Source organism: Pantoea sp. UBA5035, from assembly GCF_002415245.1.
GTDB classification, from domain to species: Bacteria; Pseudomonadota; Gammaproteobacteria; order Enterobacterales; family Enterobacteriaceae; genus Pantoea; species Pantoea septica.
This window is the reverse complement of record NZ_DICD01000012.1, coordinates 56866-114348: the sequence shown is the minus strand read 5'-3', so window position 1 is coordinate 114348 and position 57483 is coordinate 56866. Positions and strand designations below refer to the sequence as shown.

52 protein-coding genes and 1 pseudogene (2 of these 53 cut by a window edge) are annotated in these 57483 nt (G+C 59.3%); 33 read left to right on the top strand and 20 right to left on the bottom strand.

The features are described from left to right. The 23 genes from viaA to B3229_RS09530 all read left to right on the top strand — a co-directional run. Nucleotides 1-1457, top strand: partial view of an ATPase RavA stimulator ViaA gene (gene viaA, locus B3229_RS09640; RefSeq protein ID WP_096072291.1) — the 3' portion only. 4 nt of this gene lie to the left of the window's left edge; 1457 of the gene's 1461 nt are visible here — the last part of the coding sequence; its start codon lies beyond the left edge, outside the window; it ends in the stop codon at nt 1455-1457. A gap of 70 nt (nt 1458-1527) precedes the next feature. Continuing rightward, on the top strand, nt 1528-3666 hold the full coding sequence (ovoA, locus tag B3229_RS09635) for a 5-histidylcysteine sulfoxide synthase (protein WP_048781244.1): 2139 nt from the start codon (nt 1528-1530) through the stop codon (nt 3664-3666). A gap of 102 nt (nt 3667-3768) precedes the next feature. Next, nucleotides 3769-4230, top strand: coding sequence for a transcriptional regulator AsnC (asnC, locus tag B3229_RS09630; RefSeq protein WP_033755376.1), 462 nt, complete (start codon nt 3769-3771; stop codon nt 4228-4230). A 152-nt stretch (nt 4231-4382) separates the two neighbouring features. After that, complete coding sequence (gene mioC / locus B3229_RS09625) at nt 4383-4823, top strand: FMN-binding protein MioC (protein ID WP_286870449.1); 441 nt, start codon at nt 4383-4385, stop codon at nt 4821-4823. Between the two features lie 441 nt (nt 4824-5264). Next, nucleotides 5265-7154, top strand: a complete 1890-nt coding sequence (gene mnmG / locus B3229_RS09620) for a tRNA uridine-5-carboxymethylaminomethyl(34) synthesis enzyme MnmG (protein ID WP_286870448.1) — start codon at nt 5265-5267, stop codon at nt 7152-7154. A 47-nt stretch (nt 7155-7201) separates the two neighbouring features. Further along, nucleotides 7202-7819: a 16S rRNA (guanine(527)-N(7))-methyltransferase RsmG gene (rsmG, locus tag B3229_RS09615; protein ID WP_286870447.1), complete on the top strand. Its 618-nt coding sequence runs from the start codon at nt 7202-7204 to the stop codon at nt 7817-7819. 713 nt (nt 7820-8532) lie between these two features. After that, nucleotides 8533-8913, top strand: a complete 381-nt coding sequence (atpI, locus tag B3229_RS09610; protein WP_048781264.1) for a F0F1 ATP synthase subunit I — start codon at nt 8533-8535, stop codon at nt 8911-8913. A gap of 8 nt (nt 8914-8921) precedes the next feature. Further along, nucleotides 8922-9740, top strand: coding sequence for a F0F1 ATP synthase subunit A (gene atpB / locus B3229_RS09605; RefSeq protein ID WP_048781248.1), 819 nt, complete (start codon nt 8922-8924; stop codon nt 9738-9740). Between the two features lie 48 nt (nt 9741-9788). Continuing rightward, a complete protein-coding gene (gene atpE / locus B3229_RS09600; RefSeq protein WP_003849523.1) occupies nt 9789-10028 on the top strand; it encodes a F0F1 ATP synthase subunit C in 240 nt (79 codons plus the stop codon). Between the two features lie 111 nt (nt 10029-10139). Continuing rightward, nucleotides 10140-10610: a F0F1 ATP synthase subunit B gene (atpF, locus tag B3229_RS09595; protein ID WP_033755393.1), complete on the top strand. Its 471-nt coding sequence runs from the start codon at nt 10140-10142 to the stop codon at nt 10608-10610. Between the two features lie 14 nt (nt 10611-10624). Next, the gene (atpH, locus tag B3229_RS09590; RefSeq protein ID WP_033755396.1) at nt 10625-11158 is read left to right on the top strand and encodes a F0F1 ATP synthase subunit delta; all 534 of its coding nucleotides are present in this window, start codon (nt 10625-10627) and stop codon (nt 11156-11158) included. Nucleotides 11159-11172: 14 nt separating this feature from the next. Further along, entirely contained in the window at nt 11173-12714 is a 1542-nt protein-coding gene (gene atpA / locus B3229_RS09585; protein WP_048781249.1) for a F0F1 ATP synthase subunit alpha, read from the top strand. A gap of 52 nt (nt 12715-12766) precedes the next feature. Further along, nucleotides 12767-13633, top strand: a complete 867-nt coding sequence (gene atpG / locus B3229_RS09580) for a F0F1 ATP synthase subunit gamma (RefSeq protein ID WP_048781250.1) — start codon at nt 12767-12769, stop codon at nt 13631-13633. A 29-nt stretch (nt 13634-13662) separates the two neighbouring features. Next, the gene (gene atpD, locus B3229_RS09575) at nt 13663-15060 is read left to right on the top strand and encodes a F0F1 ATP synthase subunit beta (protein ID WP_033755405.1); all 1398 of its coding nucleotides are present in this window, start codon (nt 13663-13665) and stop codon (nt 15058-15060) included. Nucleotides 15061-15084: 24 nt separating this feature from the next. Beyond that, entirely contained in the window at nt 15085-15504 is a 420-nt protein-coding gene (locus tag B3229_RS09570) for a F0F1 ATP synthase subunit epsilon (RefSeq protein WP_033755408.1), read from the top strand. A gap of 158 nt (nt 15505-15662) precedes the next feature. After that, complete coding sequence (gene glmU / locus B3229_RS09565) at nt 15663-17033, top strand: bifunctional UDP-N-acetylglucosamine diphosphorylase/glucosamine-1-phosphate N-acetyltransferase GlmU (protein ID WP_048781251.1); 1371 nt, start codon at nt 15663-15665, stop codon at nt 17031-17033. A 148-nt stretch (nt 17034-17181) separates the two neighbouring features. Next, on the top strand, nt 17182-19011 hold the full coding sequence (gene glmS / locus B3229_RS09560) for a glutamine--fructose-6-phosphate transaminase (isomerizing) (RefSeq protein ID WP_048781252.1): 1830 nt from the start codon (nt 17182-17184) through the stop codon (nt 19009-19011). Nucleotides 19012-19177: 166 nt separating this feature from the next. After that, nucleotides 19178-20221 carry a phosphate ABC transporter substrate-binding protein PstS gene (pstS, locus tag B3229_RS09555; RefSeq protein WP_033792963.1) on the top strand — a complete coding sequence of 348 codons (1044 nt, stop codon included), beginning with the start codon at nt 19178-19180 and terminating at the stop codon, nt 20219-20221. 88 nt (nt 20222-20309) lie between these two features. Next, the gene (pstC, locus tag B3229_RS09550; protein ID WP_033755417.1) at nt 20310-21272 is read left to right on the top strand and encodes a phosphate ABC transporter permease PstC; all 963 of its coding nucleotides are present in this window, start codon (nt 20310-20312) and stop codon (nt 21270-21272) included. Beyond that, nucleotides 21269-22159: a phosphate ABC transporter permease PstA gene (pstA, locus tag B3229_RS09545; protein ID WP_048781254.1), complete on the top strand. Its 891-nt coding sequence runs from the start codon at nt 21269-21271 to the stop codon at nt 22157-22159. Before pstC ends, pstA begins: the two co-directional genes overlap by 4 nt. Before the next feature lie 44 nt (nt 22160-22203). Then, the gene (gene pstB, locus B3229_RS09540; RefSeq protein WP_033755421.1) at nt 22204-22977 is read left to right on the top strand and encodes a phosphate ABC transporter ATP-binding protein PstB; all 774 of its coding nucleotides are present in this window, start codon (nt 22204-22206) and stop codon (nt 22975-22977) included. Between the two features lie 16 nt (nt 22978-22993). Beyond that, on the top strand, nt 22994-23728 hold the full coding sequence (gene phoU, locus B3229_RS09535) for a phosphate signaling complex protein PhoU (RefSeq protein WP_033755423.1): 735 nt from the start codon (nt 22994-22996) through the stop codon (nt 23726-23728). 109 nt (nt 23729-23837) lie between these two features. Then, nucleotides 23838-25073, top strand: coding sequence for an MFS transporter (locus tag B3229_RS09530; protein ID WP_048781255.1), 1236 nt, complete (start codon nt 23838-23840; stop codon nt 25071-25073). Here the strand turns inward: B3229_RS09530 and yieH are convergent. Further along, nucleotides 25070-25750, bottom strand: coding sequence for a 6-phosphogluconate phosphatase (gene yieH, locus B3229_RS09525; RefSeq protein WP_286870446.1), 681 nt, complete (start codon nt 25748-25750; stop codon nt 25070-25072). The genes B3229_RS09530 and yieH overlap by 4 nt on opposite strands. Before the next feature lie 149 nt (nt 25751-25899). Between yieH and B3229_RS09520 the strand changes: the two genes are divergently transcribed. Next, nucleotides 25900-27213: an NCS2 family permease gene (locus B3229_RS09520; RefSeq protein WP_286870445.1), complete on the top strand. Its 1314-nt coding sequence runs from the start codon at nt 25900-25902 to the stop codon at nt 27211-27213. 202 nt (nt 27214-27415) lie between these two features. Here B3229_RS09520 and B3229_RS09515 read toward each other — a convergent pair whose 3' ends face one another. From B3229_RS09515 to rpmH, 7 genes and pseudogenes are all read right to left on the bottom strand, one after another. Continuing rightward, on the bottom strand, nt 27416-28165 hold the full coding sequence (locus B3229_RS09515; protein ID WP_048781258.1) for a 4'-phosphopantetheinyl transferase family protein: 750 nt from the start codon (nt 28163-28165) through the stop codon (nt 27416-27418). A 165-nt stretch (nt 28166-28330) separates the two neighbouring features. Then, nucleotides 28331-28921: a malonic semialdehyde reductase gene (locus B3229_RS09510; protein ID WP_286870444.1), complete on the bottom strand. Its 591-nt coding sequence runs from the start codon at nt 28919-28921 to the stop codon at nt 28331-28333. A 183-nt stretch (nt 28922-29104) separates the two neighbouring features. Beyond that, a complete protein-coding gene (gene mnmE / locus B3229_RS09505; protein WP_084884316.1) occupies nt 29105-30469 on the bottom strand; it encodes a tRNA uridine-5-carboxymethylaminomethyl(34) synthesis GTPase MnmE in 1365 nt (454 codons plus the stop codon). 81 nt (nt 30470-30550) lie between these two features. Next, nucleotides 30551-32197 carry a membrane protein insertase YidC gene (yidC, locus tag B3229_RS09500; RefSeq protein WP_286870443.1) on the bottom strand — a complete coding sequence of 549 codons (1647 nt, stop codon included), beginning with the start codon at nt 32195-32197 and terminating at the stop codon, nt 30551-30553. A gap of 2 nt (nt 32198-32199) precedes the next feature. Further along, nucleotides 32200-32458, bottom strand: a pseudogene (gene yidD / locus B3229_RS09495) (membrane protein insertion efficiency factor YidD). Continuing rightward, complete coding sequence (rnpA, locus tag B3229_RS09490) at nt 32422-32781, bottom strand: ribonuclease P protein component (protein WP_033755442.1); 360 nt, start codon at nt 32779-32781, stop codon at nt 32422-32424. Before rnpA ends, yidD begins: the two are co-directional and overlap by 37 nt. A 15-nt stretch (nt 32782-32796) precedes the next feature. After that, on the bottom strand, nt 32797-32937 hold the full coding sequence (gene rpmH / locus B3229_RS09485; protein WP_003849659.1) for a 50S ribosomal protein L34: 141 nt from the start codon (nt 32935-32937) through the stop codon (nt 32797-32799). A gap of 596 nt (nt 32938-33533) precedes the next feature. Between rpmH and dnaA the strand changes: the two genes are divergently transcribed. The 7 genes from dnaA to B3229_RS09450 all read left to right on the top strand — a co-directional run bounded on the left by dnaA (nt 33534) and on the right by B3229_RS09450 (nt 43794). After that, a complete protein-coding gene (gene dnaA, locus B3229_RS09480) occupies nt 33534-34940 on the top strand; it encodes a chromosomal replication initiator protein DnaA (protein WP_033755444.1) in 1407 nt (468 codons plus the stop codon). Between the two features lie 4 nt (nt 34941-34944). Then, complete coding sequence (gene dnaN, locus B3229_RS09475) at nt 34945-36045, top strand: DNA polymerase III subunit beta (protein ID WP_033755447.1); 1101 nt, start codon at nt 34945-34947, stop codon at nt 36043-36045. A 235-nt stretch (nt 36046-36280) separates the two neighbouring features. After that, entirely contained in the window at nt 36281-37366 is a 1086-nt protein-coding gene (recF, locus tag B3229_RS09470; protein WP_033793063.1) for a DNA replication/repair protein RecF, read from the top strand. 17 nt (nt 37367-37383) lie between these two features. Continuing rightward, a complete protein-coding gene (gyrB, locus tag B3229_RS09465) occupies nt 37384-39792 on the top strand; it encodes a DNA topoisomerase (ATP-hydrolyzing) subunit B (protein ID WP_048781263.1) in 2409 nt (802 codons plus the stop codon). Between the two features lie 265 nt (nt 39793-40057). Continuing rightward, a complete protein-coding gene (gene yidA / locus B3229_RS09460) occupies nt 40058-40867 on the top strand; it encodes a sugar-phosphatase (RefSeq protein ID WP_048785299.1) in 810 nt (269 codons plus the stop codon). A 309-nt stretch (nt 40868-41176) separates the two neighbouring features. Further along, nucleotides 41177-42493, top strand: coding sequence for an MFS transporter (locus tag B3229_RS09455; RefSeq protein WP_048785297.1), 1317 nt, complete (start codon nt 41177-41179; stop codon nt 42491-42493). Between the two features lie 47 nt (nt 42494-42540). Then, nucleotides 42541-43794, top strand: a complete 1254-nt coding sequence (locus B3229_RS09450) for a DUF3748 domain-containing protein (RefSeq protein WP_286870442.1) — start codon at nt 42541-42543, stop codon at nt 43792-43794. Here B3229_RS09450 and B3229_RS09445 read toward each other — a convergent pair. Continuing rightward, the gene (locus B3229_RS09445) at nt 43778-44143 is read right to left on the bottom strand and encodes a YceK/YidQ family lipoprotein (protein WP_048785293.1); all 366 of its coding nucleotides are present in this window, start codon (nt 44141-44143) and stop codon (nt 43778-43780) included. The two genes, B3229_RS09450 and B3229_RS09445, sit on opposite strands and share 17 nt — an antisense overlap. A 286-nt stretch (nt 44144-44429) precedes the next feature. Here B3229_RS09445 and ibpA point away from each other — a divergent pair, with 286 nt between their 5' ends. Beyond that, nucleotides 44430-44846: a small heat shock chaperone IbpA gene (gene ibpA, locus B3229_RS09440; protein WP_033755460.1), complete on the top strand. Its 417-nt coding sequence runs from the start codon at nt 44430-44432 to the stop codon at nt 44844-44846. A gap of 67 nt (nt 44847-44913) precedes the next feature. On the opposite strand, the gene B3229_RS09435 is transcribed toward ibpA, so the two are convergent. Genes B3229_RS09435 through B3229_RS09410 form a run of 6 tightly spaced genes read right to left on the bottom strand, consistent with a single transcriptional unit; the run spans nt 44914 to nt 50642 of the window. Continuing rightward, nucleotides 44914-45825, bottom strand: a complete 912-nt coding sequence (locus B3229_RS09435; RefSeq protein ID WP_286870441.1) for an EamA family transporter — start codon at nt 45823-45825, stop codon at nt 44914-44916. Nucleotides 45826-45841: 16 nt separating this feature from the next. Next, nucleotides 45842-46342: a YbaK/EbsC family protein gene (locus tag B3229_RS09430; RefSeq protein ID WP_033755463.1), complete on the bottom strand. Its 501-nt coding sequence runs from the start codon at nt 46340-46342 to the stop codon at nt 45842-45844. Between the two features lie 36 nt (nt 46343-46378). Next, nucleotides 46379-47179, bottom strand: coding sequence for a hypothetical protein (locus tag B3229_RS09425; RefSeq protein ID WP_277268698.1), 801 nt, complete (start codon nt 47177-47179; stop codon nt 46379-46381). Between the two features lie 5 nt (nt 47180-47184). Then, the gene (locus B3229_RS09420; RefSeq protein WP_048785282.1) at nt 47185-47883 is read right to left on the bottom strand and encodes a class II glutamine amidotransferase; all 699 of its coding nucleotides are present in this window, start codon (nt 47881-47883) and stop codon (nt 47185-47187) included. Next, entirely contained in the window at nt 47880-49157 is a 1278-nt protein-coding gene (locus B3229_RS09415) for an ATP-grasp domain-containing protein (protein ID WP_286870440.1), read from the bottom strand. The genes B3229_RS09420 and B3229_RS09415 overlap by 4 nt, the downstream gene beginning before the upstream one ends. Nucleotides 49158-49175: 18 nt before the next feature. Next, complete coding sequence (locus B3229_RS09410; protein WP_286870439.1) at nt 49176-50642, bottom strand: hypothetical protein; 1467 nt, start codon at nt 50640-50642, stop codon at nt 49176-49178. Nucleotides 50643-50879: 237 nt separating this feature from the next. Here B3229_RS09410 and B3229_RS09405 point away from each other — a divergent pair, with 237 nt between their 5' ends. After that, a complete protein-coding gene (locus B3229_RS09405; RefSeq protein ID WP_286870438.1) occupies nt 50880-52334 on the top strand; it encodes a PLP-dependent aminotransferase family protein in 1455 nt (484 codons plus the stop codon). Between the two features lie 36 nt (nt 52335-52370). Here B3229_RS09405 and B3229_RS09400 read toward each other — a convergent pair whose 3' ends face one another. The 5 genes from B3229_RS09400 to B3229_RS09380 form a co-directional block, all read right to left on the bottom strand. Further along, the gene (locus tag B3229_RS09400) at nt 52371-53624 is read right to left on the bottom strand and encodes a valine--pyruvate transaminase (protein ID WP_048785268.1); all 1254 of its coding nucleotides are present in this window, start codon (nt 53622-53624) and stop codon (nt 52371-52373) included. A 79-nt stretch (nt 53625-53703) separates the two neighbouring features. After that, a complete protein-coding gene (gene ghrB, locus B3229_RS09395) occupies nt 53704-54675 on the bottom strand; it encodes a glyoxylate/hydroxypyruvate reductase GhrB (RefSeq protein WP_048785265.1) in 972 nt (323 codons plus the stop codon). A 72-nt stretch (nt 54676-54747) separates the two neighbouring features. Beyond that, the gene (locus B3229_RS09390) at nt 54748-56028 is read right to left on the bottom strand and encodes an MFS transporter (protein ID WP_048785263.1); all 1281 of its coding nucleotides are present in this window, start codon (nt 56026-56028) and stop codon (nt 54748-54750) included. A 35-nt stretch (nt 56029-56063) separates the two neighbouring features. Further along, nucleotides 56064-57017 (bottom strand): sugar kinase, encoded by a 954-nt coding sequence (locus tag B3229_RS09385; protein ID WP_084884289.1) that lies wholly within the window; start codon nt 57015-57017, stop codon nt 56064-56066. A gap of 9 nt (nt 57018-57026) precedes the next feature. Beyond that, on the bottom strand, nt 57027-57483 hold the 3' portion of the coding sequence (locus B3229_RS09380) for a sugar phosphate isomerase/epimerase family protein (RefSeq protein WP_286870437.1). The gene runs 293 nt beyond the window's last position; the window shows 457 of its 750 coding nt (coding positions 294-750); its start codon lies off the right edge, out of view; its stop codon occupies nt 57027-57029.

The following is a 57483-nucleotide window of genomic DNA, read 5'->3' as shown; positions in this document are numbered from 1 at the left end:
TCTCGCTGGAGACGCTCAGCGCGCTGCTCTCCATCGGCGAAGCCGAACTGATCGAAGAGCTGATCCTCGCGCTGCTCGCCTCCCCGCAGCTGGCGATCTTCTTTGAAAAATTCCCCGGCCTGAAGCAGGCGATGCTGCGCGACGTGCCGCGCTGGAAAGCGGAGATCAACGCCGAGCTGAAAGCGACGCCGGTACCGGAAACGCTGGCCGACGAGTTTCAGCTGTTTCAGCGCGCGCAGCTGCTCAGCCATCACGACTTCAGCCAGCAGCTGCCCGAGATACTCGAGGCGCTAACGCAGCTGCCTTCGCCCTTCCTGGAAGAGGCGCAGCGCCTGTTGCAGCATACCGACGCGCATCAGCTAAGCGGCGCGCAGCATACGCTGTTTCTGCAGCGCTGGCGTCTCAGCCTGACGCTGCAAACGCTGACGCTTAACGAACAGCTGCTGGAGCAGCAGCGCGAACGCCTGATGGCCGAGCTGCAGCAGCGTATGGCGCTGAGCGGCCAGCTGGCGCCGCTGCTGAGCGACAATGACGAGGCTGCGGCCGGTCGCTTATGGGATATGAGCAAAGCCCCGCTGCAGCACGGCGACTATCAGCTGATGCTGGAGTATGGCGACTTTCTGGCGCAGCAGCCGGAACTGCTGGCGCTGGCGCAACAGCTGGGCCGCAGCCGCGAAGCGAAATCGGTGCCGTCACAGGATGCGCCGCTGGAGGCTTTCCATCAGCTGGTGCGCGAGCCGGACGCGGTGCCCGAAGAGGTGAGCGGCATTCACCAGAGCGACGACGTGCTGCGTCTGCTGCCGCCGGAGCTGGCGACCATCAGCATCAGCGAGCTGGAGCTGGAATTTTATCGTCGCCTGGTGGAAAAACGGCTGCTGACTTACAAACTTCAGGGCGACGCCTGGCATGAAAAAGTCACGCTGCGCCCGGTCAGCCACCAGCAGCACGAAGAGCAGCCGCGCGGCCCTTTTATCGTCTGCGTCGATACCTCCGGATCGATGGGCGGCTTCAACGAGCGCTGCGCCAAAGCGTTCTGCCTGGCGCTGCTGAAGGTGGCGCTGGCCGATCGCCGCCGCTGCTACATTATGCTGTTTGCCCACGACGTTATCGGCTACGAGCTCACCGGCGACGACGGGCTGGAGCAGGCGATCCGCTTTCTCAGCCAGCGCTTTCGCGGCGGCACCGACCTCGCTGCCTGTCTGGCGGCCGTGGCAAAGCGTATGGAGGGCGCGCTGTGGCAGGATGCCGACGCCGTGGTCGTCTCCGACTTTATCGCCCAGCGCCTGCCCGACGAGATCGTCAGCCTGATTAAGCTGCGCCAGCTGCAACAGCAGCAGCGCTTTCACGCCGTGGCGATGTCGGCCCACGGCAAACCCGGCATTCTGCGCATCTTCGATCACATCTGGCGTTTCGATACCGGTATGAAAAGCCGCCTGCTGCGCCGCTGGCGGCGTTAGTCACAGGGCAGAAATCCCTATTTGCTATAGTGAATGTCCCGCTGTGTTTATTCAGCTAACGGAGTTCACTGTGACCATCGAACAACAACATCAGGCATTACCGGCGCCGACCCGTACGGTACGCCTTTCCGGCAGCAGCGTTGCAGAGAAACGCGCCGAGCTGCTGGCTTACTACACGCAAACCTGGGAACTTTATGAAAGCCTGTTCGATTGTCTTGCCGACGATCGCGCCTGGTTTACCAAAGCCATTACGCTGCGCCATCCTTTAATCTTCTATTTCGGCCATACCGCCTCTTTCTATATCAATAAGCTGATGGCGGGCCGCTACATCGACGCGCGCGTTGACGATCGCATTGAGGCGATGATGGCGATCGGCGTGGATGAGATGAGCTGGGACGATCTCGATGAGAGCCACTACGCCTGGCCCAGCGTGCAGGAGGTGCGGGACTACCGCGGCAAAGTGAAAAGCCTGGTGACGCGCTTTATCGAAACCATGCCGCTGACGTTGCCGATCGACTGGGAAAGCCCGGCATGGGTCATCCTGATGGGTATCGAGCATGAACGTATTCATCTGGAAACCTCCAGCGTGCTGATGCGCCAGCTGCCTGTCGAATGGGTTAAGCCGCAGCCGCAGTGGCCAGCCTGTCAGGAGGCGCGACGCGTACGCGACGGGGTGCCGACCAACAGCCTGGTCGCCATGCCTGGCGGCGTCGTGACGCAGGGAAAAAGCGACGATACCTACGGCTGGGACAACGAATACGGCAGCCAGACCACCGAACTCCAGCCGTTCAAGGCCAGCAAAATGCTGGTCAGCAATGCCGAGTTTTTCGAATTCGTCGCGGCGGGCGGCTACCAGCAGCGCCAGTACTGGGACGACGAAGGCTGGGGCTGGCGCAGCTTTGCCGAGGCGCAGATGCCGACCTTCTGGCGCGGCGACGCGCAACGTCCCGACGCGCTGAAGCTGCGCTTAATGACCGAAGAGGTGCTGATGCCCTGGGACTGGCCGGCGGAAGTCAATCAGCTGGAAGCCGCCGCGTTTTGCCGCTGGAAAGCAGAGCAGACCGGCATGTCCGTGCAGCTGCCGTGCGAGGCGGAATGGATGCAGCTGCGCGAGCAGGTCGAGGGCGATCAGCCAGAGTGGCAGCAGGCGCCGGGCAACCTAAACCTGGCCTACTGGGCCTCATCCTGCGCCGTTGACCGCTTCGCTCAGGGCGACTTTTTCGACATCGTGGGCAACGTCTGGCAGTGGACCACCACGCCGATCAACGGCTTTGAAGGATTCCGCGTGCATCCGCTCTACGATGACTTCTCGACGCCGACCTTCGACGGCAAGCATTCGATCATCAAGGGCGGCAGCTGGATCTCCACCGGCAACGAGGCGCTGAAGTCGTCGCGCTACGCCTTTCGCCGCCACTTTTTCCAGCATGCGGGCTTCCGCTACGTTGTCTCCTCCCATAAAGAATCGATGACGCTCAACCCCTACGAAACCGACGATATGGTGTCGCAGTATCTCGACTTCCAGTACGGCCCGCGCTATTTCGGCGTCGACAACTACGCTGAATCGCTGGTGGCGCTGGCGCTGCCCCACTGCGCGTCGCGCGGCAGCGCGCTCGATATCGGCTGCGCCACCGGCCGCGCCAGCTTCGAACTGGCACGCCATTTCGAACGGGTGATCGGGATGGATTATTCGGCGCGCTTTATCGACGTAGCGCTGCAGCTCGCTTCGGGCGAGGATTTCCGCTACGTAGTGCCGGAAGAGGGCGATCTGGTGGCCTATCGCCAGGTGCGCCTGAAAGATTTCGGTCTCGACGTCGAACAGGCGCGGCGCATTCAGTTCGTGCAGGGCGACGCCTGCAACCTGAAACCGCAGCCTGCTCAGTACGATCTGGTGCTGGCCGCTAACCTGATCGATCGCCTGCGTCAGCCGCAGCGCTTTCTACAGGATATCGCGCCGATGATACGCTCGGGTGGTCTGCTGCTGCTCTCCTCGCCTTATACCTGGCTGGAAGCCTTCACGCCGAAAGAGAACTGGCTGGGCGGCATCCGTGAAAACGGCGAGGCGCTTACCACCCTGCAGGCGCTGCAACGGCTGCTGGCAGCGGAGTTCGAGCCGATCGGCGCGCCGCAGGACAGGCCTTTCGTGATCCGCGAAACCGCGCGCAAGTATCAGCATTCGCTGGCTCAGGTCACGCTGTGGCGTAAGCGTTAATCCTGACGGCAGCGGCAAACGCCGCTGCCGGAGATTGCCTGCCACCGCTTTTTGCTGCACATTCTCCTCTGTTCAAAGAAGAAGAGCTGACATGAGGATGATATGGCCGAATCACTGCAACTGGACAACCTGGATCGCGGGATCCTGAATGCGCTGCTGGACAATGCCCGCACCGCTTACGCCGAGCTGGCGAAACAGTTCAACGTCAGTCCGGGCACTATCCATGTTCGCGTGGAGAAAATGAAACAGGCCGGCATTATTCTCGGCACCCGCGTGGAGATCGATCCGCGTCAGCTGGGGTTCGACGTCTGCTGTTTTATTGGCATCATCCTGAAGAGCGCGCGCGACTACCCTGCCGCGCTGAGTAAGCTGGAGGCGCTCGACGAAGTGGTTGAGGCCTGGTACACCACCGGACACTACAGCATCTTTATTAAGGTGATGTGCCGATCCATCGACGCGCTGCAGCAGGTGCTGATCAACAAGATCCAGACCATTGACGAAATCCAGTCCACCGAAACCCTGATCTCTCTGCAGAACCCGATCATGCGCACCATCAAACCCTGATCCTTTTTTTCTGTGCACAACCTTATCCCACGCGATCGCCGCCAGCGCCAACGGCTACGTTCGCGTCCTCATTTCTATTAACCCTGTTTTCCACAGGTGGATCACGGCTTGATCACAGCGTACAATGCTCGCCTTTATTCCGGGAGAGCATCATGGCCGACATTACTTTAATCAGTGGCAGCACGCTGGGCAGCGCCGAATATGTGGCCGAACATCTGGAAGAGAAACTGCAGGAAGCGGGTTTTTCCACGCAGCTGCTGCACGGCCCGGCGCTGGGCGAGCTGCCGCAGCAGGGAATCTGGCTGGTGGTGAGTTCTACCCACGGCGCAGGCGAACTGCCGGATAATCTGCAGCCTTTATATGAGGCGATTGCCGACACCCAGCCCGACCTGTCGGCGTTGCGCTTTGGCGCGATCGGTCTCGGCAACCATGAATACGATCTCTTCTGCGGCGCCATCCGTTCGCTGGACGCGCTGTTGATCGCTCGCGGCGCGCAGCGCATCGGCGAGCGGCTGGAAATCGACGTGCTGGAACATGAGATCCCCGAAGATCCGGCCGAAGCCTGGCTAAGCGGCTGGATGGCCCATCTCTGAGCGGATCCTTTGCCACAGGGGATCGGGTATTTCGCAGGATCCCCAGTTAAAACGTCTGTTTTTATTCGATCGCTTTCACTTTTTTTGTGGATAACTAGGCTTGATTGCTGCGTAAAACCGGTAGTTATCCCAAGAACAACCGCTGATGCTTTTGTGAGCTGTGCATAACTCGCTATTTTGATCCCAGCTTATACGGATCAGGATCACCGATCATTCACAGCAAAGGATCCTTGCTATCTGCCTGATAATTTCCAGCTTTTGACGCTTATCCACAGGCAGTCGCGATCCTAATAAAGAGATCTAACAGAAAGATCATATACAGAATAAAGATCCTTTCTTTTAAACCCGCAGATCCCGCCGCTTTCACCCTCGGCGGAATTTCAGTAGAATCCACCGCCCAGGGCAACGATCCCTGCCAGTTCATCAACGAGGTACCACTTCATGTTTTATCCAGATCCTTTTGACGTCATCGTAATCGGTGGTGGTCATGCGGGCACAGAAGCCGCGATGGCCGCTGCCCGAATGGGTCAGCAAACTCTGTTACTCACCCATAACATTGATACGCTTGGACAAATGTCCTGTAACCCGGCGATTGGTGGCATTGGAAAAGGACATCTGGTTAAGGAAGTGGATGCCTTAGGCGGCCTGATGGCCACGGCGATCGACAAGGCGGGCATTCAGTTTAGGATACTAAACAGCAGCAAAGGTCCGGCGGTGCGCGCTACCCGCGCGCAGGCGGATCGTGTGCTGTATCGCCAGGCGGTACGCACCGCGCTGGAAAATCAGCCCAACCTGATGATCTTCCAGCAGGCGGTAGACGATCTTATCGTCGAAAACGATCGCGTCGTTGGCGCCGTCACGCAGATGGGGCTGATGTTCCGCGCCAAAGCCGTGGTGCTCACCGTCGGAACCTTCCTCGACGGCAAAATTCATATCGGGCTGGATAACTACAGCGGCGGCCGCGCAGGCGATCCGCCGTCGATTCCGCTGGCGAAGCGCCTGCGTGCGCTGCCGCTGCGCGTCAGCCGTCTGAAAACCGGTACGCCGCCGCGCATCGACGCGCGCACTATCGATTTTTCCGTGCTCAGCCCGCAGCATGGCGACAACCCGATGCCGGTCTTCTCGTTCATGGGCGATGCCTCGCAGCATCCGCAGCAGGTTCCCTGCTGGATCACCTATACCAACGAGCAGACCCACGAGGTGATCCGCAATAACCTCGATCGCAGCCCAATGTATGCCGGGATCATCGAGGGGATCGGCCCGCGCTACTGTCCGTCGATCGAAGACAAGGTGATGCGCTTCGCCGATCGCAACGCGCATCAGATCTTCCTGGAGCCTGAAGGGCTGACCAGCAACGAAATTTACCCGAACGGCATCTCTACCAGCCTGCCGTTCGACGTGCAGATGCAGATCGTGCGCTCGATGAAGGGTCTGGAGAACGCGAAAATCGTTCGTCCGGGTTACGCGATCGAGTATGACTTTTTCGATCCGCGCGATCTCAAGCCGACGCTGGAGAGCAAATATATTCACGGGCTGTTCTTCGCCGGCCAGATCAACGGCACCACCGGCTACGAAGAGGCGGCGGCGCAAGGACTGCTGGCAGGACTCAACGCCGGACGCCACTCCGCCGACAAAGAGGGCTGGGCGCCGCGTCGCGATCAGGCCTACCTCGGCGTGCTGGTGGACGATCTCTGCACGCTCGGCACCAAAGAGCCATACCGCATGTTCACCTCACGCGCCGAGTATCGTCTGATGCTGCGCGAAGATAACGCCGATCTCCGTCTGACCGAAACCGGCCGTGAGCTGGGTCTGGTGGACGACGCCCGCTGGGCGCGCTTCAACCAGAAGCTGGAGGCGATTGAGCAGGAGCGTCAGCGTCTGCGCGATATGTGGGTCCATCCGAAGTCGGAAAACGTCGCGGAAGTGAATACGCTGCTCAATAGCGCGCTCACCAAAGAGGCAAGCGGTGAAGATCTGCTGCGCCGTCCGGAAATGACCTACGCTCAGCTTACCGCACTGCCGAGCTTCGGCCCGTCGCTGGCTGACGCGCAGGCGGCCGAGCAGGTTGAGATTCAGGTGAAGTACGAAGGCTACATCGCGCGCCAGCAGGAAGAGATCGATCGTCAGCTGCGCAATGAAAATACGCTGCTGCCGGCCGAGCTGGATTATCGTCAGGTCAACGGCCTGTCGAACGAAGTCATCGCCAAGCTCAACGATCATAAGCCGTCTTCGATCGGCCAGGCGTCGCGCATCTCCGGCATCACGCCGGCGGCGATTTCGATTTTGTTGATTTACCTGAAAAAACAAGGGCTGCTGCGCAAAAGCGCCTGACCTGAAACGGGGCGAGGCCGCTCGCCCCCGCTGACTGGATTTATGCTGTGATCACAAAACTCGCTTCGCTGCTTAAGGCAGCCGGTATTTCCCTCTCCGATCAACAAAAAGAGCAGCTGGTCGCCTACGTCGGCCTGCTGGATAAGTGGAATAAAGCCTACAACCTGACGTCGGTGCGCGATCCGCAGCAGATGCTGGTGCGCCATATTCTCGACAGTATCGTGGTGGCGCCTCACCTGAAGGGCGAACGCTTCATCGACGTGGGCACCGGACCGGGTCTGCCGGGCATTCCGCTCGCTATCGTACTGCCGCAGGCGCACTTTACGCTGCTCGACAGCCTGGGCAAACGCGTGCGTTTTCTCCGCCAGGTTCAGCATGAGCTGGGTTTAGCCAATATCACGCCGGTGCAGAGCAGGGTGGAGACATTTCCCTCCGAGCCGCCGTTCGACGGCGTTATCAGCCGCGCGTTCGCCTCGCTGCAGGATATGGTGAACTGGTGTCATCATCTGCCTTCCGCGCAGGGACAATTTTATGCGCTGAAAGGGGTACGCCCCGACGATGAAATCGCTAACCTGCCAGCCGGTTTTCGTCTGGTTTCTGTCGAGGCGCTACAGGTTCCTGAGCTGGACGGCGAGCGCCACCTGGTGATCATCGGACGCGAATAGCCTTAAACAACGCAGGGATTAAGGCGTTCACAGGCATTTGCCTTATTCAATGCGCTGCTCATAAAATCGGCAGTTGATTTCTCAGCACGCCGCGATTTTAAACGCGACGGCAGTGAAATAACGTTAACAGGCTTGCCGGAAATTATCCGAAAAGCTCTGTTACATTTAACTATTAATTCACATTTATTTATCAGGAAGATCACTTCCACCGCTTCTGCAGGGCGGGCAGATAATCACGCCGGAAAATATATCAGGGTAATAACTCTGCGTGCGTAATATCAATTTAACGTTCTTGCCACACTCTGTGATGTCAATCAGCTGTTTTTATCGAAAATAAGGTCAGCTTAAGGTGAAAAAAATATTATCCATCTGTTTTTAAAGGTTTTAATGGCGAATTAATAGACGTCACTATTGCTCGTCAGCAAATTTGAATAGTGGGGCAGTGTTTAGAATGTGATCTAAAGCACGCTTTAAACGCAAGCCAGAAGCCAAATTAGCGCGGCGCAGGTCCATAATTTCGCCTGGCAATCTTTGGAAAAATAGCCGTTCGGAAAGAAATTTAAATAATTGTTCACCTTTTGGCTACTTACGGATTGAAATCGCAGGTGCGGCCCGTATAATTTGCACGGCTTTTGCTGCTTGACTCGAGTGAGTAAAGGCAGTCTTATACGACACGCGACATACCCCTTATGGGGCAGGGGAGTAACAGCGCCATGTCAGTGTCTCTTTACAGTGTAAAATTCGCCCGAACCGTGCTGGCTATCCAGCTGGTGACTGTTGTCATCATCGGCGCTCTCTTTGCCCTGAAAGATGTCACCTGGGGCGTCTCTGCGCTGGCTGGCGGAGCGGCAGCCTGGCTGCCGAACGTGTTGTTCATGTTTTTAGCCTGGCGCCTGCAAGGGCAATCCCCGGCTTCCGGACGGGTTGCGTGGAGTTTCGCTCTCGGCGAAATCGGCAAGGTCATCGCAACCATCGTGTTGCTCATTGTGGCGTTGGGTGTTTTCAGGGTGGTTTTCTGGCCGCTCGGGATAACCTGGTTATCGGTGCTGGTGGTTCAGATGTTGGCACCGGCGGTAATTAACAACAAAGGGTAAAAGGCATCATGGCTGCAGGAGAAACTCAAACTCCTCAAGAGTACATCGGTCACCATCTGACGCATCTTCAGTTGGACCTGCGTACCTTCGAGTTAGTGAATGCTCACGACGCTCCCGCGACGTTCTGGGCATTAAATATCGATTCTATGTTTTTCTCTCTGGTGCTGGGATTCATCTTCCTGGTGTTGTTCCGCAAAGTGGCGAAGAGCGCTACCAGCGGCGTGCCAGGGAAAATGCAGGCTGCTATCGAACTGGTTGTCGGCTTCGTTGATGGCAACGTGCGCGACATGTACCACGGTAAAAGCAAACTTATCGCCCCGCTGGCTCTGACGATTTTCGTCTGGGTCTTCCTGATGAACTTCATGGATCTGCTGCCTATCGACCTGCTGCCGTACATCGGCGAGCATTGGTTGGGCCTGCCGGCGCTGCGCGTCGTGCCGTCCGCAGACGTGAACATCACGCTGTCTATGGCGTTGGGCGTATTTATTTTGATTCTGTTCTACAGCATCAAAATGAAAGGTGTAGGCGGCTTCGCGAAAGAGCTGACGCTGCAGCCTTTTAATCACCCGATCTTCATCCCCATCAACCTGATTCTTGAAGGTGTTAGCCTGCTGTCCAAACCGGTTTCACTCGGTCTGCGACTGTTCGGCAACATGTATGCGGGTGAGCTGATCTTTATCCTTATTGCCGGTCTGTTGCCGTGGTGGTCGCAGTGGGTGCTGAATGTGCCGTGGGCCATTTTCCACATCCTGATCATCTCGTTGCAGGCTTTCATTTTCATGGTCCTCACGATTGTCTATCTGTCGATGGCATCTGAAGAACATTGATTTTTTTCTCAACACTAAGCGTTTAACTGAAACAAACTGGAGACTGTCATGGAAAACCTGAATATGGATCTGCTGTACATGGCTGCCGCTGTGATGATGGGCCTGGCGGCAATCGGTGCTGCGATCGGTATCGGCATCCTCGGAGGTAAATTCCTGGAAGGCGCCGCGCGCCAGCCGGATCTGATTCCTCTGCTGCGTACGCAGTTCTTTGTTGTAATGGGTCTGGTGGATGCAATCCCGATGATCGCTGTTGGTCTGGGTCTCTATGTGATGTTTGCTGTCGCCTAAAGCCTGTCGCTCCTGGTTCATCATGGCACCGGGTGCGATGATGAACGGTTCTGCCGCTTATCGTTAAGATATCGGCAGAAAAGTTAACAACTTAATTAGAGGCATTGTGCTGTGAACATTAACGCAACAATCCTCGGCCAGGCCATCGCGTTTATCCTGTTCGTCGCGTTCTGCATGAAGTACGTATGGCCGCCGATTATGGCTGCCATCGAAAAGCGCCAGAAAGAAATTGCTGAAGGCCTTGCTTCTGCTGAGCGCGCGAAGAAAGATTTGGATCTCGCGCAGGCCAATGTGACCGACCAGCTGAAAAAAGCTAAAGAAGAAGCTCAGGTCATTATCGAGCAGGCGAACAAACGCCGTACTCAGATTCTGGACGAAGCGAAAACTGAAGCCGAGAACGAACGTAACCGCATCGTGGCGCAGGCGCAGGCTGAAATCGACGCCGAGCGTAAACGTGCCCGCGAAGAGCTGCGTAAGCAAGTCGCGTTGCTGGCAATGGCTGGCGCCGAGAAGATCATCGAACGTTCCGTGGATGAAGCTGCTAACAGCGACATCGTTGATAAACTGGTCGCTGAACTGTAAGGAGGGAGGGGCTGATGTCTGAACTGATTACTGTAGCTCGCCCCTACGCCAAAGCAGCTTTTGACTTTGCTGTTGAGCATCAAAGCATCGAGCGCTGGCAAAATATGCTGGCGTTTGCCGCGACCGTAGCACGCAATGAGCAAATGGCCGATCTTCTCTCTGGCGCGCTGGCGCCGGAAGCGTTATCGGCTTCTTTCATTGCCGTCTGCGGCGATCAATTAGATGAACACGGCCAGAACCTGATTAAGGTTATGGCAGAGAACGGACGTTTGACCGCGCTTCCAGCTGTACTCGAGCAGTTCATTCACCTGCGCGACGCCTATGAGGCGACTGCGGAGGTGGAGGTGATTTCTGCCGGTACGCTGAGTGACAGCCAGCTGACTAAAATCAGCGCCGCGATGGAAAAACGTCTGTCACGCAAAGTTAAGCTGAATTGCAAAATTGATAAGTCTGTCATGGCAGGCGTGATCATCCGTGCGGGTGATCTGGTGATTGATGGCAGCGTGCGCGGCCGTCTCGAGCGTCTGGCAGACGCCTTGCAGTCTTAAGGGGACTGGAGCATATGCAACTGAATTCCACCGAAATCAGCGAACTGATCAAGCAGCGCATTGCTCAGTTCAATGTCGTGAGCGAAGCTCACAACGAAGGTACAATCGTTTCTGTAAGCGACGGTATCATCCGCGTACACGGCCTGGCCGATGTGATGCAGGGTGAGATGATCGCCCTGCCGGGCAACCGTTACGCTATCGCCCTGAACCTCGAGCGCGACTCTGTCGGTGCCGTGGTCATGGGCCCGTACGCTGACCTCGCCGAAGGCATGAAGGTTAAGTGTACCGGTCGTATTCTGGAAGTGCCGGTCGGTCGCGGCCTGCTGGGCCGCGTGGTGAACACCCTGGGTGCGCCAATCGACGGCAAAGGCGCGATCGACAACGACGGCTTCTCGCCGGTTGAAGTGATCGCACCGGGCGTTATCGACCGTCAGTCAGTCGACGAGCCGGTTCAGACCGGTTACAAATCTGTCGATGCGATGATTCCAATCGGTCGTGGCCAGCGTGAGCTGATCATCGGCGACCGTCAGACCGGTAAAACCGCGCTGGCGATCGACGCGATCATCAACCAGCGTGACTCCGGCATCAAGTGCGTGTACGTCGCGATCGGTCAGAAAGCCTCTACCATCGCTAACGTGGTGCGTAAGCTGGAAGAGCACAACGCGCTGTCGAACACCATCGTGGTGGTTGCGTCCGCGTCTGAATCCGCTGCACTGCAGTACCTGGCGCCCTACTCCGGCTGCGCCATGGGCGAATACTTCCGCGACCGCGGCGAAGATGCGCTGATCGTATACGATGACCTGTCCAAGCAGGCTGTTGCTTACCGTCAGATTTCTCTGCTGCTGCGCCGTCCGCCGGGCCGTGAAGCGTTCCCGGGCGACGTGTTCTATCTCCACTCTCGTCTGCTGGAGCGTGCGTCACGCGTTAGCGCTGACTACGTTGAGCGTTTCACCAACGGCGAAGTTAAAGGTAAAACCGGTTCACTGACCGCGCTGCCGATCATCGAAACCCAGGCGGGTGACGTTTCCGCGTTCGTTCCGACCAACGTAATCTCGATTACCGATGGTCAGATCTTCCTGGAATCGAACCTGTTTAACTCCGGTATTCGTCCGGCGGTTAACCCAGGTATCTCCGTATCGCGTGTTGGTGGTGCTGCTCAGACCAAGATCATCAAGAAACTGTCCGGCGGCATCCGTACCGCGCTGGCACAGTATCGTGAGCTGGCGGCGTTCTCGCAGTTCGCTTCCGATCTGGATGACGCGACCCGCAAACAGCTGAGCCACGGTCAGAAAGTGACCGAGCTGCTGAAACAGAAACAGTATGCGCCGATGTCCGTCGCGCAACAGGGTCTGGTGCTGTTTGCTGCCGAGCGCGGCTACCTGAACGACGTTGAGCTGGCGAAAATCCTTAGCTTCGAAGCTGCACTGCTGGCGTTCGCGGACCGCGACCACGCCGAGCTGATGCAGGAAATCAACCAAACTGGTAACTACAACAACGATATCGAAGCGAAGCTGAAAGGCCTGCTCGACACGTTTAAAGCAACCCAGTCCTGGTAATGTCTGGCGGCCTGTCTGAAAAGGCAGGCCGCAAGGCTTTGAGGAGAAGCTAATGGCCGGCGCAAAAGAGATACGTAACAAGATTGGAAGCGTGAAAAACACGCAGAAGATCACCAAAGCGATGGAAATGGTCGCCGCCTCCAAAATGCGTAAAACGCAGGAACGCATGGCGGCCAGCCGTCCGTATGCAGACACCATGCGCAAAGTGATTGGTCACCTTGCGTTAGGGAATCTGGAATACAAGCACCCTTACCTGGAAGAGCGCGACGTTAAGCGCGTCGGCTACCTGGTCGTTTCGACTGACCGCGGGCTTTGTGGTGGTTTGAACATTAACCTGTTCAAAAAATTGCTGGCGGATATGAAAGCCTGGTCCGATAAAGGCGTGCAGAGCGATCTGTCGATCATCGGTTCCAAAGGTCTGGCGTTCTTCGGCTCCGTAGGCGGCAACATCGTGGCGCAGGTCACCGGCATGGGAGACAAACCTTCCCTGTCCGATCTGATCGGCCCGGTAAAAGTGATGCTGCAGGCTTACGACGAAGGTCGCATCGACAAGCTGTATGTCGTCAGCAACAAGTTCAATAACACCATGTCTCAGACTCCGACCATTACCCAACTGCTGCCGTTACCGCCAGCGGAAGGTGAAGAAGAGATGAAGGCGAAGACCTGGGATTACCTGTACGAGCCCGATCCGAAAGCGCTGCTGGATACCCTGCTGCGTCGTTATGTCGAATCGCAGGTTTATCAGGGTGTGGTGGAAAACCTGGCCAGCGAACAGGCCGCGCGTATGGTGGCGATGAAAGCCGCAACCGACAACGGCGGAAATCTGATCAAAGAGCTGCAGTTGGTATACAACAAAGCTCGTCAGGCCAGCATCACCCAGGAACTCACCGAGATCGTCTCGGGAGCCTCCGCGGTTTAACCAGGTAAGAATTAGGTAGAGGATTCAAGATGGCAGCTGGAAAGATTGTCCAGATTATCGGCGCCGTAGTTGACGTCGAATTCCCTCAGGACGCGGTACCGCAAGTGTACAACGCCCTTGAGGTTCAGAATGGTGATGCTCGTCTGGTGCTGGAAGTTCAGCAGCAGCTGGGCGGCGGCGTGGTTCGTACCATCGCCATGGGTTCTTCTGACGGCCTGAAGCGCGGTCTGGAAGTTGCTGACCTGAAAAAACCGATCCAGGTTCCGGTGGGTAAAGCCACCCTCGGCCGTATCATGAACGTGCTGGGCGAGCCGATCGACATGAAAGGCGACATCAAAGAAGAAGACGGCAGTGCAGTAGAGATCTCCTCTATTCACCGCGCGGCGCCTTCTTATGAAGACCAGTCCAACTCGCAGGAACTGCTGGAAACCGGCATCAAGGTTATCGACCTGATGTGTCCGTTCGCCAAGGGCGGTAAAGTCGGCCTGTTCGGCGGCGCGGGCGTAGGTAAAACCGTAAACATGATGGAGCTGATCCGTAACATCGCGGCTGAGCACTCAGGTTATTCGGTATTTGCCGGCGTGGGCGAGCGTACTCGTGAGGGTAACGACTTCTACCACGAAATGACCGACTCCAACGTAATCGACAAAGTTGCGCTGGTGTATGGCCAGATGAACGAGCCGCCGGGCAACCGTCTGCGCGTGGCACTGACCGGTCTGACCATGGCGGAAAAATTCCGTGACGAAGGCCGCGATGTTCTGCTGTTCATCGACAACATCTATCGTTACACCCTGGCCGGTACGGAAGTTTCCGCACTGCTGGGTCGTATGCCGTCAGCGGTAGGCTACCAGCCGACCCTGGCTGAAGAGATGGGCGTGCTGCAGGAGCGTATTACCTCCACCAAGACCGGTTCAATCACCTCCGTACAGGCCGTTTACGTTCCTGCGGATGACTTGACTGACCCGTCTCCGGCGACCACCTTCGCCCACCTGGACTCAACCGTTACCCTGAGCCGTCAGATCGCGTCTCTGGGTATCTACCCGGCCGTTGACCCGCTGGATTCCACCAGCCGTCAGCTGGATCCGCTGGTGGTTGGCCAGGAGCACTACGACGTTGCGCGCGGCGTGCAGTCTCTGCTGCAGCGTTACCAGGAACTGAAAGACATCATCGCCATCCTCGGTATGGACGAGCTGTCTGAAGACGACAAACTGCTGGTGGCTCGCGCGCGTAAGATTCAGCGCTTCCTGTCTCAGCCGTTCTTCGTAGCGGAAGTCTTCACCGGTGCGCCAGGTAAATACGTTACGCTGAAAGACACTATCCGTGGCTTTAAAGGCATTATGGACGGCGAGTTCGACCATCTGCCGGAGCAGGCTTTCTACATGGTCGGCGCTATCGAAGAAGCCGTGGAAAAAGCGAAGAAACTGTAATAACGGTTTCCCGGGAGGACAGATATGGCTATGACTTATCACCTGGACGTCGTCAGCGCAGAGAAACAGCTGTTCTCTGGCCTGGTGCAGAAAATTCAGGTGTCAGGTAGCGAAGGCGAACTGGGTATTTTCCCTGGTCACGCGCCGCTGCTGACTGCCATCAAGCCTGGAATGATCCGTATCGTGAAGCAGCACGGCGAAGAGGAGTTTATCTACCTCTCTGGCGGCGTGCTGGAAGTGCAGCCGGGCAGCACCACCGTTCTGGCCGATACCGCTATCCGCGGTACCGACCTGGACGAGGCGCGTGCGCTGGAAGCGAAACGCAAAGCAGAAGAGCACATGAACAGCAGCCACGGCGACGTGGACTATGCTCAGGCCTCTGCGGAGCTGGCGAAAGCCATTGCTAAACTGCGCGTGATCGAGCTGACCAAAAAAGCGATGTAATCAGGCTTTATGCGTCACGAAATGCCAGCCCTACGGGCTGGCATTTTTTTTGCCCGCGCTTCAACCCGCGCGCGCCTAATTTCGACCTGAGAAAAATGTAGTAATCTCAGGGGTAAACCGTTTAACTTTCGCATGTCAAAAACTCTGTCAGGATGGTTATGTCTAACAGCGCAATGAGCGTGGTGATCCTTGCTGCCGGCAAGGGAACCCGTATGTATTCCGATCTGCCCAAAGTTCTGCATACCCTTGCAGGCAAACCCATGGTTCAGCACGTGATCGACGCCGCAACCGGCCTCGGCGCGCGCCATATTCATCTGGTCTACGGCCACGGCGGCGACCGGCTGAAGGCGACGCTGACCGAGCCGTCGCTCAACTGGGTGCTGCAGGCGGAACAGCTCGGTACCGGCCACGCAATGCAGCAGGCCGCTCCCGCATTCGCTGACGACGAAGATATTCTGATGCTCTACGGCGACGTGCCGCTGATCTCTCAGGAGACGCTGCAGCGTCTGCGCGACGCCAAACCTGAAGGCGGCATCGGCCTGCTGACGGTGGTGCTGGACAATCCCAGCGGCTACGGGCGCATCGTACGCGAAAACAGCGCCATCGTCGGCATTGTCGAGCAGAAAGACGCCACGCCCGATCAGCTGAAGATCACCGAAATCAATACCGGCATCCTGATCGCCAACGGCGGCGATCTGAAGCGCTGGCTGGCGCAGCTCACCAATAACAATGCGCAGGGCGAATACTACATCACCGATATCATTGCGCTGGCGCACCAGGATGGGCGACAGATCAACGCGGTGCACCCGGCGCGCGTCAGCGAAACCGACGGCGTTAACAACCGCCTGCAGCTGGCGACGCTGGAGCGGGTTTATCAGAGCGAACAGGCGGAAAAACTGCTGCTGGCGGGCGTGATGCTGCGCGATCCGGCGCGCTTCGATCTGCGTGGCGTTTTGCGCCACGGCCGCGACGTCGAGATCGACGTCAATGTCATTATTGAAGGCGAGGTCAGCCTCGGCGACCGCGTGAAAATCGGCGCGGGCTGCATCATTAAAAACAGCGTTATTGGCGACGATTGCGAAATCAGCCCCTATTCGGTGATCGAGGATGCGAACCTCGCCGCCGACTGTACCGTCGGGCCTTTCGCCCGTCTGCGTCCAGGCAGCGAGCTGGCGCAGGCCGCCCACGTCGGGAACTTCGTCGAAATGAAGAAGGCGACGCTGGGCAAAGGTTCGAAGGCGGGACATCTGAGCTATCTTGGCGACGCGGAGATAGGCGCCAACGTCAACATTGGCGCGGGCACCATCACCTGCAATTACGATGGCGCGAACAAATCCAAAACCATTATCGGCGACAATGTCTTCGTCGGCTCCGATACGCAGCTGGTGGCGCCAGTCAGCGTGGCGGCGGGCGCGACTATCGCGGCGGGCACCACGATAATGAAAGACGTTACCGAGGCGTCGCTGGTCTACAACCGCAAAGAGCAGAACAGCAAAGCGAGCTGGCAGCGTCCGGCGAAGAAAAAGTAATTTTTAGCAGCCAGCCGCGTGCTGGCCGCCGCAGTAACACAATAATAATCCCCACTCTCTACAAGGCTCGGGGAGCCCGGCAAAGCCGGTTATCAGGTCGTATGACAACGAAAGATGGTCGAAAGCCATCAGGTCAGGAATAACATTTATGTGTGGAATTGTAGGTGCAGTAGCGCAGCGCGATATCGCAGAGATTCTGCTGGAAGGGCTGCGTCGCCTGGAGTATCGCGGTTATGATTCGGCCGGTCTGGCCGTGGTTGATCGTCAGGGGCACGTGACGCGACTGCGTCGCGTCGGCAAAGTGCAGATGCTGGCGGAGGCTGCCGAGCAGCAGCCGCTAATCGGCGGCACCGGCATCGCTCATACGCGCTGGGCAACGCACGGCGAACCGTCGGAGGCCAACGCGCATCCGCATGTCTCCGGGCAGATCATCGTGGTACATAACGGCATTATCGAAAACCATGAGCCGCTGCGTGAAGCGCTGATCGCGCGCGGTTATCGCTTCGCCTCCGAAACCGACACCGAAGTAGTGGCGCATCTGGTGCACTGGGAGCAGAAACAGGGCGGAACGCTGCGCGACGTCGTGCTGCGCGTCATTCCTCAGCTGCGCGGCGCCTATGGCATGGTGATCATGGACAGCCGCGATCCGTCGCTGCTGGTGGCCGCCCGTTCGGGCAGTCCGCTGGTGATTGGTCGCGGCGTCGGCGAAAACTTTATCGCCTCCGATCAGCTGGCGCTGCTGCCGGTGACGCGCCGCTTCATCTATCTGGAAGAGGGCGACATCGCCGAGATTAGCCGTCGCGACGTCACTATCGTCGATCGTGCGGGCAACGCGGTGCAGCGCGCCGAGATCGAATCAAGCGTGCAGTATGACGCGGGCGATAAAGGCGTGTATCGCCACTATATGCAGAAAGAGATTTACGAACAGCCGATGGCGATTAAAAACACCTTAACCGGTCGTTTCAGCCATGGCGAAGTCGATCTCAGCGAGCTGGGGCCGCATGCCGAAGCCCTGCTGAGCCAGGTCGAGCATATTCAGATCATCGCCTGCGGCACCTCGTACAACTCCGGTATGGTAGCGCGCTACTGGTTCGAATCGCTGGCGAATATTCCCTGCGACGTCGAGATCGCCTCTGAATTCCGCTACCGCAAATCCGCCGTGCGCAAAAACAGCCTGCTGATTACCCTGTCGCAGTCCGGCGAAACCGCCGATACGCTGGCGGCGCTGCGTCTGACCAAAGAGCTGGGCTACCTCGGTTCGCTGGCGATTTGCAACGTCGCGGGCTCTTCGCTGGTGCGCGAGTCGGATCTGGCGCTGATGACCAAAGCGGGCACCGAAATCGGCGTCGCCTCGACCAAGGCTTTTACCACACAGCTTACCGTACTGCTGATGCTGGTGGCGAAAGTGGGCCGCCTGCGCGGCATGTCGGCGGAAACCGAGCATGAGATCGTGCACGGCCTGCAGGCGCTGCCGAGCCGCATCGAACAGATGCTGGCGCAGGACAAGCGTATCGAACTGCTGGCGGAAGATTTCTCCGACAAGCACCATGCGCTGTTCCTCGGCCGCGGCGATCAGTATCCGATCGCCATGGAAGGGGCGCTCAAGCTGAAAGAGATCTCCTATATCCATGCGGAAGCCTACGCCGCTGGCGAGCTGAAGCATGGTCCGCTGGCGCTGATCGACGCCGATATGCCGGTGATCGTAGTGGCGCCGAACAACGAGCTGCTGGAAAAGCTGAAGTCCAATATTGAAGAGGTGCGCGCGCGCGGCGGTCTGCTGTACGTGTTTGCCGATCAGGACGCCGGCTTCAGCGACAGCGACGGCATGAAGATTATCTCTCTGCCGCACGTGGAAGAGGTGATCGCGCCTATTTTCTACACCGTGCCGCTGCAGCTGCTTTCTTATCACGTCGCGCTGATAAAAGGCACCGACGTGGATCAGCCGCGTAACCTGGCGAAGTCAGTAACGGTAGAGTAAACAAGCGGGCCCGAAAACGGGCCCTTTTACTTTTTGTTCGCTGTCATATAACTGTCATATTTCCTACATTTCACTGTCATCAAACTGTCCTATTTTCCCTCCTGCAGCAATCACTGACTCCAACTACAACGGCTCCGAGCCTGAGATTAACTCCCCTGGAGGGAACATGACACTGATGCGTAGCACCGTAGCCCGAATCCTTACCGCCACTCTCGCCGTAAGCGCGGTTTCTGCCTTTGCAGCCACCGATCTGACGGGCGCGGGCGGGACTTTCCCGGCGCCGGTTTATGCCAAGTGGGCAGCAGAATATCAGCAAGCCACCGGTAGCAAAATCAACTACCAGGGCATTGGTTCATCCGGCGGCGTTAAGCAGATCATCGCGAAAACCGTGGATTTTGGCGCGTCAGATGCGCCGATGAAAGATGAAGACCTGCAGAAAAACGGCCTGTTTCAGTTCCCGACCGTCATCGGCGGCGTCGTATTGGCCGTCAACATCCCGGGCGTGAAATCAGGCGAACTGACGCTCGACGGTAAAACCGTCGGCGACATCTACCTGGGCAAAATCAAAAAGTGGAACGACGCGGCGATCACTAAGCTGAACCCGGGCGTGAAACTGCCAGATACCAACATCAACGTGGTGCGCCGCGCGGATGGCTCCGGCACCTCCTTCGTCTTCACCAGCTATCTGGCGAAGGTCAACGAAGAGTGGAACAGCAAAATCGGCAAAGGCAACACCGTTAACTGGCCGGCTGGCCTGGGCGGCAAAGGCAACGACGGCGTCGCGGCGTTCGTACAGCGTCTGCCGGGTTCAATCGGCTATGTCGAATACGCCTATGCCAAGCAGAACAACCTGACCTACACCAAACTGGTCGATGCCGACGGCAAGCCGGTCGCGCCGAGCGAAACCAGCTTCTCCAACGCGGCGAAAGGCGCAGACTGGAGCAAATCCTTTGCTCAGGACCTGACCTTCCAGAAAGGCAACGATGCCTGGCCGATCACCTCAACCACCTTCATTCTGGTTTACAAAGATCAGGCTAATGCCGAGAAGGGCAGTGAAGTGCTGAAGTTCTTCGACTGGGCGTACAAAAACGGCGATAAAACCGCGACCAGCCTGGATTACGCCACCCTGCCGGACAGCGTAACCCAGCAGATCCGCGACGCCTGGAAGGCCAATATCAAAGACAGTTCTGGCAAAGCGCTGTACCAGTAAGCGAACAACTCCGGTCGGACGCGCGTCCGACCAGATCGAGAAGGGCGGCCCCGCGCCGCCCTGACAACCCCTGAAGAATGAGACTTCTATGGCTGCAACGAAGCCGGCATTCAAAGCCCCCGGTAAGCAAGGTGACATGATTTTCGGCGCGCTGGTTAAACTGGCTGCGCTGATTGTCCTGTTGCTGTTGGGCGGCATTATCGTCTCCCTGATTTTCTCCTCCTGGCCAAGCATCCAGAAATTTGGGTTTTCCTTCCTGTGGAACAAAACCTGGGATGCGCCGAACGAAGAATTTGGCGCGCTGGTGCCGATCTATGGCACCCTCGTGACCTCGCTGATTGCGCTGATTATCGCCGTGCCGGTGAGCTTCGGCATCGCGCTGTTTCTGACCGAGCTGTCGCCTGGCTGGCTGCGCCGTCCACTCGGCACCGCCATTGAGCTGCTGGCGGCGATCCCCAGCATCGTTTACGGCATGTGGGGCCTGTTTATCTTCGCGCCGCTGTTTGCCGAATATTTCCAGACGCCGGTCGGCGAAATCATGTCGAACATCCCCTTTGTCGGCGCGCTCTTTTCCGGTCCGGCCTTCGGCATCGGCATCCTGGCGGCGGGCGTCATTCTGGCGATCATGATCATTCCTTACATCGCTTCGGTGATGCGCGACGTGTTCGAGCAGACGCCGGTAATGATGAAAGAGTCCGCCTACGGCATCGGCTGCACCACCTGGGAAGTGATCTGGCGCATCGTGCTGCCGTTCACCAAAAACGGCGTGATTGGCGGCGTGATGCTCGGTCTGGGACGCGCGCTGGGCGAAACCATGGCGGTCACCTTTATCATCGGCAACACCTACCAGCTCGACAGCCCTTCGCTGTTTATGCCGGGCAACAGCATCACTTCCGCGCTGGCGAACGAGTTCGCCGAAGCCGAGTCGGGCGTGCATGTCGCCGCGCTGATGGAGCTGGGGCTGATCCTGTTCGTTATCACCTTTATCGTGCTGGCCATTTCCAAATTAATGATCCTGCGCCTTGCGAAAAGTGAAGGAGCGCGCTCATGACGACGATTGAACTGCAGGCTCGCGCCGAACTGGACGCGTCGCGCCGCAAAATGCAGGCCTGGCGCAGCACCAAGAATAAGATCGCGCTGGCGCTGTCGCTGCTCACCATGGCCTTTGGCCTGTTCTGGCTGGTGTGGATCCTGTTCACCACCGTGACGCGCGGCGTGGACGGGCTGAGCTGGTCGCTGTTTACCGAATCGACGCCGCCGCCCAATACCGCCGGCGGCGGTCTGGCCAACGCCCTGGCGGGCAGCGGCCTGCTGATTTTGTGGTCGACGGTGATCGGCACGCCGCTGGGTATCCTGGCGGGCGTCTATCTGGCGGAATATGGCCGCAAGTCGGCGCTGGCGGAAGTGATCCGCTTTATCAACGATATCCTGCTCTCGGCGCCGTCAATCGTGGTGGGTCTGTTCGTTTACACCATCGTGGTGGCGCAGATGCATCACTTCTCCGGCTGGGCAGGCGTGATCGCGCTGGCGCTGCTGCAGGTTCCGATCGTTATCCGCACCACCGAAAACATGCTGCGGCTGGTGCCGGACAGCATGCGCGAAGCGGCCTACGCGCTCGGCACGCCGAAGTGGAAGATGATCTCCGCGATTACGCTGAAGGCGTCGGTATCGGGCATTCTGACCGGCGTGCTGCTGGCGATCGCCCGTATCGCGGGCGAAACCGCGCCGCTGCTGTTTACCGCGCTGTCGAACCAGTTCTGGTCCACCGACATGATGCAGCCGCTGGCGAACCTGCCGGTCACCATCTTTAAGTTCGCAATGAGCCCCTTTGCCGAATGGCAGAGTCTGGCCTGGGCGGGCGTGCTGATTATCACGCTCTGCGTGCTGCTGCTGAATATTCTGGCGCGCGTAGTCTTCACCAAGAGCAAAAACGGTTAACCTTCGGCGCTGCCTGGGGCGGCGCCGTTTAAGAGAGACGAGCAATGAGTATCGCGACTTCCAACAGCGGTAAAATCCAGGTGCGTAACCTGAACTTCTATTACGGCAAATTTCACGCGCTGAAGAACATCAACCTGGACATCGCGAAGAACCAGGTCACCGCGTTTATCGGTCCGTCAGGCTGCGGCAAATCCACCCTGCTGCGCACCTTTAACAAAATGTACTCGCTCTATCCCGATCAGCGCGCCGAAGGCGACATTTTGCTGGATGGCGACAATATTCTGGCCTCCAGCCAGGATATCGCTCTGCTGCGCGCGCGCGTCGGCATGGTGTTCCAGAAACCGACCCCTTTCCCGATGTCGATCTACGACAATATCGCCTTTGGCGTGCGTCTGTTCGAAAAGCTGTCGCGCGCCGATATGGACGAGCGCGTGCAGTGGGCGCTGAGCAAAGCGGCGCTGTGGAATGAAACCAAAGACAAGCTGCATCAGAGCGGATACAGTCTCTCGGGCGGCCAGCAACAGCGTCTCTGCATCGCGCGCGGCATTGCGATCCGTCCGGAAGTGCTGCTGCTGGACGAACCCTGTTCGGCGCTGGACCCGATCTCAACCGGCCGTATCGAAGAGCTGATCACCGAGCTGAAGCAGGACTACACCGTGGTCATCGTGACGCATAATATGCAGCAGGCGGCGCGCTGTTCCGACCATACCGCCTTTATGTATCTGGGCGAGTTAATTGAGTTCAGCGATACCGACCGGCTGTTCACCAAACCGGCGCAGAAACAGACCGAAGATTACATTACCGGCCGCTACGGCTGATTTTCAGGAGATAAACATGGATAACCTCAATCTGAACAAGCATATCTCCGGTCAGTTCAATGCGGAGCTGGAACACATTCGCACCCAGGTGATGATTATGGGCGGCATGGTGGAGCAGCAGCTCACCGACGCCATCACCGCGATGCACAATCTGGACGGCGAGCTGGCGCAGCGCGTGATCGACGGCGACCAGAAGGTCAACATGATGGAAGTGGAGATTGATGAAGCCTGCGTGCGCATCATCGCCAAACGCCAGCCCACCGCCAGCGACCTGCGTCTGGTGATGGCGATCATCAAAACCATCTCCGAGCTGGAGCGCATCGGCGACGTAGCGGAAAAAATCAGCCGCACCGCGCTGGAAAAATTCGGCCAGCAGCATATGCCGCTGCTGGTCAGCCTGGAGTCGCTGGGCCGCCATACCGTGGAGATGCTGCACGACGTGCTGGACGCTTTCGCGCGCATGGATCTGACCGAAGCGATCCAGATCTACCGCGAAGACAAAAAGGTCGACAAAGAGTACGAAGGCATCGTGCGTCAGCTGATGACCTACATGATGGAAGATCCGCGCACCATCCCGAGCGTGCTGACCGCGCTGTTCTGCGCCCGCGCCATCGAGCGAATCGGCGATCGCTGTCAGAACATCTGTGAAATCATCTTCTACTTCGTAAAAGGTCAGGATTTCCGCCACGTCGGCGGCGATAAGCTTGATGAGCTGCTCTCCGGCGACGACGGCTCCAATAAACCCTCCTGATGCTTCTCCGCCGTGCGCTGGCTGGCGCACGGCCCGCCGCTTTTTCTGTCCCACGCAACCGTTTCCTTTATATACTTGGCGCACTTTTTCTCTATCAAGGTGCTGATTCATGTCTCTTTCCCGCAGTAAGCAGAGCGTAACGCCTGCGAAGGCGATGCTGGCCGCGGTCAGCGGTTACGCGATGGATGGATTCGATCTGCTGATCCTGGGATTTATGCTGCCGGCGATTAGCCTGTCGCTGGCGCTGGATCCGTCGCAGGCGGGCTCGCTGGTTACCTGGACGCTGATTGGCGCGGTGGTGGGCGGTATTCTGTTCGGCCATCTCAGCGATCGTTTTGGCCGCATTCGCATCCTCACCGTCACCATTCTGATGTTCTCGATTTTCACCGGACTGTGCGCGGTGGCGCAGGGCTACTGGGATCTGCTGGCGTACCGCACGCTGGCGGGAATGGGGCTGGGCGGCGAGTTCGGCATCGGCATGGCGCTGATTGCCGAAGCCTGGCCGGCGGAAAAGCGCAACCGCGCCTCGGCGTGGGTCGGTATCGGCTGGCAGCTTGGCGTGCTGCTGGCGGCCTTTATCACGCCGCCGCTGCTGGGCGTGATCGGCTGGCGCGGCATGTTTCTGGTCGGTCTGCTGCCTGCGCTGTTCTCGTTTGTGCTGCGGCGCAGCATGGGCGAGCCGGAGGCCTTTACCCGCCAGGCGAAGCTGACGCCGTCGCTGTCGTTCGCCGCGCGCCTGAAAATGCTGGTGCAGGATCGCGCCACCGCGAAAGCGAGCCTCGGCATCTTTATCCTGACCTCGGTGCAGAACTTCGGCTATTACGGGCTGATGATCTGGATGCCGAGCTATCTCTCCGCTAACTTCGGCTTCAGCCTGACCAAATCGGGCTTATGGACCGCGGTCACCGTGGTCGGCATGACCTTCGGCATCTGGCTGTTCGGCGTGCTGGCGGACCGCTTTGCGCGCTGGAAAATTTTCCTGCTTTATCAGTTCGGCGCCGTGGCGATGGTGGTGATCTACGCGCAGCTGCGCGATCCCACCGTAATGCTGTTTACCGGCGCCCTGATGGGGATGTTCGTCAACGGCATGATTGGCGGCTATGGCGCGCTGATCTCCGACACTTTCCCGCCGCAGGCGCGCGCCACGGCGCAGAACGTCTTGTTCAACCTCGGGCGCGGCGTCGGCGGCTTCGGCCCGCTGGTAATCGGCCTGCTGGCGGCGAAAATTTCGTTTACCGCGGCGATCACGCTGCTGGCGCTGATCTACCTGCTGGATATCGTCGCCACGCTCTTTTTACTGCCGAAAAAGCAGGGCAACGACGATTCGCTGGGCGCGATTGGTTAAATCGCGGCGGATGAGTCGGCGACCAGCCGCCAGCCGCGCGCGCGCCAGAGCGCGGGCAGCTCGGCCATATCGGTAAAGCGCGTCACCAGCGGGTGATCGATTTCAGGGTTGTGCGCGTCCGCGCAGTAGTAAAATACCGGGATGCCCGCCGCGATGCCGGCGCGGGCGCCCGCTTCGGAATCGTCCACCAGAATGCAGCGCTCGACAGGCACCTGCATCTGTTCGGCGGCGTAATGCATCAGCGCGGGATCGGGCTTCCAGCGCGCGATGTCGTAGCCGCTGTAGAGGCGATCGCGAAACCAGGGCAGCATGCCGGTCAGCCCCAGCGAGTGCTGCATTTTCTTTACCGTACCGTTGGATACGACGCACATCGGCACGGTTAGCTTTTCCACCAGCGCCTTCGCGCCGGGAATTTCCGTCAGCGACGCGTCGAACAGGCGCGCCACCTCGGTGCGGTAGTCGGTTTCAAATGTCGCCTGCGGCAGCGTAGCGTGATGCGTTTCCCCGACGTCGCGAATAATGTCGTAGAGCTGGACGCCTTTGTACTTTTCGAACATCTCCTGTAACGAGCAGCTAATTCCGTAGCGGGCGAAGGTGTTGACGTACGCCTGGGTGCAGAGCAATTCGCTGTCTACCAGGGTGCCGTCGCAGTCAAAAAACACGCACTCTACTGCCATCTGTCGCTATCCTTCTGTTTTCGAGAGAGCACACACTTTAACCTAATCGACGCAGATTGCGATCCCGGAAACGGTTGCGAAAAATCATTGTATTGCCGCTGCAAAGCGGTCAGGATACGCGCCGAGTTCTTTTCATCAGGATCGTTGGCATGAGTAAACAAGGCCTTTTGCAGCGCGTTTTTAAGCTGCAGGAACATGGCACTACGGTACGCACCGAGATTATTGCCGGTGTCACCACTTTTCTGACGATGGTCTACATCGTCTTTGTTAACCCGCAGATTCTTGGCGTGGCAGGCATGGATACCCAGGCGGTATTCGTCACAACCTGCCTTATCGCCGCATTCGGCAGTATTCTGATGGGCCTGTTCGCCAATCTGCCGGTAGCGCTGGCGCCGGCGATGGGGCTCAACGTCTTTTTCGCCTTTGTGGTGGTTGGCGCGATGGGCTACTCGTGGCAGGTGGGCATGGGCGCCATTTTCTGGGGCGCGCTGGGGCTGCTGATCCTGACGCTGCTGCGCGTGCGCTACTGGATGATCGCCAATATCCCGCTGAGCCTGCGCGTTGGCATCACCGCCGGTATCGGTTTGTTTATCGCCATGATGGGGCTGAAGAACGCCGGCATCATCGTTGCGAATCCCGATACCATCGCCGCGGTCGGCAATCTCACCTCGCACAGCGTACTGCTGGGCGCGCTCGGCTTCTTTATCATCGCCATTCTGGCGTCGCGCAATATCCATGCGGCGGTGCTGATCTCGATGGTGATCACCACGGCCATCGGCTGGGCGCTGGGCGATGTGAAATTTGTCGGCCTTTTCTCCGCGCCGCCTGCGATCGGCAGCGTGGTCGGGCAGGTGGATATCAAAGGCGCGTTCAATATCGGCATGGCGGGCGTTATCTTCTCCTTTATGCTGGTTAACCTGTTCGACTCTTCCGGTACTCTGATCGGCGTCACCGACAAAGCGGGCCTGACCGATGAGACTGGCACGTTTCCGCGCATGAAGCAGGCGCTGTTTGTCGATAGCTTCAGCTCGGTAACCGGCGCGCTGGCGGGTACCTCGTCAGTGACCGCTTACATCGAGAGTTCGTCAGGGGTGGCGATCGGCGGCCGCACCGGCCTGATGGCGGTGGTGACCGGCGTGCTTTTTCTGCTGGTGATGTTCCTGTCGCCGCTGGCGGCGATGGTGCCAGGCTATGCGGCTGCGGGCGCGCTGATCTACGTCGGCGTGCTGATGACCGCCAGCCTGTCGCGCGTGCGCTGGGACGATCTCACCGAAGCGGTGCCGGCTTTCGTGACCGCGGCGATGATGCCGTTCAGCTTTTCGATTACCGAAGGTATCGCACTGGGCTTTATCGCCTACTGCGTGATGAAGCTGGGCACCGGCCGCTGGCGCGAGATCAGCCCCTGCGTGGTGGTCGTGGCGCTGCTCTTCGTGTTGAAAATCGCCTTTATTGACGCGCATTAAGAAGAAGGTCGCTTACGCGACCTTTGAGTTGATGGGGCAGAGTGCCAACGCGGGTGAGACGGACCGATCGCAAAGACGCAAAAAGCGGCATCCCTGCCAGCTCGGCCCGCGCCATCCATGGCGCGGGACGCTTTGCTCCTCGGTCCGTCTCACCCGCTTGTCGGCTTTGTTAGCCGTCTGAAGGGCCGCTTAAGCGGCTTTTTTATACCTCTGGATGGAGGCTGCGCTCCCGCGGCGAGCTGGCCAGACGCAGCGTGCGCGGTCCGATATTGGGCTTGCTCATCTCTACGTCGCGCAGCGCATGCCACTCGCGCGAGGCGTCTATTTCCCACAGGTGCAAACGCTGGGTCGCAGGCGACAGAGCGCATGACCACACCAGCGTCGGCTCGGCGTCGCACACCGCCTGAATATCGGGATAGCTCGTCGAACGCAGACGCCCGGCCGCGGGCTGCAGCCGCAGCGAGGCCATATTATCGTTACCTTCGCCGGTCAGCTTGAGAATGCTCTGGCGCAGCGTCCAGATTTGCGTCACCGCTTCCATAAAATCCTGTTGCGCATTGATCCAGGCGCGCTCGCCCGACGTAAGCGACTGCATCAGCTGCTCCTGCGTCTGGCGGCTATGGGCGCGTACGATCTCCATATCCAGCCCGGCGCGTCCGCCCTCTTCGGCCAGCAGCACGCCGACCATATTGCCGGCATAGGCGATGCTGAAATCGGGCAAATCGCGATCGGCAAAGGCGGGGCGGCCGTTGCTGTGGGTAACGAGAGCAGGAAGGGTGCTGATACCGTAAACGCGCAGCATCAGCTGCGCCAGCATCAGGCGAGCAAGCAAAAAACGGCCGCGGTATCTGTCAGGCAGCTGTCGCGCCTGATCGATGACATCCTGCGGCATGCGCATGGCGTCGGCGACAATGCCGCGATCGCCCATCCAACGTACAAAATGACCCGCCATCTGTCGCTCCGTGAAAATGGTCACTTAATCATCAGGGCGCATTGTAAGAATTTTCTGAGCATATTGCATCTGACATGAAACAGAATGACGCATATTCAGAATCGGCTGATAAAAAGCGGCGGGAAAAGAGAGGCCGCTACGCGCTTGCGCAGCGGCGGGTTACCGTCAGGCCAGTTTGCACGCCTGTTCAAAACGCAGACGCGGCAGGCGCGGATGCAGCTTCTCACGATCGCCATAGCCGAGGTTGATTAACATATTTACCTGCCAGCTGCTGCCGGCGAAGAACGCCTCGTTAACTTTCGCGGGATCGAAACCGGACATCGGACCGGCATCCAGCCCGAGCGCGCGCGCGGCCAGGATCAGATAGCCCGCCTGCAGGCTGCTGTTGCGAAAGGCGGTCTCTTTCACCAGTTCCGGGCTGCCGGTAAACCAGCTGCGCGCATCGGCGTGCGGAAACAGCTGCGGCAGCCGATCGTAAAACGCCATATCGTGGGCGACGATGACCGTCACCGGCGCGGTCATGGTCTTTTCCACATTGCCGGATGAGAGCGCCGGCTTCAGCTTCTCTTTGCCTTCCTGCGAGGCGACAAATACAAAGCGGCCCGGCGAGCAGTTGGCCGAAGTCGGGCCAAGGGCGGTCAGCGCGTAGAGCTGCTCCAGAATGCCGGCTTCAAGGGGTTTGTCCTGCCAGTAGCTATGGGTGCGTGCTTCGTTAAACAGTTGGTCGAGCGCGGTGTTGTCGAGCGGTGTATGCATTCTACTCTCCTTGGTCAGGCGGAAGCAGCCGCCTGAGACATGCCATTGTGAAGGCGTATCCGGGAAAACCGGTGCTTATCGTTTATACCCCAATGGCGATTCGCCGCCAAATAGCAAAGGTGCAAACAGGCGGCGTTTGACTGAGGAGCAGGGCGAAAGTGCACAAATTGACGCTGCTTCCGATCATTTCCCAATACAGAAACTGGAAAATATCCGTCCCAGCAAATCATCGGAGGTAAACTCGCCGGTGATCTCGCTCAGCGCCTGCTGCGCCAGCCGCAGCTCTTCCGCCAGTAGCTCGCCCGCCCACGCGCCCAACAGTTGCGCCTTGCCCTGCTGCAAGTGAGTAGCTGCTAACTCCAGCGCCTGAAGATGACGTCGACGCGCCAGGAAGCCGCCTTCCATATTGCCGGAAAAGCCCATCGACTGTTTCAGATGGTCGCGCAGCGCATCCACGCCCGCGCCGGTGCGCGCCGAAAGACGAATAAGTGAGTGATGATTTACTTCTGTCAGACCCAGTGTTTCGCCAGTGACGTCCGCCTTATTGCGCACGACGGTAATCGGCAACGCCGCTGGCAGGCGTGAAACGAAGTCGGGCCAGATCTGCGCCGCTTCCGTGGCGTCGGTGGTGGTGCCGTCTACCATAAACAGCACGCGATCCGCCTGCTCAATCTCCTGCCAGGCGCGCTCGATGCCGATACGTTCGACCTCGTCGCTGGCCTCGCGCAGCCCGGCGGTGTCGATGATATGCAGCGGCATGCCGTCGATATGAATATGTTCGCGCAGCACGTCGCGCGTGGTGCCGGCGATATCGGTAACGATCGCCGCTTCGCGTCCCGCCAGCGCATTCAACAGGCTTGATTTACCCGCGTTTGGCCGGCCCGCGATCACCACTTTCATGCCTTCGCGCAGCAGGCTGCCCTGACGCGCTTCGGCGCGTACGGCGTCGAGATCGACGATCACCTCATCCAGCTGCGCTTCGATTTTACCGTCGGAAAGAAAATCGATCTCTTCATCGGGGAAGTCGATCGCCGCTTCGACGTAGATGCGCAGGTGGGTCAGCGCCTCCACCAGCTGGTTGATGCGAGTCGAAAAGGCGCCCTGCAGCGAATTGACCGCGGAACGCGCCGCCTGCTCAGAGCTGGCGTCAATCAGGTCGGCGATCGCCTCGGCCTGCGCCAGGTCGAGCTTGTCATTGAGAAAGGCGCGCTCGGAAAACTCGCCCGGCTGGGCGATGCGCACGCCAGGCAGCGCCACGATGCGCTTCAGCAGCAGATCGAGGATCACCGGGCCGCCGTGGCCCTGCAGTTCCAGCACATCTTCGCCGGTAAAGGAGTTCGGGCCGGGAAACCACAGCGCGATGCCCTGATCCAGCACGCTGCCGTCGGCGTCTTTAAAGGGCAGATAATCGGCGTAGCGCGCCTTCGGCAGCTTGCCGAGCACCTGCTGCGCCACCTCGGCGGCGCGCGCGCCGGAGATACGCAAAATACCGACGCCGCCGCGTCCGGGAGGCGTCGCCTGGGCGACGATAGTATCGCTGTGGCTCATGGGATTTTCTCTCGCTAAAAAATAAGGCGGTCTTATTGACCGCCTTAGGGTAAACCAGATTGTCAGACGAGCGTAAGCGCGTTACGCCTTCTTCTTGTCGCGGCTGTGCAGACCGCGCTTTTCCAGCCCGCGATAAATCAGCTGCTGCTGGAGAATGGTTACCAGGTTGCTGACGATGTAGTACAGCACCAGACCTGACGGGAACCACAGGAAGAACACGGTAAAGATAACCGGCATATAGGTCATGATCTTCTGCTGCATCGGATCGGTCACGGTGGTCGGTGACATCTTCTGAATGAAGAACATGGTGATGCCCATCAGAATCGGCAGGATGTAGTAGGGGTCCTGCGCCGACAGGTCATGGATCCAGAGGATAAACGGCGCGTGGCGCAGCTCCACCGAACCAGACAGCATGTAGTAAAGCGCAAGGAAGATCGGCATCTGAATCACCAGCGGCAGGCAGCCGCCCAGCGGGTTGACCTTCTCCGCCTTATACAGTGCCATCATCTCCTGGCTCTGCTTCTGCTTGTCGTCGCCCAGGCGCTCACGCATCGCCTGAATCTTCGGCTGCAGCATGCGCATTTTCGCCATCGAGGTGTACTGCGCCTTCGTCAGCGGGTACATGATACCGCGCACGATAAAGGTGATGACGATGATGGAGAAGCCCCAGTTGCCGATAAAGCTGTGGATAAATTTCAGCAGCTTAAACAGCGGCTGAGAGATAAACCACAGCCAGCCGTAGTCGACGGTCAGGTCGAGATGCGGCGCGACGGCAGCCATCTTGTCCTGAATTTCCGGACCGACCCACAGCGTTGCGCCCAGATCCTGCTGCTGACCCGCAGCCACAGTGACCGGCGCGGATTTGTAGCCGATCGCCGCAATGCCGTTGCCCAGGTTGCTGGTATAGAGCGAATTGTTGCCAGCGGTACGCGGCACCCATGCGGTAGCGAAGTATTGCTGCAGCATCGCAACCCAGCCGTTGCTGGTGGTGGCGCTGAGGTTTTCGTTATCCGCGATGGTGTCGAATTTGTACTTTTCGTACTTCTCTTCGCTGGTGGAGTAGGCCGCGCCGCGGAAGGTATGCAACGCAAAGTTGTTGCTGCCGGTATCGCGGTGCTTAGGCAGATCGATGGTCTGCTTCAGCTGGCCGAACAGCGACACTTCCAGCGGCTGCTGCGTGGTGTTGTTGACGTTGTAGTTCACGTCCACCGCGAATTCGCCGCGTTTTAAAACGAAGGTTTTGGTGTAAACCACGCCGTTTTCCGCGGTGTAGGTCATCGGCACGCGCAGTTCGGTCTGGCCGTCGGCCATTTCGAAGTGATCCTGTGCGGCGGTGAACAGCGGACGCGCGCCGTTGTTCGGGTTATCCGGACCATTGCGGCCAGTGAGCCCGCTCTGTGCCTGATAAACGAAGGATGGCGTGGTCTCCAGCAACTGGAACGGCTGGTCGGAACCCAGTTTGTCCGGGTAGGTCAGCAGCTGAGCTTGCTCGACATCGCCACCGCGGGTGTTGATATTCAATGACAGGACATCAGTCTTAACGGTGATCGTTTTGCCCTGGCCGCTGGCCGGTACGCCCTGGCTGGCGGCATCACCTGCTGCGCTGTTGGTGTTTTGCGTGGTCTGGGTCTGCTGCGGCTGCGGAGCGTGGTCCGTCTGCCAGGCTTGCCAGATCATGAAAGACACGAACAGAAAAGCGATGAGAAAAAGATTGCGTTGCGAATCCATCGTTAATGTTCTCTGGTATCAAAGGTTTTTTGGCGGCACAGGATCGTCACCACCCGGGTTCAAAGGGTGGCATTTTAATACGCGTTTGAATGTCAACCAACTGCCTTTTATCAGGCCAAACCTGCGTAACGCCTCAATTCCATAATGAGAACAGGTTGGCTGAAACCGACAGTGTGGTCCCAGCAAGGGGCTGATGCCGCGCTGATAGACGCGGATCAGGACGATCAGGAGCCGCGCGCCAGGCGACAGTGACGACGCCATAACTTCTCCAACGCTTCCGCCAACATACGGTTGTCGAGATCGGCAATCCCCTTTTTCGCCACAACGACGAAATCCATCGCCGGCAGTTCATGCTGAAGCAGACGAAAGCTTTCGCGGGTCAAACGTTTGATCCGGTTGCGTTCGTGCGCGCGCTTGACGTGCTTTTTAGCGACGGTAAGACCGATGCGGGGATGCCCCAGCGAATTAAGGCGGCCGAGGATGGTGATTTGCGGCGTGCCAGCCCGTTGTGGCTGCTGGAAGACGAAAGTGAAATGAGTGGGAGTTAACAAACGTAACTCCCTGGGAAATGCGAGCTTAACCACGAGGGTTAGCTTTTATTACTTAGAAACGGTCAGACGAGAACGGCCTTTAGCACGACGACGTGCCAGAACCTGACGACCATTTTTGGTTGCCATACGAGCACGGAAGCCGTGAGAACGGTTGCGCTTCAGTACGGACGGTTGAAAAGTGCGTTTCATGGCGATTTCTACCTAAACTTGAAAAATTTCACTGGGTGACGCGTTTTTGGGCCAGTAAAACGACCGACGCCTCAATGTGTCTTTAATAAAGAGGCGGGATTGTAATAATTGTACAGTCCGGAGTCAATTTACTTCGCTGGTCGCGGTACCTGGAAGCCCGGATACAGCCCGCTGAGTCCGGGCATTGGGCATAACGCGACAACGCCGGGGGAAGAATTATACGGTCTCCGCTTTAAAGCGCAAGGATCCCGCGGGATCTTCTTACGATCGGGCCGCTGAAAATTACCGCAAAAACGAGAGGCCGCCTGAAAAAGCCCTATTTTCTGACGATCCCCGCAGCTTTTTTCACCAGCAGGCGTAAACTGTTTTACCTGTCCACGGCCTGTGGATAAAAAGGATCAAAACTGTGTAGAAAGTGAAGATCTCTGCCTCGCTTTGCGCTATGATCCGCCCTTCCGCTGACGATCCGGTCGCGATCCCAGGGACGGAAACCGCTGATAGCGGTCGCAGGCGCTTTCTACCGTCTGTGTCAAAAATGAACGTTTCTTTATTAGCGCCTACTATTTCTTATCGATTTTGTACAAGTGGAGTCCGCCGTGTCACTTACGCTCTGGCAACAGTGTCTTGCCCGTTTGCAGGATGAGCTTCCTGCCACCGAATTCAGCATGTGGATTCGACCGCTGCAGGCGGAGTTAAACGACAATACGCTGGCCTTGTATGCACCAAATCGGTTTGTGCTCGACTGGGTACGAGATAAATACATCAATAACATCAATGGGCTGCTGAACGAATTCTGCGGCGTAGACGTGCCTTTGCTGCGTTTCGAAGTCGGGACGCGTTCCGTACAGCAGCAGCCTGCGGCGATGAGCCAGCCGGCGATGGCGAGCGTCAGCGCGCCCGCCCCGGTCGAGAGCCGTCCCGCGCCCGCGCAGATCCTGCGCCCAAGCTGGGACAACGTTCCGGCGCCGGCCGATGTGACCTACCGCTCGAATGTGAATAACCGCCACAACTTCGATAACTTCGTTGAGGGTAAATCCAACCAGCTGGCGCGCGCGGCGGCGCGTCAGGTGGCGGACAATCCCGGCGGCGCCTATAACCCGCTCTTTCTTTATGGCGGCACCGGCCTGGGCAAAACCCACCTGCTGCACGCGGTCGGCAACGGCATCATCGCGCGCAAGCCAAATGCCAAAGTGGTCTATATGCACTCCGAGCGCTTTGTGCAGGATATGGTGAAGGCGCTGCAAAACAACGCTATTGAAGAGTTCAAGCGCTACTACCGCTCCGTCGACGCGCTGCTTATCGATGACATTCAGTTCTTCGCCAATAAAGAGCGCTCGCAGGAGGAGTTTTTCCACACCTTCAACGCGCTGCTGGAAGGCAATCAGCAGATCATTTTGACCTCAGACCGTTATCCTAAAGAGATCAACGGCGTGGAAGATCGGTTGAAGTCGCGCTTCGGCTGGGGCCTGACGGTCGCCATCGAGCCGCCAGAGCTGGAAACGCGCGTGGCGATTCTGATGAAAAAAGCGGATGAGAACGATATTCGTCTGCCGGGCGAGGTCGCCTTTTTTATCGCCAAACGTCTGCGCTCCAACGTTCGTGAGCTGGAAGGGGCGCTGAACCGCGTGATCGCCAACGCCAACTTTACCGGCCGCGCCATCACTATTGATTTTGTGCGCGAAGCGCTGCGCGATCTGCTGGCGCTGCAGGAAAAGCTGGTCACCATCGACAATATCCAGAAGACGGTGGCCGAGTATTACAAAATTAAGGTCGCGGATCTGCTGTCCAAGCGCCGTTCGCGCTCGGTCGCGCGCCCACGCCAGATGGCGATGGCGATGGCGAAAGAGCTGACGAACCACAGTCTGCCGGAGATCGGCGACGCGTTCGGCGGCCGCGACCATACCACGGTGCTTCACGCCTGCCGTAAAATCGAGCAGCTGCGCGAAGAGAGCCACGACATAAAAGAAGATTTCTCTAATCTCATCCGAACTTTATCCTCCTGACGCTATGAAATTTATTGTTGAACGTGAGCAGTTGCTAAAGCCGCTGCAGCAAGTCAGCGGCCCGTTAGGCGGGCGCCCGACGCTGCCGATCCTGGGAAATCTGCTGATGCAGGTCAACGACGGCACGCTGTTGCTGACCGGCACCGATCTGGAAATGGAGATGGTGGCGCGCGTGGCGCTGACCCAGCCGCACGAGCCGGGCGCCACCACTGTCCCGGCGCGTAAATTCCTCGACATCTGTCGCGGACTGCCCGAGGGCGCGGAGATTAACGTTACGCTGGAAGGCGAACGCATGCTGGTTCGCTCCGGGCGCAGCCGCTTTTCGCTCTCGACCCTGCCGGCCAGCGACTTTCCTAATCTGGACGACTGGCAGAGCGAAGTAGAGTTTACGCTGCCGCAGGCGACGCTGAAGCGTCTGATCGAGGCGACGCAGTTCTCCATGGCCCATCAGGACGTGCGCTACTACCTCAACGGCATGCTGTTTGAGACCGAAGGCGAAGAGCTGCGTACCGTCGCCACCGACGGCCACCGTCTGGCGGTCTGCTCGATGCCGATTGGTCAGGCGCTGCCGAACCATTCGGTGATCGTGCCGCGTAAAGGAGTCATTGAGCTGGTGCGTCTGCTGGACGGCGGCGAAACGCCGCTGCAGCTGCAGATCGGCAGCAGCAATATCCGCGCGCACGTTGGCGACTTTATCTTTACGTCGAAGCTGGTGGACGGTCGCTTCCCCGACTATCGCCGCGTCCTGCCGAAAAATCCGGACAAATCGCTGGAAGCGGGCTGCGATATCCTCAAGCAGGCCTTCGCGCGCGCGGCGATTCTCTCGAATGAGAAATTCCGCGGCGTACGCCTCTATATCACCGAGAATCAGCTGAAGATCACCGCTAACAACCCTGAACAGGAAGAAGCGGAAGAGATGCTGGACGTGACCTATGGCGGCAGCGAGCTGGAGATCGGCTTTAACGTCAGCTACGTGCTGGACGTGCTAAACGCGCTGAAGTGCGAGAATGTGCGTCTGCTGCTGACCGATTCGGTGTCGAGCGTGCAGATAGAAGATCTCGCCAGCCCGGCAGCCGCCTACGTCGTGATGCCCATGCGCTTGTAGAATATATCGGCCTGGCTTACTTGCCATTCTGGTCGCGGGCAGTGCTCGTCCCTGGTCACATACGTCAGTATGCTCCCAGGGCCTGCGCGCTGGCCGCAACCAGACTGGCTGCGACGCCGACGGCCTGGTGAGGTAGAATCGGCCTGGTAGTGGTGAGGCCGTTATCGGGCTTCGCCGTTGGCCACAGGCCGCTCAAAGGCGATACCTCTTTGTGCCCTTCACGCTGGACTGATTCATGGCTTTAACCCGCCTCCTTATCAAAGACTTTCGTAATATCGAGCAGGCCGATCTGGCTCTGGCGCCGGGGTTTAACTTCCTGGTCGGCGCGAACGGCAGCGGCAAAACCAGCGTGCTGGAGGCGATCTACACGCTTGGCCATGGCCGCGCGTTTCGCAGCCTGCAGGCGGGGCGCGTGATCCGCCACGACGAAGCCGCCTTTGTGCTGCACGGCCGCATTGAGGGCAGCGAGCGGGAGATTTCGGTCGGCCTGACCAAAAACCGCGCGGGCGACAGCAAGGTGCGTATCGACGGCAGCGACGGTCATAAAGTCGCCGAGCTGGCGCAGCTGCTGCCGATGCAGTTAATTACCCCCGAGGGGTTTACTTTGCTCAACGGCGGCCCCAAATACCGTAGAGCCTATGTCGATTGGGGCTGTTTTCACAACACGCCCGGTTTCTTCAACGCCTGGAGCAATTTGCGTCGCCTGCTGAAGCAGCGCAACGCCGCGCTGCGCCAGGTCACGCGCTATAGCCAAATCCGTGCCTGGGACCAGGAGCTGGTGCCGCTGGCGGAACAGATCAGCCAGTGGCGCGCGGAATACAGCGAAGCCATTTCGGCGGAGATCGTCGCCACCTGCGGGCAGTTTTTGCCGGAGTTCGCGCTGAATTTCTCTTTCCAGCGCGGCTGGGACAAAGAGAGCGCCTACGGCGATCTGCTGGAGCGCAATTTCGAGCGCGATCGCGCGCTGACCTACACCGCCAGCGGCCCGCATAAAGCGGATTTCCGCATTCGCGCCGACGGCACGCCGGTCGAAGATCTGCTGTCGCGCGGCCAGTTAAAACTATTGATGTGTGCATTGCGTCTGGCGCAGGGCGAGTTCCTGACGCGCCAGAGCGGACGCCGCTGTCTTTACCTGATTGATGACTTCGCCTCCGAGCTGGACGACAGCCGTCGGCGCCTGCTGGCGCAACGACTGAAAGCCACGCAGGCTCAGGTGTTTGTCAGCGCTATCGCCACCGATCATGTCATCGATATGAGTGACGAAAAGGGCAAGATGTTCCGCGTGGAACAGGGTAAAATAGCGGTTCAACCTGAAGATTAAATGAGCGAGAAACGTTGATGTCGAATTCTTATGACTCCTCAAGTATCAAAGTTCTGAAAGGGCTGGATGCGGTACGCAAACGTCCGGGTATGTATATCGGCGATACGGATGACGGCACCGGTCTGCACCACATGGTATTCGAGGTCGTGGATAACGCAATCGACGAAGCGCTCGCCGGTCACTGTAGTGATATCGTCGTGACCATTCACGCCGATAATTCCGTTTCCGTTCAGGATGATGGCCGTGGCATTCCCACCGGCATTCACGAAGAAGAGGGCGTTTCCGCTGCGGAAGTGATCATGACCGTGCTGCACGCAGGCGGTAAGTTCGACGACAACTCCTATAAAGTATCGGGCGGTCTGCACGGCGTGGGCGTCTCGGTTGTTAACGCTCTGTCGCAAAAGCTGGAGCTGACCATTCGTCGCGAAGGCAAAGTGCACCAGCAAACTTACGTGCACGGCGTGCCGCAGGCGCCGCTGAACGTCACCGGCGAAACCGATCTGACCGGCACCCGCGTGCGTTTCTGGCCGAGCCATGAAACCTTCACCAACGTTGTCGAGTTCGAATATGACATCCTGGCGAAGCGCCTGCGCGAACTCTCGTTCCTGAACTCCGGCGTATCGATTCGTCTGGAAGACAAGCGTGACGGCAAAAACGATCACTTCCATTACGATGGCGGCATCAAGGCGTTCGTCGAGTACCTGAATAAGAACAAAACCCCTATTCATCCGAATGTGTTCTATTTCTCCACCGAGAAAGACGGCATTGGCGTGGAAGTGGCGCTGCAGTGGAATGACGGCTTCCAGGAGAACATCTACTGCTTCACCAACAACATTCCGCAGCGCGACGGCGGTACGCACCTGGCGGGCTTCCGCGCGGCGATGACGCGTACCCTGAACGCCTATATGGACAAAGAAGGCTACAGCAAGAAAGCGAAAGTCAGCGCCACCGGCGACGATGCCCGTGAAGGTTTGGTCGCGGTAGTGTCGGTTAAAGTGCCGGATCCGAAGTTCTCTTCGCAGACCAAAGACAAACTGGTCTCGTCCGAAGTGAAATCGGCGGTGGAACAGCAGATGAACGAACTGCTGAGCGAATACCTGCTGGAAAACCCGAGCGACGCCAAAATTGTCGTCGGCAAGATCATTGACGCCGCCCGCGCCCGTGAAGCGGCCCGTCGCGCTCGCGAAATGACGCGCCGTAAAGGTGCGCTCGATCTGGCGGGTCTGCCGGGCAAGCTGGCGGATTGCCAGGAGCGCGATCCGGCGCTCTCTGAAATCTACCTGGTGGAGGGTGACTCCGCAGGCGGCTCGGCCAAACAGGGCCGTAACCGTAAGAACCAGGCGATTCTGCCGCTGAAGGGTAAAATCCTTAACGTAGAGAAAGCGCGCTTCGACAAGATGCTCTCTTCGCAGGAAGTGGCGACGCTGATCACCGCGCTGGGCTGCGGTATCGGCCGCGACGAATACAACCCGGACAAGCTGCGCTATCACAGCATCATCATTATGACCGATGCTGACGTCGACGGCTCGCACATCCGTACGCTGCTGTTGACCTTCTTCTATCGTCAGATGCCGGAAATCATCGAGCGCGGCCACGTCTATATCGCGCAGCCGCCGCTCTACAAGGTGAAGAAAGGCAAGCAGGAGCAGTACATCAAAGACGATGAGGCGATGGATCAGTATCAGATCGCCATCGCCCTTGACGGCGCGACGCTGCACACCAACGCCAGCGCGCCGGCGCTGGGCGGCGAGCCGCTGGAGAATCTGGTCGCGGAGTTCAACAGCACGCAGAAGATGATCAAGCGTATGGAGCGCCGCTATCCGGTTGCGCTGCTGCGCGCGCTGGTTTATCACCCAACGCTGAGCGATCTGACCAATGAAGCTGAGGTTCAGGCCTGGCTGGACGCGCTGGTGGCTTTCCTGGCCGAGCGCGAAACGCACGGCAGCAGCTATGTCGCTCAGGTACGCGAAAACCGCGAGCAGAACATCTTCGAACCGGTTCTGCGCGTGCGCACGCACGGCGTCGACACCGATTATACGCTGGACGCCGAGTTCATTCAGGGACCGGAGTACCGTAAAATCAACGCGCTGGGCGAGAAGCTGCGCGGCCTGATTGAGGAAGACGCCTACATCGAGCGCGGCGAGCGCCGTCAGCCGGTCGCCAGCTTTGAGCAGGCCATCGAATGGCTGGTGAAAGAGTCGCGTCGCGGTCTGTCGGTACAGCGTTATAAAGGTCTGGGCGAGATGAACGCCGAGCAGCTGTGGGAAACCACGATGGATCCGGACAGCCGTCGCATGCTGCGCGTCACCATCAAGGACGCCATCGCCGCCGATCAGCTCTTCACCACGCTGATGGGCGATGCGGTTGAACCGCGCCGCGCCTTTATCGAAGAGAACGCCCTGAAAGCGGCGAATATCGATATTTAAGCGCTGCTTCAAGACAAGGTGCAGGCGCGGGTGGCCTGGACCGATCGCAAAGTCGCTCAAGGCATCCTTGCTCGCTCGGCCCGCGACATCCTTGTCGCGGGACGCTTTGCTCCTCTGTCCATGCCACTCGCGTTTTGAGTGGCCCATGGCCTGGAAACCCTTCCCATCCGGAAGGGTTTTTTTATGCCTGAAATGCCGCGAAACTGGTCATAGTGAGCTGAATCGCGCTAGCATTTAAGCCAAACCCTGTCTCAACGAGGAAGCTATGGCGATTAAACTGGTTGCAATTGATATGGACGGCACGCTGCTTAACCCGCAGCACGAGATTACCGCTGGCGTTAAATCGGCTATCGATCGCGCGCATAAAAAAGGCGTTGCCGTGGTGCTGGCGACCGGTCGTCCATACGTAGGGATCCAGCGCTACCTGATGGAGCTCGGCCTGGTCGACGACGGTCAGTACTGCATCAGCTACAACGGCGCGCTGGTGCAGCAGGCGAAAGATGGCGAGTGCGTGGCGGAAATCACGCTGGGTTTTGACGACTATCTCTATATTGAACAACTGTCGCGCGAGCTGGGCGTGCATTTCCAGGCGTTCGACAAATCCTCGCTCTATACGCCGAACAAAGATCTCAGCGAATACACCATTCATGAGGCGAGCCTGACCGGCATTCCGGTGCGCTATCGCGCTGTGGAAGAGATGGACCGCGCCACGCGTTTTCCCAAGCTGATGATGATCGACAAACCCGATCTGCTGGATAGTGCTATTCAGCGTCTGCCCGCCAGAGCGCAGCAGAACTACACCATTCTCAAGAGCGCGCCTTATTACCTGGAGATCCTCGATCGCCGCGTCAATAAAGGCCAGGGCGTTAAAATGCTGGCGGAGAAGCTGGGCCTGGCGCGTGACGAAGTGATGGCGATTGGCGATCAGGAGAACGACCTGGCGATGATCGAGTACGCCGGCACGGGCGTCGCGATGGGTAACGCGATCGACTCTGTTAAGCAGATCGCGCAGTTTGTCACCAAAACCAACATGGAAGATGGCGTCGCGCACGCTATCGAAGAGCTGGTGCTTTAATCCTTCACGGACGGCATTCCGCCGTCCTGCGTCGCACTTTTCACTTTCAAGGCGGGTCAGCTGGCTCGCATTGTCTGTTTTGTGATCTCCATTGTAGTACAACTTTCTTTTTGGGTACTACAATCAGCCTCACTCTTATCAGCTGAAATCAATTCGCTAGTAAAGGTCGGTCGCGCAGCGTCGCAGCGCTGATGATCGAACGCAGCTGTAAAGGCGATTCCCTGTCGCCACAGGCTGCGGCATGACAATTTAACAGTTTAAAATCAAATTGTTAATTGCTGCTACGCTATCCGAACTGAGGACCTTGCGATGAACAACTCTCTTCACCTCAGCACCATTAAGAAAATGAACCTGCGCATCATGCCTTTTATCATGGTGCTTTATCTCATTGCCTATATCGACCGCGCCAATATCTCGGTCGCCGCGCTGCAAATGAACGCCGATCTGGCGATGACCGCCGAAATGTACGGCATCGCCGCCGGTATTTTCTATGTCACCTACATCATCTTCGAAGTGCCGAGCAACGTGTTGTTGACGCGCGTCGGCGCGCGGCGCTGGATCGCGCGCATCATGGTGAGCTGGGGCATTATCGCCGCGGGCATGAGCCTGGTGCAGACGCCGACGCAGCTCTACGTGATGCGCTTTTTGCTCGGCGCAGCGGAGGCGGGCTTTACGCCCGGCATCATCTTTTATCTGAGCTGCTGGTATCCGCGCAGCGACCGCGCGCGCGCCATGTCGCTGTTTTATATCGGCGCGGCGCTGGCGTCGGTGATTGGTCTGCCGCTCTCCGGCAGCCTGCTAAATCTGCACGGCATGCTGGGCGTCGAAGGCTGGCGCTGGCTCTTCCTGCTGGAAGGCATCCCGGCGTTCGTGCTGGGCGTCGTCACCTGGTTCTATCTCGACGATGCGCCCGCCAACGCGCGCTGGCTCACGGCGGAACAGCGCAGCTACCTGCAACAGACGCTGGCGCGCGACGAACAGCACTCGGCGATACGCGATCATAACTGGCGCGTGGCGCTAACAAGCCGGCGCGTCTGGACGCTCAGCCTGCTGTGGCTGCTGCAGGCTTTCGGCACCATCGGCATTACGCTTTTTCTGCCGATGATCGTTAAAGCGGTCGCGGCGGAGCGCAGCAACCTGACGGTTAGTCTGCTGTCGGCGGTGCCTTTTCTCTTCGCCTGCATTTTTATGTACCTTAACGGCCGCCACTCCGATCGCACCGGCGAGCGGGCGCGCCATCTCGGCTTGCCGCTGATGGCGGCGGGCCTGCTGCTGCTGGCGGCGCTGGCGGCGCCGCAACAGTGGATGGCGTATCTGCTGCTGGTGCTGATGGTCGGCCTGAACTGGGCCATCACGCCGGTATTCTGGGCGGTGACCACCGAAACGGTCTCTGGCGTGGCGGGCGCCGCGTCGGTAGCGCTGATCAATGCGGTGGCGAATATCGCCGGGCTGGCTTTTCCGCCGGTCATGGGGCGCATCAAAGATGCCACCAACAGCTATAACGACGGCCTGCTGATTGTGGCAGGCGCGCTCATCCTCGGCGGCGTGCTTGGGCTGTTGGTTGGGCGTAAACGGGCGATCGAGGGCGTTGCCGCACCGCAGCCGAAATCAGAGCTGCATCTTTAACGCTTTTGGCGTAGCGTGTGGGGCAACATTTTTAGTCAGGTTGCCCTATGCGCGAAAAACAGATCACCTTTAGCCCGCGACATCACCAGCTGACCAACAGCAACGTCTGGACCGCCGACAGTCTGTGGCTGGCCTTTGACGTGCGTCCATCGGGCGCCTCTTTTACCAGCGACACCATTGAGCGCGTCAATGTGCAGACCGGCGAGGTCGAGGTGCTCTATCGCGCGACCGACGGCGCGCACGTGGGGGTCGTCACCGTCAGTCCGGATCTGCCGCCGCGCTATCTCTGCATTCACGGCCCGGAACAGCCTGACGAGAGCTGGCACTACGATTTTCATCACCGGCGCGGCGTCATCGTGCAAAACGGCCGCGCGGAAAACCTCGACGCCTGCGACATCACGCCGCCCTTTACGCCCGGCGCGCTGCGCGGCGGCTCGCATGTGCATCTCTACAGCCCGGACGGCACGCGCGTCAGCTTCACCTATAACGATCATGTGATGCACGAGAGAGACCCGAAAGAGGATCTGCGTAACGTCGGCATCGCGCTGCCGCTGCGCGCAGTCGCGCCGATCAAACAGCATCCGCGCGAATACAGCGGCAGCCACTTCTGCGTACTGGTCAGCCGTACCACTGCGGCGCCACGCCCGGACAGCGACGAGATTAACCGCGCCTATGAAGAGGGCTGGATCGGCGCGCGCGGCTACCAGAGGCCAGACGGCAGCTGGCAGCGCTGGGCTGTCGCCTTTATCGGCGATACGATCTCCGCCGCTGGCGAAAAACAGCCGGAAGTTTTTATTGTCGATCTGCCGGAGGCGCTGGAGGCGTACGCCATGCCGGGCGACGAACCGCTGGAGGGAACGGAGAGCAGTCTGCCTGCGCCGCCTGCCGGCGTGCGACAGCGCCGGCTGACCTTTACGACGCGCGGGCTTGCCCAGCAGCCGCGCCACTGGCTGCGCAGCGCGCCAGACGGCAGCGCCATCGCCTTTTTAATGGCGGACGAGCAGGATGTGGTGCAGCTCTGGACGGTGTCGCCCAACGGCGGCGCACCGCGTCAGGTGACGCGGCTGGCGCATTCGGTGCAGTCGGCGTTTAGCTGGCACCCGCAGGGCGCGGCCGTCGCCTTTATCAGTGACAATCAGGTGATGCGCTGCGATATCGAAAACGGCGTCTGTCAGCCGCTCACCGAACGCAGCGAACAGCCGCCGAGCGGCGACGCGGTCGTCTGGTCGCCGGACGGGCGGCTGATCGCCTTTATGCGTGAGGTCGACGGCTGGCGACAGCTCTTTACTGTGTCGGCGTAGCCGCAGGAAAAGGCGCGGCCTGCGCCAGATTCTCCTGCGTGTGGTTCAGCTTTTCGCTCTGAAGAATACGCTCACGCGGGGAGTCGATCGATTTGTCGTCGTCGCTGCGCGCGTAGTCCCACGGCAGCAGCAGCGTATCCAGCACGGCGGAAAAGGGCAGATCGATCAGCGCCAGCGGCTTAAGCGCCCAGCTGCTGTTATCGTCGACCAGGATATCGGCGCTGGCGCGCGTGCCCGGATAGTAGCCCTGATTCGGGCCGGTATGCGACATAACGCTGGAACATCCTGCAAGCGTAAAGGTGCAGCAGGCCAGTGCGCCTGCCAGAGGAAATGCCTTCAATAATTTCATCTTCATCATCCCTTCAACTGTGGCGACCGCCCCGGCTGAGTTAGCTTGTCCGCTTACGTCCTCACTCTACGGCGAGGTGCGCTATGTCAGACGAAAGGTCCCCTGAGTGTATGCCACTTCAGCTGATTGGCGAAAAAAATTGCGTTTCGCCTCTTGAAACCGGTCTGGGCATACCCATTTTTAAGCTACGGACGCGCTCGCTGTCGCCGACAGGGACATCGGGGCGCCGCACAACCTGTCCATGGTGGAAGGTTGCCAAAACTTGCTGAATATCAGGAGTCATTCCATGCGTAATTTTGATCTTGCTCCACTTTATCGCTCTGCTATCGGTTTCGATCGCCTGTTTAACCTGCTGGAGTCCAACCAGAACCAGAGCAACGGCGGCTATCCTCCGTACAACGTCGAACTGGTCAGCGAAAACCACTATCGCATCACCATCGCGGTGGCGGGCTTTGCCCAGAACGAGCTGGATATTACCGCTCACGATAACGTCCTGATCGTGCGTGGCGCGCATCCTGAAGAGCAGACCGAACGCAAATATCTCTACCAGGGGATTGCCGAACGCAACTTCGAGCGCAAATTCCAGCTGGCCGACCACATTGTGGTACGCGACGCCCGACTGGAAAATGGCCTGTTGAGCATCGATCTGGAACGCATCGTCCCTGAAGAGGCGAAACCGCGCCGGATTGAAATTCTGAACTAATCAGAATCAACGAGAAAAAAACGCCGCCTTCGCGGCGTTTTTTATGTCTGAGCCGTACGCCGCACCTTTAAGGATGCGTGCGCATCGCCAGGCGCTGGCTCACCAGGCCGCCGAAGACATTCACCAGCAGGCCGAAGATTATCACCGCCGCGCCCAGCATCTGCTGCGCCGAGAGGCGCTCCCCAAGCACTACCGCGGCGCTGAGAATGCCGATCACCGGCACCAGCAGCGACAGCGGCGCGATGCGCCAGGTTTCATAGCGGCTAAGCAGGTTGCCCCAGATGGCGTAGCCGACGATGGTGGCGATAAAGGCGAGATAGATCAGCGCCAGCACCGTTTGCAGCGAGATGTGCGTCAGGCTGAAAACAATCGCCTCTTCTCCTTCGAACAGCCAGGAGCAGGCGAAGAAGGGCAGCACTGGCACCAGCGCGCTCCAGACCACCAGCGACATCACCGGCACCTTGCGATTGCGCAGGATGATCTTATTGGTGATATTGCCCAGTCCCCATGACAGCGCCGCCGCCAGCGTCAGCATCATGGTCGTCAGCGTAATGCCTGCGGCCGACTGGCCCTCCATGCCCGCCGTCGCCAGCATAAACATCCCCAGCGTCGCGATCAGCACGCCGGCGATATGGTTCCAGCGCAGCTTTTCCGCCAGCAGCAGCGCGCCCAGCAGCAGCGTGAAAAACGCCTGCGCCTGCAGCACCAGCGAGGCGAGCCCGGCGGGCATGCCGAGCTTGATGGCGAGAAACAGAAAGGCGAACTGGCCAAAGCTGATGGTCATGCCGTAGACCACCAGCCAGCGCAGCGGAATAGCCGGGCGAGAGACAAAAAAGATTGCCGGAAACGCCACCAGGGAAAAGCGCAGGCCCGCCAGCAAGAAGGGCGGCATGCCCTGCAAGCCGAGTTTGATCACCACGAAATTAACGCCCCACGCCACCACGACGCAGAGCGCCAGCAACATATCTTTAGCTGACATAACCTTTCCTCTGCCGTCAGGCGCTTACCGCCACGGGCGTGGCGATATCGGCATAACAGGCTTCGCCTACGATACGGCGATAGTCTTCTGCATTAAGGGCGATCGATTTTTCCAGCGCGCCGGCGTTGAACCACAGCGTGCCGACGTCGCGCAGGCGCGCATCGACGCGCAGCGCCAGCCGGTCATCAAAACTAAAGGGCGGCACCGCGCCCATCACGCACTCGGTCAGCGACTGCGCCATCTCGGGCGCGGCGAAGCTCGACTTTTTGCCGCCGATGGCGCGCGCGGCGCTTTTAAAATTGATTTTGCAGTCGCCCGGCACGATCGCCAGCAGAAAGCGTGATTCGGCGCCGTCCGGCATCGCCACCTCCAGCACCATCGCCTTCGCCGCCTGGTTAAGCGCATTGCCGCGCAGCGCGCTGATGGCGTCGGTCTGGCCGATGGCCTCGTGCTCTACCACGCGATAGTCCGCGTCGTGCCGATCCAGCAGTTCGGTAATCTTTGCAAATGTCGTCATCTCTTCTCCTCGTCTTACAAGGCTGCGCGCAGGGCGTCAGCTCCACGCAATCGCGTGTTTCATTTTTTTGTCGGTCAGGCCAAAAAAGAAGCCCATCGTGATGCGGGTATCGCCTTCGACCCGATCGATCTCGTGGTAAAAGGCGGGATTAAACAGGTAGATATCGCCGCTGCGCGGCGCGAACTCGCAGGTTTCGCTCTGCATCACCACGCCGCTCTGGTAGCCAAGCTCGCCTGGCGTTTTGAAACGCTCATCCTCCGGCGACCATTTTTTGTTGAAAATGCGTAGCCCGCCGCCCGCGTTGCACTCCTGCAGGCAGACCACGCAGCTCAGCTGATGCAAAATCTGCGTCACCGCCAGGCCGGTTCCGGCCGCGTCGCGGACGATATTGTCGTTGTGCAGCGGATTGGCGACGCCGTCGGCATGAAAACGCACGATCGAACCGGCGTAGTCGCCCAGCCCTGGCTCATGGGCGGTTTGCAGGCTCTCCAGCTTTAGCGCGTGGCGCACCCACTCATAGATCTGCAGCCGCAGCGCCGCGAGCGACGGCGGCAGCGCTGACGCGATGTCGCGCCATTCGGTAAAGTAGTTTTCCGGCGCGGCGGTATGTTTCGCCAGGTAGGGCCCGAGCGTGGTGAGCGCGCCGTTGGGATAGTGCGACACGCGGATCTGCTCGCGGCAGCGCTGCAAATCGGTCACCACCTCCTGGCGATCTTCATCGGTGAGGAAGTTGCGCAGCACCAGCAGCGGCACGCGCGCCGTGACGATATCGTCCAGCCAGGTGCGCTCTACATACATGTTGGGATTGATCACGCGTATCTGATTAAAAATGGCCATGATGTTTACTCCCCCAAAGGAATTTCGCGTAGTTCATGGTTAGCCATGCGTCGCCAGCTGGCGGCGTCGCCCAGGGTTGGAACAGGTTCAGACGAAATGTACGTACAGCGCGCCTGCTGCAAAACGTGCAGCGTGAAGTAGTGCGGATAAGGCGTATCCTGCGGATGCCACTGCCAGGCCCATGCCCGGTCGCGCGTGACGAAAATCGCGTTGCCCGCGCTGCCGCCCGGCTCGACCTGCGCCAGCTTGTCGCGCAGGTAGTCGCGCGTGAAGTCGGCGGGCGTGATGCGATCCACCAGATATTCCAGGTACTCCGCCGAGTCGAAGCGGGAGGCCGCCATGCCGAGACGGGCGTAGACCTTTGGCATAAAACCGTTATGCATCATGTACCAGCGCGTGCCTGCACTGTCGCGCAGCAGCGGATGGGCGAACTCCAGCCCCTGGTTTTTACTCAGCGTGGCGTGGCGCACATGCACCGCCAGAAAGCGTCCTTTGATGCGTTCGACATCGATATCAGGCAGCGCGTCGGCAAAGGGACCGCTGCCGCGCAGCGTGCGGATCTCGCCCGCCTCCAGCCACAAACATCCCCAGCCGTTCGGATGTTCTTTGATCGGCCCGTCATGGCAGGCGGTTTCTCCGCAGCTCATGGCGCGCGCCGCCTCCAGCACCTGCGCCGCGTCGAATTCGCCCTGCGCCAGAATCATTCTGCACACAATAAATTTCCTTCTGAGAGGCGAGATGCCGTGCGCACCACGCTGTTAAAAACGGCCAGAATGTCGTCGCGACCGCCAGCTGACAGGCGCAGCGTGCCGAGTATGCCCGCATGGCGCGTCAGATCGGCATAGAGCGACGAGCGCCGCGACACCTGTAAGCCGGCAAAGGTCAGCGGCGGCAGCAGCGCCCCCTGACGATGTTCGGCAATCCAGCTTTCCGCCTGGCGCAGCTGGGCTGGCTGGCGCAGACGCAGCTGGCCGACGGCGCGCGACGGCGCGGCGAAGCGCAGCGCGGGCATCTCACCGCCTGCTTCAAGCCGAAACGCGACCGCTACCCAGTCGATGCCGGTCGTCTCTTCGACCAGGCTGGGCACGCCCATGCCGGAAAGGCGGAAGCCCATTTCAAGAAAGTGCGGCACGCCATCCACCACGATAAAATCGATATGAAAGGCGCCGAGCCGGTAGCCGAAAGTTTCACAGCAGAACTTCATCAGGCTGGCGAACGCGGGCGGCAGCGTCTCGGCAGCGACGGCGACGTGGCCGGATTCGTAAAAACTGACGCCGCCCTGGGCGTCGCGATGTTGTTCGATCACTTTCTGGCAGCAGGTCAGAGCGTGCGGATGCCCGTCGTGCACCACGCCTTGCAGCGAATATTCATCGCCGTCCAGCCAGCTTTCGACGATAAACCCGCTAAAGCTGCGCCCGCCGTAGTTCATGGTCTCTTCCAGCATCTGCACCACGCCCGCCAGCCGTTCGGGCGCGTCCACCAGCCAGATCCCCAGGCCGCCGCCGCTGTCCACCGGCTTGATCACGCAGGGATAGATCAGCGCCTGATGGGCGTCGAGAATGCTGAGCGGCGAGGCGAAAAAACGGAACTCCGGCTGTGGAAAGCGCGGCCAGGCTTTTTTCAGCGCCATTCGCTGGGCATATTTATCCAGCGGGATAAAGGTGCGCGGCGCATCGGGTCCAGCCAGGATTTCCCGCACCCGGCCGGCGCTGGCGTTGTAGGCTTCAAACCCGGCCAGCACCACGCGCGGGTGCTCCAGCAGCCCGGCGTGCAGACAGGCCTGCAGCACTTCCCAGGGGTTTTCCGGCCGATCAAGGCGAACGATCAGGTCAAACGGCAGCGTCAGGCTGAGCGACTGGTAGTCGACGAAATCGCTCATCTCCGCCAGTACGGTAAAGTAGCCGTCGCGCTTCGCCACCTCGCAGTAGGGGTTCTGGCCGTCGCGCGTTGCGCCTATTTGCAGAAAAATTTTTCTCATCGCTTCGCCTTACCGGGATCAGCGCCCGGAGATCACTTCGGTCACGGTATCCTGCAGGACGCCATGGTTTACCTGAATCACCGCCTTATGCGGATCGAAGCGCAGCACGCGCGACAGCGGATCGGCGCTTTTGCCTTCCAGCAGCGAACTCACCTGGCGGCTTTGCCAGCAGTGACGTAACTGATTGATATCCAGGCCAGAAAGTTGACCGAGCTGCTGCGCCAGCGCCGCCTCGTCGCGCTCGCCGGCGAGCAGCTGGCGAATCGCCGCTTCGTCCAGCCCGATCCGCTGCTGCGTCAGCCAGCTGTGCAGCTGGCTGCCCTGCGCGATAAAGGGCGAATAGATCATGCAAATCAGCTGGGTTTCGTCGAGGCCGAACGTCTCCTCGGCGAAGCGCGCCGCGCGCTGGCGCTGCTGTTCGATAGCGGCTTCGTCCTGATAGCGCGCCGCCATCTCGGCGATCAGCTGAGGCGGGAAATCTTTCTGCGCCATCAGCCCCAGCGCAAAGCGGACATATTCGCGAATGCCTTCGGCGTAGCTGCGCTGCAGCAGGGTTTCCGCGCGCAGGCCGCGAATGTGCGCCATTAGCGTCGGGTTGCCGCAGTCCGATTCGGAGAAGCTGAACATCAGCGGGTCGAAGCGGAAACGCATAAAGTCGTTGAGCAGCGCCCAGTGCGCGCCGGCTTCGTAGGCGGTGTCCTGATAAATATTGAAGAACAGCGGATCGCGCGTCAGTTGATGCATGATGCGGCGCGCGGGCGTGACCGCCGCCTCGCCGTGGATAGCCGCCGAGTAGCGATGGGCCACGCCGTCGAGCGTCTGCAAAAAGCCGCGAAAGCCCCGATCTTTCTCCGCCGTCGGCGCATCGAACAGGCGCGAAAGATGCCGCGCCCAGGCGACATAGGCGGTCTGCTCCTGCGGCGAATCGCCGGTGATAATCATGTCCACGCCGCCGTTATAGTGCGCCGCCAGGCCGAACGAGTTGACCATGCTGAGATTGCAGGCGTTGCAGAAGGTCGAGCGCGCGTCGGCGCGAAAGCGGTGGCCGTTCATCAGCACATCGCTGCGGTTTTGCTGGCGCACCGACTCGGGCAGGGGAAGATGACGTTCGAAAGGACGGATCTGCTGGCCGTCGACGATCAGGCTCTCTACGAAGGCGTCATGGTGAATAGCCAGCGCGCGGTAAACGCGGTCGATATTCTCCATCACGCTGTCGCTCATGGCGGCGTGGCGGTTGGTGCTGATGCGCAGCAGAAAGGTGTCGCCGCGCTGCCGCCAGATTAACCCCTGAATGTAACGCACATAGGCCACCATATAGCTGCTGTCTTTGCCGCCGCCGTAGGCGAGCAGGACGCGGTTGCGCGACAGCTGCTCGCTATCCGGCAGCGCGGCAAGCAGACGATGAGAGCACCGTTTAGCGGAATCGATGATTGCCGGCGTCAGATAGCTTTCGATTTCTCTCATCATGGCGGACAGATTATTCATTTTTCGCGTTTTCCTTTGGCTGATAAATTCGTTTAAATGCATGGAACCTACTGATTCCATGAAAAACAGGCCATTAAGCGGTGTAGCAATGAATGCCGGAACGCAGGCAGACGGCAGGGCGCTGGACGCAGAAAGCGGAGCGGCCGCGCGTCATAAATAATTAAGAGATGCAGCCTAAAGTACTTTGAATGTACTCTCTTGAATACGCACAGATCAGTACGATATGGGGTGGAACAGATGCCCGGTGAAACGGACGAGCAGGAGAGTCAGAGCAGTCGTTACCGCCAGATAGCCGAACAGATTAAGCAGGCTATCCGCAGCGGATCGCTGCTGCCCGACAGCCGGTTGCCCTCGGTGCGCACGCTGGCGACCCAGTACAGCGTCAGCCTGACGACCGCGCTGAAAACGCTGCGCACGCTGGAAGATGAGCGCTTTGCGGTGGCGAAGCCGAAATCAGGCTTTTTCGTCGCGCCGCGTCTGGCGCATAAAGAGGCGACGCCGACCCCGCTGGCGCAGCCGCGGCTGGTCGCGCCGCTGGATGAACAGACGGAGATGCATCTGGCGATCCTCGGCTCAGAGTGTCGCGTTCGTCTCGACCTGGCGAATGGCGACAGCTCGCTCTATCCGGTGAAAAAGATCGGGCTGCTGATGCGTCAAATGGGATACAGCAAACCGGCGCTGTTGGGCAACACCGTTAAAGGCACCGGCTATCTGCCGCTGAAGCATGAAATCGCGCGTCGGGCGGTGGAGTATGGCTGCAATATCAGCGCCGACGATATTCTCATCACCAACGGCTGCATTGAGGCGGTGTCGCTGTCGCTGCGCGCCACGCTCAGGCCGGGCGACGTGGTGGCGGTGGAGTCGCCCTGCTACTTCGTGCTGCTGCAGATGCTGCATAATCTCAACCTGCGCGTGATTGAAGTCGACGCCGGGCCGGAAGGCTATGTCGACGTTGAAAAGCTCACCGCGCTGTTCCGCCGCAGGGCGGTACAGGCCTTTCTCACCATCAGCAACGTCAACAATCCCCTCGGCAAATCGATTCCCAACGAGCAGAAGGCCTATATCGCCCGCCAGGCCGATGAGAATGACGTGGTGATCGTCGAAGACGATATTTTCGGCGATACCGCGTTCGGCGAGCGGCGGCCTTTTCCAATGCGCGCCTTTAGCCCCAACGCCATTCTGTGCAGCGGCTTTTCCAAAACCGTTGCGCCCGGTATCCGCATCGGCTGGGTGCACAGCGTCAACTACATGCGCAAGATCGCGTCGCTGAAATACACCTCGACCATGGGCACCTCGACGCTGTCGCAGGCGGCGATCGCCGAGCTGCTGCGCAGCGGCGGCTATGACGCCCATCTGCGTAAGCTGCGGCGCGAGCTGGCCGGACAGATTCAGCAGATGCGTCAGTCGCTGCTGCGCGAGTTTCCGGCGGGCACGCGCGTCTCGGATCCGGAAGGCGGTTATGTGTTGTGGGTCGAGATGCCGCACCAGGCGCTCAACGTGCGCGCGCTGTTTCTCAAAGCGCGCAACGCCGGCATCGGCATCGCGCCGGGCCATATTTTCGCCACCGACGATCGCTACGACCACTGTTTTCGGTTGAATGCCGGCTTTGGCTGGAATGAAGAGGTCGAGCAGGCGATCCGCCAGCTGGCGCAGTGGTGTCGGGAGTCGCTGCTGGAGGCGAAAGAGGAGTGAGCGCCGGTCAAACCGGCGCGCCTCTAAAACCGCGTGTTAAAGCTGCTCCGCGAACGCCTTCTCAACCTCTTCCGCCAGAATCTGCACCGCGCGCTCAATATTCTCGGCGTCCGGCACATAGTTCATGCGCATGCACTGGTGCGTGTGCGGCCACGCCTGCTCCAGGCCGGGGAAGAAAAAGTGGCCCGGCACCATCAGAACGCCGCGCGCCTTCAGCCGCTGGTAAAGCGCCTCGGTGCTAATCGGCAGATCGCGGAACCATAGCCAGAGGAAAATCGCGCCTTCCGGCTTATGTATCAGGCAGCGCTCCTCCGACAGATAGCGGCGCAGAATAGCGATGGTTTCGGTCACTTTGGCCTGATAGAAAGGTTTAATCACCGTTTCCGACAGCCGCAACAGATCGCCGCGCTGGATCATCTCGGCGGCGATGGCGGGGCCAATGCTGCCAGGCGCCAGGCTAATAATGCCGTTCATATTGCTGATGGCGCCGATAATCTTTTCGTCGGCGACGATAATGCCGCAGCGCGCGCCGGGCAGGCCGAGCTTCGACAGGCTCATGCAGAGAATAATATTGGGATTCCACAGTGGACGCGCGTCGCTGAAAATAATGCCGGGGAAAGGCACGCCGTAGGCGTTGTCGATCAGCAACGGCACGTCGTGCTGCTGCGCCAGCGCGTCGAGCTGCATGAGTTCGTCGTCGGTCACCACGTTGCCGGTCGGGTTGGTAGGGCGCGACACGCAGATCAGGCCGATATCGTCATGCATCGGCAGATGTTCGAAATCGACGTGATACTTAAACTGGCCTTCCGGCAGCAGCTCGATATTGGGCTTAGCGGAAACGAACAGCCCTTCGTCCAGTCCGGCATCGGCATAGCCCAGGTATTCCGGCGCCAGCGGAAAGAGCACGCGCTTTTTACTGCCGTCGGCGCGGCGACCGGCGAACAGATTAAACAGATAGAAAAAGGCGCTCTGGCTGCCGTTGGTCAGGGCGATATTGTTTGCGGTCACCGGCCAGCCCAGCTCGCTGCTGAGCAGCGTCGCCAGCGCGTTCAGCAGCGTAGCCTTGCCGCGCGGACCGTCATAGTTGCAGAGCGCTTCGCTCAGCTTGCCCTCGTCATGCATCTGCTGCAGCAGCTGCTGAAAATAGTCGTTCATCGCCGGGATCTGCGCCGGATTGCCGCCGCCGAGCATAATGGTGCCGGGCGTGCGCAGTCCTGCGCCCATATCTTCCATCAGACGTGAAATGCCGGTGTGCTGGGTAAATTTGTCGCCGAACTGAGAAAAAGACATATATAGACGTTAAAAACATGTGACGAATGGGGAATCAACGATAACGCCCGCCAGCGGCGGGCGCAATGGGAAGGGCGGATTACTTGAGAATGTCTGGATTAACGCAGTTCTTTTCCACCTTGCCGGTCAGCGCGGCGATCAGGTTCTCCACCGCGTCCTGCGCCATGCCGTAGCGCGTCTCGTGCGTGGCGGAGCCGATATGCGGCAGCGCCACTACGTTAGGCAGCGAGAAGAGCGGCGATGCGGTCAGCGGCTCCTGCTCGAACACATCCAGGCCCGCCGCGTGGATGGTACCCTCTTTCAGCGCGGCGATCAGCGCCTCTTCGTCCACCACCGGACCGCGTCCGGCGTTGATCAGGATGGCGCTCGGCTTCATCAGCTTCAGCTGCGCCGCGCTGATCATATGGTGGGTCTGCTCGGTCAGCGGCAGGCTGATGCAGACAAAGTCGCTCTCTTTCAGCAGAGTTTCGAGATCGCAGCGCTGCGCGCTAAAGCGCGACTGCGCCTCTTCATGTTCGCGGCGCGCGTTGTAAAGCACCTTCATGCCGAAGCCGAGATGCGCGCGCTGCGCCAGCGCCATGCCGATGCGGCCCATGCCAAGAATGCCGAGCGTCTTATGGTGCACGTCGATGCCGAATTTGTCCGGTCCGATGCTTTTGTTCCACTGGCCCGCTTTCACCCACGCGTCCAGCTCGGTCACGCGGCGCGCGCTGCTCAGCACCAGCGCCATCATGGTGTCGGCCACCGTTTCGGTCAGCACCGTCGGCGTATGCATCAGCAGCACATGGCGCTGGTTGAGCGCCTCGACGTCGAAGTTGTCGTAACCGACCGATACGGTCGAACAGGCGCGCAGCTTCGGCATTTTCGCCAGCAGTTCGCCGTCGACCTTGCCGCCGGAGCCGATCAGCCCTTCGGCCTGCGCCAGCGCGTCAGCGTGCTGCTGCTGGCTTTCCGGCGACAGATCTTTGATTTCGGTTACGCTGAAATGGGCATCGAGCCGGGCGCGCAGATCGTCCGGCAGGCTTTTATACAGAATCACGGATGGTTTCATCGTTCGCTCCCTGTAAAACGTGTGACGGGCGACACGCAGGTCGCCCGGAGAAGAGGGTCAGCGCTTACGCTTTCAGGCGTGTTTCGCGCCGTGCAGCGGCGGCGTTTTGTTTTCGGCGGGCTTGACGATCAACGTCAGCCACACCGAGACCAGCAGCGCTGCGCCCATAAAGATATAGGAGGCCGCCGGACTGCCCGTCGCTCCATTAAGATAGCCGACAATCCAGGAACCGACGAACGAACCCAGCGCGCCCATGCTGTTGATCAGCGCCATCGCGCCGCCCGCCACGTTGCGCGGCAGCATCTCTGGAATAATGGCGAAGAAGGGACCATAAGGCGCATACATGGCGCCACCCGCAATCACCAGCAGCGCGTAAGAGAGCCAGAAGTTGTCGGAACCGACCAGATAAGAGCCGAGGAACGCGAATGCGCCGATCAGCAGCAGCGGCCAGACGAAGAGCTTGCGGTTCTGCATTTTATCCGACGCCCATGAGACGACGATCATCGCAATGGTCGCCGCCAGATAAGGCACCGCCGACAGCCAGCCCGCTTCCACCATGCCCATCTGCGTGCCGTTGCGCAGAATCGACGGCAGCCACAGCACGAAGCCGTAGACGCCGATGCTCCAGGCGAAATATTGCATGCAGAGCAGAATAACGTTGCGGTTGCGGAACGCTTCGCTGTAGTTGCGCACCGCCTTGATATTCTCCTGCTCTTTTTTCAGCTGGGCGGCCAGTGCGGCTTTCTCTTCTTTGCTCATCCAGCGCGACTGCTCGGGCTTATCCTGCACCATAAACCACCAGGCGACGGCCCAGATCACCGCTGGAATCCCTTCGAAGATAAACATTTCGCGCCAGCCGAACGCGTCGATCAGATAGCCGGAGACGACCGACATCCAGAGCACCGTCACCGGGTTGCCGAGGATCAGAAAGGTATTGGCGCGCGAGCGCTCCGACTTGGTGAACCAGTTGCTGATGTAGATCAGCATCGCGGGCATCACCGCCGCTTCCACTACCCCGAGCGCGAAGCGGATCGCCGCCAGCATCGGGATGTTGCTGACCACGCCGGTTAGCGACGCGCAGACGCCCCACAGCACCAGGCACCAGAAAATCAGTTTTTTTACGCTGCGGCGTTCGGCATAGACCGCGCCGGGGATCTGGAAAAAGAAGTAGCCGAGAAAGAAGAGCGCGCCCAGCAGCGAGGACATGCCCTTGGTGATGCCCAGGTCGTCGTTGATGCCGGCGGCAGAGGCGAAGCTAAAGTTTGCGCGATCCAGATAGGCCAGACTGTAGGTGATAAACACGATGGGCATGATATACCACCAGCGTTTCGGCGCGATTGTCTGCGTTTTCATGCGGTTCTCCTCTGATATTGCGGTTCGGATGCAGGCTAGAAATCGCCTAACTCGCTGCGTGTTGGCAGCCCTTCGCTGTCGCCGATCACCTGAATCGCCAGCGAACCGATTCTGTTGCCGCGCTTAATCGCCTGCGGCAGCGTTTTACCTTCCAGCAGCGCGCTGATCACGCCGACGGCGAAACCATCGCCCGCGCCGACAGTGTCCACCACGTTCTCGACGCGGATCGCCTCGACCTGGCCCTGCTCGCCCTGGGCGGTTTTATACCAGGCGCCGTCGCAGCCGGTTTTAATCACCACCGCTTTCACCCCTTTATCAAGGTAGAAATCGGCGATCGCTTCCGGCTGGCGGTAGCCGGTCAGGATATAGCCCTCTTTTTCGCCCGGCAGCACCCAGTCGGCGTACTCCGCCAGGTGGTTGAGCTGCTGGCGCATCTCCTCTTCGCTGCGCCACAGCACCGGCCGCAAATTAGGATCGAAAGAGATGGTTTTGCCGCGCGCGCGCATCTCTTTCGCGCTGTGCTTCAGCAGCGCCAGCGAGCTGGCGGAGAGCGCGGCCGCGACGCCGCTCAGATGCAGATGGCGTGCGGCGCCGAAGTAATCGCTGTTGAAATCCTCGACGGAGAGATGGCTGGCGGCGGAGCCTTTACGGAAATATTCCACCAGCGGATCGGAGCCGTCGTCGACTTTGGATTTCAGCTGAAAACCGGTGGGGTAGCGCGCATCTTTCGTCACCTGGCGGCGATCGACGCCTTCGCTCTCCAGCACCTGGCAGATAAAGCGGCCGAAGCTGTCGTCGCCAACGCGGCTTACCCAGCCGACCTTCAGACCGAGACGCGCCAGGCCGATGGCGACGTTAAGCTCCGCGCCCGCCGCGCGCTTGATAAAAGTTTCAGCGGCGGCAAGATCGCCGGTTTCACGCGCCACGAACATCGCCATCGCTTCGCCGATGGTGACGACGTCCAGCGCGCCGTTATGCAGAGTAGTCATCTTCTCTCCTTACAGAGTGCGCAGCAGCGACACGTAGCGGCGGGTTACCGCCAGCAGATCTTCGCCTTCCAGCGGGAATTCGATGCCGCGCGGCGCATTGTCCGGCAGCTGGCGCAGCAGGTCGCGCCAGTCCGCTTTCGCCTCGTCCAGCGCCACCGCGCGAAAGCTGTCGCCGTGCGGTACGGCCGCCTTGACGTGAATATAACGCACGAAGCGCCCAAGCTGAGTCGCCGCCGCCTGCGCGTTCTCCTGCGTCCAGAGCCAGTTGCCCATATCGAATGTCATCGTCACCGGCAGGTTCGCCTGCTCCGCCGCCTGGAAAAAACGCAGCGAAGGCGCGAGCTTGCCGTTATCGGTTTGATCGTTTTCCACCGCCAGCTCCACCGGGTAGCGCTCGGCAAGCGCGCGCAAATCCGCGCCGTGCAGATCGCCGTTAAATCCGCCCAGCGCCAGCTTGAGGCGCTGC

Excerpts from the sequence above, each read along its gene's own strand:
- B3229_RS09570 (WP_033755408.1), top strand. The coding sequence starts at position 15,085 with ATGGCTATGACTTATCACCTGGACGTCGTCAGCGCAGAGAAACAGCTG.
- atpA (WP_048781249.1), top strand. The coding sequence starts at position 11,173 with ATGCAACTGAATTCCACCGAAATCAGCGAACTGATCAAGCAGCGCATT.
- B3229_RS09385 (WP_084884289.1), bottom strand. The coding sequence starts at position 57,017 with ATGACTACTCTGCATAACGGCGCGCTGGACGTCGTCACCATCGGCGAA.
- pstA (WP_048781254.1), top strand. The coding sequence starts at position 21,269 with ATGACGACGATTGAACTGCAGGCTCGCGCCGAACTGGACGCGTCGCGC.
- recF (WP_033793063.1), top strand. The coding sequence starts at position 36,281 with ATGGCTTTAACCCGCCTCCTTATCAAAGACTTTCGTAATATCGAGCAG.
- atpI (WP_048781264.1), top strand. The coding sequence starts at position 8,533 with ATGTCAGTGTCTCTTTACAGTGTAAAATTCGCCCGAACCGTGCTGGCT.
- rpmH (WP_003849659.1), bottom strand. The coding sequence starts at position 32,937 with ATGAAACGCACTTTTCAACCGTCCGTACTGAAGCGCAACCGTTCTCAC.
- yidA (WP_048785299.1), top strand. The coding sequence starts at position 40,058 with ATGGCGATTAAACTGGTTGCAATTGATATGGACGGCACGCTGCTTAAC.
- B3229_RS09515 (WP_048781258.1), bottom strand. The coding sequence starts at position 28,165 with ATGGCGGGTCATTTTGTACGTTGGATGGGCGATCGCGGCATTGTCGCC.
- dnaN (WP_033755447.1), top strand. The coding sequence starts at position 34,945 with ATGAAATTTATTGTTGAACGTGAGCAGTTGCTAAAGCCGCTGCAGCAA.
- B3229_RS09520 (WP_286870445.1), top strand. The coding sequence starts at position 25,900 with ATGAGTAAACAAGGCCTTTTGCAGCGCGTTTTTAAGCTGCAGGAACAT.
- B3229_RS09410 (WP_286870439.1), bottom strand. The coding sequence starts at position 50,642 with ATGAATAATCTGTCCGCCATGATGAGAGAAATCGAAAGCTATCTGACG.
- ghrB (WP_048785265.1), bottom strand. The coding sequence starts at position 54,675 with ATGAAACCATCCGTGATTCTGTATAAAAGCCTGCCGGACGATCTGCGC.
- B3229_RS09400 (WP_048785268.1), bottom strand. The coding sequence starts at position 53,624 with ATGTCTTTTTCTCAGTTCGGCGACAAATTTACCCAGCACACCGGCATT.
- glmU (WP_048781251.1), top strand. The coding sequence starts at position 15,663 with ATGTCTAACAGCGCAATGAGCGTGGTGATCCTTGCTGCCGGCAAGGGA.
- B3229_RS09435 (WP_286870441.1), bottom strand. The coding sequence starts at position 45,825 with ATGTCAGCTAAAGATATGTTGCTGGCGCTCTGCGTCGTGGTGGCGTGG.
- mioC (WP_286870449.1), top strand. The coding sequence starts at position 4,383 with ATGGCCGACATTACTTTAATCAGTGGCAGCACGCTGGGCAGCGCCGAA.
- yieH (WP_286870446.1), bottom strand. The coding sequence starts at position 25,750 with ATGGCAGTAGAGTGCGTGTTTTTTGACTGCGACGGCACCCTGGTAGAC.
- B3229_RS09415 (WP_286870440.1), bottom strand. The coding sequence starts at position 49,157 with ATGAGAAAAATTTTTCTGCAAATAGGCGCAACGCGCGACGGCCAGAAC.
- glmS (WP_048781252.1), top strand. The coding sequence starts at position 17,182 with ATGTGTGGAATTGTAGGTGCAGTAGCGCAGCGCGATATCGCAGAGATT.
- mnmE (WP_084884316.1), bottom strand. The coding sequence starts at position 30,469 with ATGAGCCACAGCGATACTATCGTCGCCCAGGCGACGCCTCCCGGACGC.
- B3229_RS09405 (WP_286870438.1), top strand. The coding sequence starts at position 50,880 with ATGCCCGGTGAAACGGACGAGCAGGAGAGTCAGAGCAGTCGTTACCGC.
- B3229_RS09530 (WP_048781255.1), top strand. The coding sequence starts at position 23,838 with ATGTCTCTTTCCCGCAGTAAGCAGAGCGTAACGCCTGCGAAGGCGATG.
- atpH (WP_033755396.1), top strand. The coding sequence starts at position 10,625 with ATGTCTGAACTGATTACTGTAGCTCGCCCCTACGCCAAAGCAGCTTTT.
- B3229_RS09455 (WP_048785297.1), top strand. The coding sequence starts at position 41,177 with ATGAACAACTCTCTTCACCTCAGCACCATTAAGAAAATGAACCTGCGC.
- gyrB (WP_048781263.1), top strand. The coding sequence starts at position 37,384 with ATGTCGAATTCTTATGACTCCTCAAGTATCAAAGTTCTGAAAGGGCTG.
- mnmG (WP_286870448.1), top strand. The coding sequence starts at position 5,265 with ATGTTTTATCCAGATCCTTTTGACGTCATCGTAATCGGTGGTGGTCAT.
- B3229_RS09445 (WP_048785293.1), bottom strand. The coding sequence starts at position 44,143 with ATGAAATTATTGAAGGCATTTCCTCTGGCAGGCGCACTGGCCTGCTGC.
- atpG (WP_048781250.1), top strand. The coding sequence starts at position 12,767 with ATGGCCGGCGCAAAAGAGATACGTAACAAGATTGGAAGCGTGAAAAAC.
- atpE (WP_003849523.1), top strand. The coding sequence starts at position 9,789 with ATGGAAAACCTGAATATGGATCTGCTGTACATGGCTGCCGCTGTGATG.
- pstC (WP_033755417.1), top strand. The coding sequence starts at position 20,310 with ATGGCTGCAACGAAGCCGGCATTCAAAGCCCCCGGTAAGCAAGGTGAC.
- B3229_RS09430 (WP_033755463.1), bottom strand. The coding sequence starts at position 46,342 with ATGACGACATTTGCAAAGATTACCGAACTGCTGGATCGGCACGACGCG.
- atpB (WP_048781248.1), top strand. The coding sequence starts at position 8,922 with ATGGCTGCAGGAGAAACTCAAACTCCTCAAGAGTACATCGGTCACCAT.
- B3229_RS09420 (WP_048785282.1), bottom strand. The coding sequence starts at position 47,883 with ATGATTCTGGCGCAGGGCGAATTCGACGCGGCGCAGGTGCTGGAGGCG.
- ibpA (WP_033755460.1), top strand. The coding sequence starts at position 44,430 with ATGCGTAATTTTGATCTTGCTCCACTTTATCGCTCTGCTATCGGTTTC.
- B3229_RS09450 (WP_286870442.1), top strand. The coding sequence starts at position 42,541 with ATGCGCGAAAAACAGATCACCTTTAGCCCGCGACATCACCAGCTGACC.
- yidC (WP_286870443.1), bottom strand. The coding sequence starts at position 32,197 with ATGGATTCGCAACGCAATCTTTTTCTCATCGCTTTTCTGTTCGTGTCT.
- B3229_RS09510 (WP_286870444.1), bottom strand. The coding sequence starts at position 28,921 with ATGCATACACCGCTCGACAACACCGCGCTCGACCAACTGTTTAACGAA.
- asnC (WP_033755376.1), top strand. The coding sequence starts at position 3,769 with ATGGCCGAATCACTGCAACTGGACAACCTGGATCGCGGGATCCTGAAT.
- pstS (WP_033792963.1), top strand. The coding sequence starts at position 19,178 with ATGACACTGATGCGTAGCACCGTAGCCCGAATCCTTACCGCCACTCTC.
- B3229_RS09425 (WP_277268698.1), bottom strand. The coding sequence starts at position 47,179 with ATGGCCATTTTTAATCAGATACGCGTGATCAATCCCAACATGTATGTA.
- phoU (WP_033755423.1), top strand. The coding sequence starts at position 22,994 with ATGGATAACCTCAATCTGAACAAGCATATCTCCGGTCAGTTCAATGCG.
- atpD (WP_033755405.1), top strand. The coding sequence starts at position 13,663 with ATGGCAGCTGGAAAGATTGTCCAGATTATCGGCGCCGTAGTTGACGTC.
- pstB (WP_033755421.1), top strand. The coding sequence starts at position 22,204 with ATGAGTATCGCGACTTCCAACAGCGGTAAAATCCAGGTGCGTAACCTG.
- B3229_RS09390 (WP_048785263.1), bottom strand. The coding sequence starts at position 56,028 with ATGAAAACGCAGACAATCGCGCCGAAACGCTGGTGGTATATCATGCCC.